This is a genomic window from Pseudomonas sp. 910_23 (genome assembly GCF_052850795.1).
Map to the genome: position 1 here is coordinate 170,171 of NZ_VXCZ01000010.1, position 53,133 is coordinate 223,303.

The window sequence follows — 53,133 nt, forward strand, 5'->3', positions numbered from 1 at the left end:
TCTCCTGTGGCCTGGGCGCTTTTATCGCGGGCAATGATGGTCGTACTTCGTTGCGGGTCGGTATGGGGCTGTCACAGATTGGTGAATTTTCTTTCATCATCGCAGCGCTGGGGATGACTTTGCAGGTGACCAGCGACTTCCTGTACCCGGTGGCCGTGGCTGTTTCGGCGATTACGACCTTGCTCACCCCCTACCTGATTCGCGGGGCTGACCCGCTATCGTTGAAGATCGCAGCGGTAATGCCCAAGCGCATGAGCCGGGTATTCGGACTGTATGGCGAATGGCTGCGCAGCATCCAGCCCCAGGGCGAGGGTGCAATGCTGGCGTCGATGATCCGCAAGATCATCCTGCAAGTCGGGGTGAATCTGGCACTGGTGATCGCGATCTTCTTCGCCGGCAGTTTTTTCGCGGCGCGCATCGGCGGGTATCTGGAAGGCTGGATCAGTGATCAGAGCTGGCAGAAGGCGTTGATCTGGGGCGGGGCGCTGCTGTTGTCGCTGCCGTTCCTGATTGCGGCGTATCGCAAGCTCAAGGCGCTGTCGATGTTGCTGGCCGAGATGAGTGTGAAGCCGGAGATGGCCGGGCGGCATACCCAGCGTGTGCGAAGGGTGATCGCGGAGCTGATTCCGCTGCTCTCGCTGCTGGTGATCTTCCTGCTACTGGCAGCCTTGTCGGCCAGCATTCTGCCGACCAACAAGTTGCTGGTGCTGATCGCCGTGGTCACGGCGGCTGTGGCTGCGGTGCTCTGGCGCTGGTTTATCCGGGTGCATACGCGGATGCAGGTGGCCTTGTTGGAAACATTAGATAACCACAAGGATACGCCGGAGCACTAAAGGTTGGGTGTGGGACTCAGCTTTCCAGCCAGACGTCCCGCGCCCAGTGCCACACCGATTCCCAGGATTCTTCGGTGACGATTTCTTCTTCGCCAGACCACAGCACCACGGTGCCGTCTTCTTCGACGCAGTAGTAGTCGTCACCGTCTTGGCAGATTGGGATCAGCTCACGAGGTACACCAAGGTCCCAGGCGTTTGCAGCCACTTCAGGCAGGTAGGTATGGGAGCCCGGGTCAGTAATGGTCACTGGCTCCAAGCTGCCGTACACCACATCACTGACGGTCAGCAGGAATTCCTTAAAGACGAACGGAATATTGATGAACAGCTGTTCTTCAACTTCCACCAGTTGGTCTTCGTCAGGCAGCTCCAAAGGAACCGGGACCGGTTCGTTGGCTTCACGCAATTGTTCGATGATTTCTTCCACGGCCGGGATCCTCTTGCTAGATGGCGCGGTTTATAGGGGCGTTTTATACAGTAGCTCGCTATAAGTGCAACCGTGAAATAGAAAACCCCGGACATGTCCGGGGTTTTTGTTACCGCTTGCTCAAACGCGTGAGTATCAGCTGTTCTGGCGGATACCGGCGACCAGCCATGGCTGGTTCTCGCCCTGGGCACGTTCCATGTTCCAGCTTTCGCTGAACACTTCGCCCTGGTCGAAACGCGACGACTTCGACACGCCGCTGAAGGTCAGGGTGGCGATAGTCTTGTCGGCACGATCATCCACACCTTCAAGCTGTACGCGCAGGTCGTCGATGTAGGTCGACTGGAACGCATCGCCGATCTCGGCGCGTTCGCGCTTGAGGAACTCCAGCAGTTGCGGAGTCACGAACTCGGCAATCTTGTCCATTTCGTTAGCGTCCCAGTGCTGTTGCAGGGACTGGAAGTGGCTGCGGGCCGCTTCGACGAAACGCTCTTCGTTGAACCAGGCCGGAGCATTGATCACCGGACGGGCGGCGGCAGGTGCTGCCGAACCACCGAAGATCGAACCCATGGCTGGCTTCTGCTCGAACACTTCACGCTGCATCGGCGCGCCGGCTGGAGCAAGGTGCTCCTGCTGCTTGCGGCGACGGGCAGCGATAAAGCGGAAGATCACAAAGGCGATGACGGCCAGGATCAGGATGTCGAAGATCTGCATGCCCTGGAAGCCGCCGCCCATGAACATGGACGCGAGCAGGCCACCGGCGGCGATACCGGCCAGAGGGCCCAACCAGCGCGAAGCACCGCCGGCCTTGGCAGCAGCGCCAGCCGCACCGGCTGCACCCGCAGTTGCGGCAGCACCGCCGGCACCGGCGGAGGGAGCCATTTGACTGGTTTGGTGAGTCGGCGCTGCGCCAGAGCTTTTGCCGCCACCGAAGCGTTTGGCGTTGGCGTCCAGGCTCATCGTCAAGCCGATGCACAACGCCATGGCGATGCTAAGAAAACGTTTCATAAAGGGAATTCCCATTTGTGGATTGCACGCGCGCCATGTTGCACAGGTGTCGTGGCAGTGGCTAGCGGCATAATGTTTCGGGCTTTTGCGTAAGACCAAATCCGAAGGGTCTGTAGGACTAACTACAGATATTGGCCCGTGCTCTTCTAAAACAAGGGTGGGCCAATAATCTTCATGTTACGCAGTGTTTCTTGTGGCGAGGGAGCTTGCTGCCTCGCCACAAACAGCTCGCTTCAGACCGCTTCGAGCTTCGCGTAACCCATCATCAGCCACTTGCTGCCTTCGGCGAAGTTCACCTGCACCCGGGCCTGCGCACCGGCGCCTTCGAAATTGAGGATCACACCTTCGCCGAAGATCGCATGTTTGACCTGCTGGCCAAGGCTGAACGGGGTTTCAGGAATCTCGGAACCGGCAAACATAGTGCTGGAGTTCTGCTGCTGGCCGCCCCCGAACGGGCGACTGACGCTGTTGGACAGGCGCACTTCCTGGATCAAGCCTTTCGGCACTTCACGTACGAAACGCGACACCTTGTTGTAGGTCTCGCTGCCATACAGGCGCCGGGTCTCCGCGTAGGTCATCACCAGGTTCTGCATCGCCCGGGTAATGCCCACGTAGGCCAGGCGGCGCTCTTCTTCAAGGCGGCCGGGCTCTTCCAGGCTCATCTTGTGGGGGAACAGGCCTTCTTCCATGCCCACCAGGAACACATAGGGGAATTCCAGGCCCTTGGCACTGTGCAAGGTCATCAACTGGATGCTGTCTTCATGCTCATCGGCCTGGGTATCGCCGGCTTCCAGTGATGCATGACCCAGGAAGGCGGCGAGCGGCGTCAGCTCTTCATCTTCCTCGGTGTTTTCAAAGGCGCGGGCAGCGCTGACCAGTTCCTCAAGGTTTTCGACCCGGGCCTGGCCTTTCTCGCCTTTTTCCGCCTCGTGGTAGGCGATCAGGCCGGACTGCTCGATCACGGTCTGGGTCATCAGGTGCAGGGGCATTTCTGCGCACTTGGCGGCCAGGTTCTCGATCAGCTCGACAAACACCCCCAAGGCCCCGGCAGCGCGGCCGGTCAAGCCTTTGTTGGCGATGAGCAAACGCATGGCTTCCCACATAGACACATCGGCATGGCGCGCATGGTCGCGGATCGCTTCAACGGTTTTCTCGCCAATGCCGCGGGCCGGGATATTGATCACCCGCTCCAGCGCCGCGTCGTTACCACGGCCTTCGAGCAAGCGCAGGTAGGCCATGGCGTTCTTGATTTCGGCACGTTCGAAAAAGCGCTGGCCGCCGTAGATGCGGTACGGGATACGCTCGCGCAGCAAGGCTTCTTCCAGCACCCGCGATTGGGCGTTGGAGCGGTACAGAATCGCGATATCGCTACGGGCCAGCCCGGTTTTCAGCGCGCTTTCGATGGTTTCCACCACGTAGCGTGCTTCATCGTGTTCGTTGAACGCGGCATACAGGTTGATCGCTTCGCCTTCGCCGCCATCGGTCCACAGCTCTTTGCCCAGGCGCCCGGTGTTGTTGGCGATCAAGGCGTTGGCGGCCTTGAGGATCCCGGCGGTGGAGCGGTAGTTCTGCTCCAGACGGATGGTCACCGCGTCCGGGAAGTCCTCGGAGTACTGGTAGATGTTCTCGATTTTCGCGCCGCGCCAGCCGTAGATCGACTGGTCGTCATCACCCACCACCATGAGGCTGTCGCCGCCCTTGGCCAGCAGGCGCAACCAGGCGTACTGCACGGCGTTGGTGTCCTGGAACTCGTCCACCAGAATGTGGCGGAAGCGCTTCTGGTAATGGGCCAGCAAACCGGGGTTGTCACGCCACAGGTCGAGGGCGCGCAGCAACAGTTCGGAGAAGTCGATCACGCCTGCACGCAAACACGCCGCCTCGTAGGCTTCATAAATGCTGCGCATGGTAGCCAGGAACAGATCGCCGCTGGCCTGGATATGCTGCGGGCGCAGGCCCTCGTCCTTCTGACCATTGATAAACCATTGGGCCTGGCGCGCCGGCCAACGCTGTTCGTCGAGGCCCAGTTCGCGGATCACGCGCTTGACCAGGCGTTGCTGGTCGTCGCTGTCGAGAATCTGGAAGGTCTGGCTCAGCCCCGCTTCCTGCCAATGCGCCCGCAACAGGCGGTGCGCCAGGCCGTGGAAAGTGCCCACCCACATGCCGGCCGGGCTGATGCCCATCAACTGCTCGATACGATGGCGCATCTCGGCAGCGGCCTTGTTGGTAAAGGTCACCGACAGGATGGAATGCGGGGACGCGTTTTCGACCTGGATCAACCAGGCGATACGGTGCACCAGCACTCGGGTTTTACCGGAGCCAGCACCGGCCAGGACCAACTGACGGCCAACGGGGGCCGCTACGGCCTGGCGTTGGGCATCGTTGAGGGAGTTCAGCAAAAGAGAGAGATCATCGCGCATCGACGCATTCTATGGGCCTAAAGGGGCTCGGGCAAATCCCAATGCCCGGTGGTCGACGCAAAACACTTCGCACACCACCCAGCGGGCAAAGATTCTGTCGTGAGGGATGACCGGTTGGTCATGGGCCGCAGCCCGCGCCGCGTCTTGCTCGAGCTGTCTGGGCCAAAGGTTTGCGGCCCATTGCAGGCGGTTTTTTATGACGTGGGGCAGTTTGGCCCAGGCGCTTGCTTGTGTATGCTCCGTCGACGTTTCGGGTTCACCATTATAAGAACATCGCCTATGACCCTTAGCACTGACCCGTTTGGCTCCTCGGTGGCGCCCGCGCAGGTCATCCGCAAACACTATGCAACCCAAATGGCGGTCGAGCGCACACGCCTGCTGTATCAGGGCTCGTTGCTCCCGACGCTGCTGATGCTGGTCAATGGCCTGGTCTGCGCCTGGTTGCTGTGGAATCCCGAGCACTACCTGCTCGACAGTCTCTGGCTGCTCTGGTTACTCGCTCTGGTGGCGATGCGCGTGATCCAGGTGGCGGCTTTTGATTCGGCCATGCCCAGCCGCCAGGCCCAACCGGTGTGGCGGCGTATGTTCATGCTCGGCTCAGCGGTCAGCGGCCTTACCCTGTCCATTGCCGCCATTGCCCTGGTACCCGCCGACAGTTTCATGCATCAGGCCTGGGTGTTCGGCCTGATCGGCGCCGCTACCTTGTCGGCCAGCGTGGCCTATGCCGTGAGCCTTTGGGCCTTCCTGTCATTTGCCTTGCCCTGCCTGTTGCCGGCCATTATTTATCTTTTCTGCAATGGCACCCCACAGCAGCAGGGCTGGGGCGTGCTTGGCCTGATCCTGCTGGCGTCCCTGAGCCTGGTGGCGTGGCAGGTCAACCGCTTGATCCACCGCGGGCTGTTGCGTCGCTTCCAGAACCAGGCCCTGATCGAGCACCTGCAGCAGGCCCGGCAGCGCAGCGAGCAGCTGAACCTGGAGCTGGTGCGTGAAGTCGAGCAGCGCCGCCAGGTCGAGCAGGACCTGCGCGAAGCCCAAATCGGCCTGCAAGACCGCGTGGCGCAACGCAGCCAGGAACTGGATGCCGCCAGCCTCGCCCTCAATACCAGCGAAGCGCGCCTGGCCATGGCCCTGCAAGCCAGTGAACTGGGCCTGTGGGACTGGAACCTGCAAACCGACGAAGTCCATCACACTCAGCTCAAGGAGCTGTTCGGCCTGGAGCCTGAATACGTCAAGGCGATGCTCAGCCACCTCAAGCCGCGCCTGCACCCCGACGACCTGCCATTGCTCAAGCACGCGCTGGTGGAGCACTTGAAAGGTCGCAGTGAGGATTATCAGGTGGAATACCGGATACGTCATGGCGATGGACATTGGATGTGGATCCAGGACCGTGGGCGTGCGGTAGAACGTGCGCCCAATGGCCGCGTCGTGCGGATGCTCGGCACGCGCCGCGACATCAGTGCCAGCAAGGCGCTGGAAGAACAGCAACGGCTCGCCTCGACGGTGTTCGAGGCGGCCAGCGAAGGCATCGTGATCCTTGATCCCGAGTACGCGCTGATCGCGGTGAACCAAGCGTTCAGCCGTGTCACCGGTTTTGACATCGACGACATGCTTGGTCGCAATGTCGTGGAGCTGCCCAGCAGTCGCGATGCGCGGCGCCACTTCCCGATGATCCGCCAGGCCCTGCTCAGCCATGGCACCTGGCAGGGCGAGCTGGTAGAAACGCGCAAGAACGGCGAGCTCTACCCGCAGTGGCTGCAATTGAATGTGGTGCGCGATGTTCGGGGAAACGTCAGTCATATTGTAGGCTTTTTCGCCGATTTGTCGGCACGGCGCGAATCCGAAGAACGTATGCGCTACCTTACTCACTATGACGAGCTGACCGGCCTGGCCAACCGTTCGCTGTTTCGCGAACGGCTGCACGAAGCCCATCAACGCGTGCGCCAGGGCGGGCGCAGCCTGGCGCTGCTGCATATCAACCTGGACCGCTTCAAGTTGCTCAATGACAGCCTGGGCCATGAAGTGGCCGACCAGTTGTTACAGAAAATGGCCCGGCGTTTGATCAATGCGCTGCCCGAAGCCGACACCATTGCGCGCTTGTCCGGCGATGAGTTCGCGGTGCTGTTCGATGCCTACGGCAATTTGTCGAGCCTGGCGCGCGTGGCGACGCGGCTGTTGGCGAAACTGCGGGTACCGGTAACGGTGGAGGGGCACGAACTGGTGGTCAGTGCTTCTATGGGGGTCAGCTTGCTGCCGGATAATGCGCGGGAGATCTCTGCGTTGGTCAGCCAATCGAATATGGCCATGCAGCACGCCAAGCATCTGGGCGGCAATAATTTCCAGTTTTACACCGACAGTTTGCAAGCCAGCACCCTGGAGCGTCTGCAGCTGGAAAACCACCTGCGCAAAGCGATCGAGGAGCGCCATCTGAGCGTGTTCTACCAGCCGAAGTTGTGCCTGGCGACCGGCAAGCTGAATGCCGCCGAAGCGCTGATTCGCTGGGAGCATCCGCAGTGGGGCATGGTGCCGCCGGGGGACTTTATCGGCCTGGCTGAAGAAACCGGCTTGATCGTGCCGTTGGGAGAGTTCGTGCTGCGCCAGGCGTGCCGGCAAGCTTGCGAGTGGCAGCGCCAGGGGCTGGCGCCGATTCGCGTGTCGGTGAACCTGTCGGTGCATCAGCTGCGTCAGGGCAAGCTGGTCAGCCTGGTGCGTCAGGTTCTGGAAGAGACCGGGCTGGACCCGCAATACCTTGAGTTGGAACTCACCGAAAGCCAGTTGCTCGATAGCGTTGAGCACATCATCGCCACTTTCCAGCAGTTGCGTGACCTGGGGGTGAAGCTGGCCATCGACGATTTTGGCACCGGTTATTCGTCCCTCAGTTACCTCAAGCGTATTCCTGTGGATTACGTGAAGATCGACCAGGCCTTTATCCGTGGCCTCGGTCAGGCGCGTGAGGACGCCGCCATCACGCGGGCTATCATTGCCATGGCCCATGGGCTGGCGCTCAAGGTGGTGGCCGAGGGCGTGGAGGATCAGCAGCAGCTGGATTTTCTGCGCGGTGAACAGTGCGATGAGGTGCAGGGTTATCTGATCAGCCCGCCAATGCACGCCGAAGGGCTGGCGGATTTGTTACGCAAAAATGCAGATTTTTCTTAACGCCGCGTTGGCCGCCTTTATGGCTACATGGCGTCTGCCCGCTGAAACCAGAGGGGAGCAGGGCGATTTAGTGATGCATCGAACGGGCAAAACGACAATTCTTGTAGTATAACTACAAGCTTGCTACATCCCTGGCACCTGCCAATAACAAGAGTCCTGCCCTTTGAACCTGTTGCAACATATCGCCCAGTCGCGCCACCTGTTACGCAAATCGGAACTCAAGGTTGCCGATCATGTGCTGCTTGACCCTGCGGCCGTGATGCACAGTTCCATGGCCGATCTGGCTCACAGCGTGGGTATCAGCGAGCCGACCATCGTGCGCTTCTGCCGCGCCATTGGTTGCTCCGGGTTTCAGGATTTGAAACTCAAGCTGGCGCAAAGCCTGGCGGCCGGCGCGAGCTTCGGCCAGTTTGCCATTCATGAAGACGACTCCGTCGCCGACTACAGCCTGAAAATCTTCGACACCACCCTGCACACCCTGATGGAAGTGCGCGAGAAGCTCGACCCGGTGGAGCTGCAAAAGGCCGTGACCGCGATGTCCCAGGCCCAGCGCGTCGAGTTCTACGGCTTTGGCGCTTCCGGCGCGGTGGCTGCCGATGCCCAGCACAAATTCTTCCGTCTGCTGCTGACGGCCGCGGCCTACAGCGACCCGCACATGCAGGCGATGTCGGCAGTGACCTTGAAGCCCACTGACGTGGCCATCTGTATTTCCCAATCCGGTCGCTCCAAAGACCTGCTGATCACCGCCAACCTGGTGCGTGAAAGCGGCGCTTCGCTGATCACCCTGTGCCCGAGCCAGACGCCATTGGCGGAGCTGTCCACGGTGAACCTGGCGATCGACGTGCATGAAGACACCGAAATCTACACACCGCTGACCTCGCGTATTGCCCACCTGGTGGTGATCGACGTGTTGGCGATGGGCGTGGCCATGGCTCGCGGCCCGAGTCTGGTCAACCACCTCAAGAGCGTCAAACGCAGTTTGCGCAGCCTGCGTCTGTCACCCAAGTCCGTCAAAGCCCTGGACGACTAAATACCTGCACACAGAACTCAATGTGGGAGGGGGCTTGCTCCCGATAGCAGTAGGTCAGTCAATGAATCTGTGACTGAAACTCCGCTATCGGGAGCAAGCCCCCTCCCACATTAGATTCTCCATGCATCCAGAATCTTCATGAGGCTGTCATCCCCCCGTCATCCGTCGCGCCCATCCTGTACTCCCCCGTACTCGCATTGGGAGACTCCACATGACTCGGCATTACGAAGACAGCAACAGCACCGTCAAGACCCGTCGTCAGCAGGAAGACCAGCGCCGCATGGCGTTCCGTCGCGCCATCGAAGACCGTTGCGAAGAGCGCCAGTTGCTCCAGAGCATCAGTGACTACCCGGAACTCCATTGGCAGGCACCCGTGGCTGCCCAGCGAAACGCTCAGCCAGCGCGCTGATCTGCACCCGTTCGCTGCGGATAAAGCCCAGGAACGCATGGGCCACCGGTGACAGGCGTTTGGCCTTGGCCTGCACCAGGCACCAACTGCGGTACAGCGGCAGTTCTTCCACCGGCAGCTCTTTGAGCCCGCCGGTGGCCAGTTCCAGGTTCAAGGCGTGGCGCGTCAGCAGCGCCACACCCAAACCTGCGACCACGCACTCTCGTTGCGCCTCGGCCGAGGCCACTTCCACGGTTTGTGTGAAGTGCACGCGTTTTTCCTTGAAGTACTCTTCACACGCCAGCCGCGTGCCGGAACCCGGCTCGCGGATAAGTAGCGTGTAAGGCTCCAGGTCCTGCAGGCGCAGCGGCCCTTGCAGGCTCAACGGATGATCCGGCAGCGCCACCGCGACAATCGGATTATTGAGAAACGGCAGGAATTCCAGGCCCATGTCCTGGGGCACCATGGACATGATCACCAGATCATCGCGGTTATCCGAAAGCCTGCGGATTACCTGGGCACGATTGACCACGGTCAGGTGCAGTTGCACTTCCGGGTGCTGGCGCTTGAAAGCCGCAAACAGGTGCGGCACGAAGTACTTGGCGCTCGATTCCACCGCCAGCTTCAGTTGGCCCTGCAGTGAGCCCTGCATATCCGATAGCTGCATATCGAGGTTTTCCAGGCGCCCGAAAATATCGCGACTGGCCCGTTGCAGGGCTTCGGCGGCCTCGGTCATGTAGAGCTTCTTGCCGACGTAATCGAACAGCGGTTGGCCGATCAGTTCTTCCAGCTGGCGGATTTGCAGGCTGACGGCCGGTTGCGTGAGGGACATTTCCTCGGCGGCACGGCTGTAAGAGCGCAAATCGCACACCTCATGAAAGATCTGAAGTTGTCTTAATGTCAGCCTCATCAATGACTTGCGCATTATTTATCCCCTCTCAACCCCGGCCATACCGTCAACTATAAGTCTTTGCTTATGCATGACCCAATAATTATTGATTTTTGTTAATCCCTTGGCGGGCTTAGTGTGTGTCTCGCGACTGTCATGAAACATTTGGTCACGCGCCGACCCACCTCAAGCGGGTCGAAGAACGCAGCAATCGGCTCAAGGGAATTTCCAAGTGATAAAAAAGATCCTGATCGCCAACCGTGGTGAAATTGCCGTACGAATCGTGCGTGCCTGCGCCGAGATGGGCATTCGCTCGGTCGCGGTTTACTCGGACGCCGACCGCCACGCGTTGCACGTCAAACGTGCCGACGAAGCCCACAGCATCGGTGCCGAGCCCCTGGCCGGCTACCTCAACCCGCGCAAGCTGGTGAACCTGGCGGTGGAAACCGGTTGCGACGCGCTGCATCCCGGCTACGGCTTCTTGTCGGAAAATGCCGAACTGGCGGATATCTGCGCCGAGCGCGGCATCAAGTTCATTGGCCCTTCGGCCGAAGTGATTCGCCGCATGGGCGACAAGACCGAAGCGCGCCGCAGCATGATCAAGGCCGGTGTGCCGGTCACTCCCGGCACCGAAGGCAACGTCGCGGATATCCACGAAGCGCTGACCGAAGGCGACCGCATTGGTTACCCGGTGATGCTCAAGGCCACTTCCGGTGGTGGCGGGCGCGGTATCCGTCGTTGCAACAGTCGCGAAGAACTTGAACAAGCCTTCCCCCGCGTCATTTCCGAGGCCACCAAGGCGTTCGGCTCGGCGGAAGTGTTCCTGGAAAAATGCATCGTCAATCCCAAGCACATCGAAGCGCAGATCCTGGGTGACAGCTTTGGCAACGTGGTGCACCTGTTCGAGCGCGACTGCTCGATCCAGCGTCGCAACCAGAAGCTGATCGAAATTGCCCCCAGCCCCCAGCTGACCCCCGAACAGCGCGCCTACATCGGCGACCTGTCGGTGCGCGCGGCCAAGGCTGTGGGTTACGAGAACGCCGGCACCGTGGAGTTCCTGCTCGCCGAAGGCGAGGTGTATTTCATGGAGATGAACACACGGGTGCAGGTGGAACACACCATCACCGAAGAAATCACCGGGATCGACATCGTCCGCGAACAGATCCGCATTGCCTCGGGCCTGCCGCTGTCGGTGAAGCAGGAAGACATTCAGCACCGTGGTTTCGCGTTGCAGTTTCGCATCAACGCCGAAGACCCGAAGAACAACTTCCTGCCCAGCTTCGGCAAGATCACCCGTTACTACGCCCCCGGCGGCCCCGGTGTGCGTACCGATACAGCGATCTACACCGGCTACACCATCCCACCGTTCTACGACTCCATGTGCCTGAAACTGGTGGTGTGGGCGTTGACCTGGGAAGAAGCCATGGACCGCGGCCTGCGTGCCCTGGACGATATGCGCCTGCAAGGCGTGAAGACCACCGCCGCCTACTATCAGGAAATCCTGCGCAACCCGGAATTCCGCAGCGGCCAGTTCAACACCAGTTTCGTGGAAAGCCACCCTGAGCTGACCAACTACTCGATCAAGCGCAAACCCGAAGAGCTGGCCCTGGCCATCGCCGCCGCCATCGCCGCCCACGCAGGCCTGTGAGGAACATTCCAATGACTAAAAAGATCTTCGTAACCGACACCATCCTGCGCGACGCCCACCAATCGTTGCTGGCCACCCGCATGCGCACCGACGACATGCTGCCGATCTGCGACAAGCTCGACAAAGTCGGCTACTGGTCCCTGGAAGTCTGGGGTGGTGCAACGTTCGACGCCTGCGTGCGCTTTTTGAAAGAAGACCCGTGGGAGCGCCTGCGCAAACTGCGCGCCGCGCTGCCTAACACACGCCTGCAAATGCTGCTGCGTGGCCAAAACCTGCTGGGCTACCGCCATTACAGCGATGATGTGGTCAAGGCCTTCGTGGCCAAGGCTGCCGTCAACGGTATCGATGTGTTCCGAATCTTCGACGCCATGAACGACGTGCGTAACCTGCGCGTGGCCATCGAAGCGGTCAAGGCTGCCGGCAAACATGCCCAGGGCACCATCGCCTACACCACCAGCCCCGTGCACACCGTCGATGCGTTCGTGGCCCAGGCCAAACAATTGGAGTCCATGGGTTGCGACTCTATCGCGATCAAGGACATGGCCGGCCTGCTGACTCCTTATGCCACTGGCGAGCTGGTCAAGGCGCTCAAGGCCGAGCAGAACCTGCCGATCTTTATCCACTCCCACGACACCGCGGGCCTGGCTGCGATGTGCCAACTCAAGGCTATCGAAAATGGTGCCGACCATATCGACACCGCCATCTCCAGCTTCGCCTGGGGCACCAGCCACCCGGGCACCGAGTCGATGGTCGCCGCCCTTAAAGGCAGCGAGTTCGACACCGGCCTGGACCTGGAGCTGCTGCAGGAAATTGGCCTGTACTTCTACGCGGTACGCAAGAAGTACCACCAGTTTGAAAGCGAGTTCACGGCGGTCGACACCCGTGTGCAGGTCAACCAGGTACCGGGCGGGATGATTTCCAACCTGGCCAACCAGTTGAAAGAGCAGGGCGCTCTCAATCGCATGAGCGAAGTACTCGCCGAAATCCCGCGTGTGCGTGAAGATCTCGGCTTCCCGCCGCTGGTGACCCCGACGTCGCAGATCGTCGGCACCCAGGCGTTCTTCAACGTGCTGGCCGGTGAGCGCTACAAGACCATCACCAACGAAGTGAAGCTCTACCTGCAAGGCGGCTACGGCAAGGCCCCGGGCACTGTGAACGAAAAGCTGCGCCGTCAGGCCATCGGCAGCGAAGAGGTCATCGACGTTCGCCCGGCTGATTTGCTCAAGCCGGAAATGACCAAGCTGCGCGGTGAAATCGGCGCGTTGGCCAAGTCCGAAGAAGACGTGCTGACCTACGCCATGTTCCCGGATATCGGGCGCAAATTCCTTGAAGAACGCGACGCAGGCACCCTGGCCCCTGAAGTCCTGCTGCCGATTCCGGAGGCAGGCGGTGTGGCCCGTGCCGGTGGTGAAGGCGTGCCGACCGAATTCGTCATCGACGTGCACGGCGAAAGCTACCGTGTAGACATCACCGGTGTCGGCGTGAAGGCTGAAGGCAAACGCCACTTCTACCTGTCCATCGACGGTATGCCGGAAGAAGTGGTGTTCGAGCCGCTCAACGAGTTCGTCAGCAGCGGCGGCAGCAAGCGCAAGCACGCCACCGAACCCGGCCATGTCAGCACGGCGATGCCGGGCAATATCGTCGACGTGCTGGTCAAGGAAGGCGATGTGGTCAAGGCCGGCCAGGCTGTATTGATTACCGAAGCCATGAAGATGGAAACCGAAGTGCAGGCCGCGATTGCCGGCAAGGTGACCGCTGTTCATGTGGCCAAGGGCGACCGGGTCAACCCGGGTGAGATCCTGATTGAGATCGAAGGCTGATAACAGCCTTCGACACTACCGCTTAATCCTCGGGGGGGCAGGTGCCCTCCTTTTTTTTGCCTGAAACTCAGGCCTCTGTAGAGGGTTTGCGCCTGAAACTGACAAAGACCCCGCTGGGTGTGTAGATCAGCCTCGGCGTCAAGGTTTTAAGGTTGCTGGTGATCCTGTTGAAGCGTCCCTCAATCTGAGCAGCGTCGATAACACGTAACTGGCGGGTAAGCAGTTCGTCGTTTTCGTGTTCGACCTGGATATTCAGTGTTGTGCCCTTGAGGCGGGCGCTGTTGCCGACTTTCAAGGTGCTGTGCGCTTCACCCATGCCGAGGGTGAAGGCCAGGGTCGACCCGTTTGCCAGGTCAAGGTCGTGCTTGATTCGCGTCTGGCTTTTCAGCGCAGGGTCCAGCAGCAGCGTGCCGGCAACGTCAAGATTGGTTACCGTGCCTGCGGTGTAGGTTGCGCCTGCATCAATCGTCATTGTGCCCCCGATGTAACTCTGGTTGATCAGCGTTGCCCCGCGAGAGACTCGGCCTTGCTGATTGGCGTCCAGCGCACCGTCGAGGGTCCAGGCACCGCTGCCTATCCACAGGTGCTGGATACGAAGGGCGCCGTTGAAAGTGCCACCTTGGACATCGTCCAGCACGACGTGATTGGTGCCACTGCCACCGTCTACTTTGCCGTTGAATTGAGCGTTACCGCGCACAGTCAACACATCATCGCCACCCCCCATATCCAGGGCGATGCCTTTGGTGCCGCTTATCAGCCCATCGTTGGTGACTTGGTCATTGTGTTCTCCGATCAGCCTCACGCCGTAGCCGTTGCGACCGCTGATGATGCCCTCGTTGATCAGCGAGGTGCTCCCATAGGCCGGGCCCAAGTCCCCATCGTCTACCAGCACCCCATGATGTGCGCCGCGAATAACTCCACGGTTATAGATTTCGCCGCCGCCCATGGCGATGCCTTCGCTGGTGTTGGGGGCTCCGTTCTTGTCCGCGCCATTGGCCCCGGTGCCTTCAATGAGCCCGTAGTTGTGCACGCGTGCACGTTTGTCGATGTCCAGGCCATCACCGTCGCCATCATTCTCTTTGGATCGCTGGGCATCCGCGCCCCTGATGTTGCGGTAGTTGACGACGTCTGCATTGCCCTTGGATTTCAGACCGGCCCCTTTATGGCCGATGATTACGCCGTGATTGATCAGCGTCACATCGTCGGTGGCTTTGATGCCGTTGCTGCCACCCGCTACCGCTCCGTGGTTGACGATTATGCTTGCTGCGCTGTTCGCGCTTATGCCGCTATACGACTCCTTGAAGCGCGTGAAAGGCCCGGTGGATATGTGCCCGTAGTTGGTAAAATGACCGCCGGTGGCGAGTTCGATAGCGTTACTTTTTTCAGCATAAACAGGGGCTGCTGCCGAACAGCCAGGCAGGGGGATATAGGCCGCAAGCTGGTGGGGTACTCGTAACATTGGGTTTCGACCTCAAGTGTGCTTGAGGTCGAAAACTAACGCAGGTAACAGCCGACAGATGTCGGCTGGCAGAGCAGATGATTGTAAGAAGGCTCGCTGTCGGGATGTCGTCTGACGATGCTCGGTTAAAAGCTCATCGTCCATTGCCCCTTCAAACCCTGGTTGCGGCTATGGGTACCAGCTTGGCCGCTGTAGGCCAGGCCCAGGGTGTGTTGCTTGGATAACGCAAGATCAACGCCCAAGTTTACGTCGAGGCTATTGCGGTCCAGGGACGTGCCGGTAATGGTGAAGCCATCAAGCGCAACGGGTGCATTGCGATAGGTTTGGTGCACCTGGCTGTCAACCGCGCCGTAGAGGTGTTTCCAGCCGGCGCTGAGGTGAGGCGTGAGGCTGACCTGATCATCGAACCTGTAAACCGTCGCCAAGCGCAGGCCAACGGTGCTGTTAAGGTTCTGCTGGGTCTGCGCGCCGACGTTCAGCGCGGTCAGGCCGCCACTTTCCTTGAAACTGTCGCGGTGATGACGCTGGTAGCCGAGGCCAGCGAAAGGCTCGATGTGGAGGTCCTGGCTGCCCAATTGATAGCCCAGCTCAGAGAACAGCGTTTGGCTTTGGGCATCGTAACGAGACTTGAGCGAGTCCTTGTAAACGAGCAGGTTGACGTCGCGCCGGTTGGTCCCGGCATGGCTGCTGTAAATCGCCCCCAAGCGCAGGGCCAGCGGGCCGTCCTGACGCACCGCGTATGCGCCCAGGTGCAAGCTGTCCAGTTCGGTGGAGAAGCGTTGCGCCTTCAGGTCACTGGCCGATTTTGCCCCCATAACACCCACACGCCAGGCGTTATCCACTGCCCAGTCGGCGCCCAGCATCAGACCCTTGCTATCGTGCTTCAGTCCGGCGCTGCCGCTTCGTTGGTCGAGGTGGCCGCCGTTACTCACCCCTTGTACCCAGAAACGACCGTTGTCATCGTCGGGCAGGTTGCGCAGGGACGAGAGCAATTGGCTGCTGATGTGGCTGGTGACGGCGTGCGTGGCGCTGAGCAGATTCGCGTTTTGGCTACCGGCCAATTGCTCCAGGGCTGCGCCGATCCCGCCGGGCTGTGCGGCGAGTGCGTCATTTACCTTTTGCAGCTCCTTGAGCTTCTCCGAGGTCAATTCGCCGGACTTGAGCAGTTCAAGCAGCGCGGGCTCCAGCACCTTGGCCACTTGCACGCCATTGTAGGTGGAGGCTTGGCCAATGAAGTAGCCGGGGTAGGGCCCAGGGATTGGCGGCGTATCGACTTCAGGTTTGAAGGCCCCCTCAGCGTCGAGCGAATCATAGGGTTGGTGAGGCCTGTATTCAATATCGCCTCGTGCGTGCGCAGGTTGCACACTGAGGGCAATTACAAGACTGATAAATGCTGCGATTCTTTGCGGTGTAAAGGGCATGAATTACCGACCTCTGATGAATGAGGCCGGGAATGTAGCGGGGGCGCAGGCGGATAACTGTCAGGCCATTGACCGCTGGTTTGCGGGAGTTGTCTTTAGTCAGGTGCGATAAAAAGCCCATCTGCGTTTGGCCGACCAAGGCGCTATACAACGGTTGCTGCGCTTTAACTGCGGTGCATATACCCCTTGCCGAAATGCCGCTCCATGCGCGCCTGGATCAGCTCCAGTCCCAGTGACAGTACCCAATAAATGATTGCCGCCGTGGTGAGCATCTCGATGTAGCGGTAGCTGGAGCGGCCATAGGACTGTGCCAGGAACATCACTTCCCATACCCCCATCACCGAGACCAGCGACGAGTCCTTGAGCATCGAGATGAACTGGTTGGTGGCCGGGGGGATGATGGTGCGCATGGCCTGGGGCAGGGTGACGTGCCAGAAAATTTCCCTGTCACGCATACCCAAGGCCAGCGCGGCCTCGCGTTGACCATGGGGCACGCCGAGGATGCCGGCGCGGAAAATCTCGCTCAGGTAGGCACCATAGTTCAGCGACAACGCGATGATCCCGGCGACGATGGCGCCCGGCACCAGGCCCAGTTGCGGCAGGCCCAGGTAAATCAGCAGGATCTGGATCAGCAGCGGCGTGCCACGAAAGAACGAGGCGTAGAAACTGGCAATGCCAAACGCCACCGCGCTTTTCGACAGGCGCCCCAGCGCGGTGATAAAGCCCAGCACCGATGACGCAAGCATGGCGCACAGGCACAGGAATAGCGTCAGCGCCGCACCTTGCAGAAAACCGTTGGGCGCCAGGTGCAGGCCGACCAGGTTGGGCAGCTTGTCGAGAATGATCGAGAACTTCAGGTCAAAGCTCAGGAAGAAACTGGCAAACAGGGCGAACAGCGCCGCCCAGGTCAGGTAAAGCCGTATGCGAAAACTCATTGGCTGATGTCGGCGCCGATCCATTTTTGCGACAGCTTGCTCAAGGTGCCGTCCTGTTTGAGCTGGGCGAAGACCTCACGCACTTTGCTTTCCCACTGCGCGTCGCCTTTCTCGATGGCTACCGAGTTGGGCTCCGAATACAGCGGTGCGCCGGCCAGCTTGAAGCGCTTGTCCTGGGTCAGGCGCGGCTGCGCGGTAACCAGGTTGGTGAGGATTGCGTCCAGACGCACGCCGGCGCCCAGGCCCAGGTCCTGGAACGCCACATTGTCGGTATCGTACGGGGCGATCTGCACCTCTTCGAACGGGTACTGCAGCTGCGTGTCTTCGGCGCCTTCGATGACCAGGTTCTTGTTCAGGTAACTCTCGTAGCTGGAGGCACTGGTGAGCCCGACTTTCTTGCCGCTCAGGTCCTTGGCTTCGTGGATGCGATCATCCTTGGCGTTGACCACGATCACCGCGGGCGAGGCGTAATACTCAACCGGGAAGTCGAACACCTCGGCGCGTGCCTTACTCGGGGTCATGGAGCAGATGCAAATGTCATAGCGCCCGCTCCAGCGGCCAGCGGCAATGACGTCCCATGAAGGCGTTTCCAGGCGCAGCTTCACGCCAAGCTTTTGCGCCACGGCCTTGGCCACATCCACATCGAAACCGTCGAGCTGGTTCTGCTCGTTGAGGAATGAAAACGGCGGGTAGCTTTCCATCAGCACGCCAACCAGTTCCTTCTTCTGCTCGATACGATCCAGCGTGGCACCGCCAAAGGCTTGGGTGGAAGCAGCCAACATCGTCAGGCCCAGGGCCAACAGCGGTCTGAATTTCAAAATCGAACACCTGAATAAAAAAGAGGTTGTTATTAACCGAACGGTACGCATTAAATAGTTATAAGAACGACTCTCATAGTGAGTTATTTTCATAAGCATATGAGTAAAAAGCATATGGGCGCAGCACGCACAGTAATTCTCGATGGTGGCATGGGCCGTGAACTGCAACGCCGTGGCGCGCCGTTCCGCCAGCCGGAGTGGTCGGCATTGGCCTTGAGCGAAGCGCCGCAAGCGGTGGAGGCGGTACACGCGGCCTATATCGACAGCGGTGCCGACGTGATTACCAGCAACAGCTACGCGGTGGTGCCCTTTCATATTGGTGAGGCGCGCTTTGCCGCCGAAGGCCAGGCGCTGGCCGCATTGGCCGGTGAGTTGGCGCGACGGGCGGTGCAGGCGTCCGGCAAAGCGGTGCGTGTCGCTGGCTCCTTGCCGCCGCTGTTTGGCTCGTACCGGCCCGACTTGTTCCTGCCGGAGCGGGTCAGCGAGTTGCTGACACCGCTGGTGCAGGGCCTGGCGCCTCACGTCGACCTGTGGCTGGCGGAAACCCAGAGCTCAATCGTTGAAGCGCGAGCGATTCATGCCGGTCTGCCGCAGGACGGTAAACCGTTCTGGCTGTCGTTCACCTTGAAAGACGAAGACACCGACGACGTACCGCGCCTGCGCTCCGGCGAACCGGTAGCGGAAGCGGCCGAGGCGGCGGCGCAGTTGGGTGTGCAGGTGTTGTTGTTCAACTGCAGCCAGCCGGAAGTGATCGGCGCGGCGATCGATGCCGCGCGGGAGACCTTCGAGCGATTGGGCGTAGCGATCCAGATCGGTGCCTACGCCAACGCCTTCCCGCCGCAACCCAAGGAAGCCACGGCCAACGATGGCCTGGACCCGTTGCGCGACGACCTCGACCCGCCGGGTTACCTGCATTGGGCTGCTGATTGGCAGGCGCGTGGCGCTAGCCATTTGGGTGGGTGCTGTGGCATCGGGCCGGAGCATATTGCGGTGCTGGCGCAGCGCCTGACCAACTGATCCACCGCAGATTAAAGTGTGGGAGGGGCGGTGCGTGAGATCTAGATTCGGCAGTCGGCCAGCGTTCTCAGCTGGCCCGAACCACTCTGGTTCGCCTCAGACAACCAGGCCTCAAACCCCGCACCCACTTTGGGCCATTCCGAATCCAGGATCGAATACCACGCCGTATCCCGGTTCTGCCCCTTGACCACCATATGCTGGCGGAACACCCCCTCAAAACTGAACCCCAATCGCTCGGCCGCATACCTGGAGCGCGCATTGCTGTTGTTGCACTTCCACTCCAGGCGGCGGTAGCCCTGTTCGAACGCGTACTTGGCCAGCAGGTAAACCGCTTCGGTACTTTTTGGCGAGCGCTGCATCGGCGCGCCGAAGGTGACGTGGCCGATTTCAACGCGGCCTTGGGCTGGGACGATGGACATCAGGCTGAGGATGCCCTGGACCTGACCGGTCGCGCGGTCGATCACGCTGAAAAAATACGGATCGCTATGGGCCGCATGGTTGTTCAGCCAGGTATCAAAGGCGCCGCGCTCGGGAAACGGGCCGTAGGGCAAATAGTCCCATAGCTTCGGGTCAGCACCGGGCCCTTGTAAGGCTTGCCACAGTTGATCGCCGTGGCGCGCCGGATCGAGTTTTTCCAGGCGGATAAAGCGCCCTTCAAGCAGTTGAACCGTGGGTGACGGGACGCCTTTCCAGTCGGCGAGGGAAGTGGACATGCTGGGCTCCTTAAAGACCTTGGCGAAATTGGATGAAACCAGGGCGTTCGGCGATGCGTTCGTAGAGTTGGATCGCGGTGGCGTTGGTCTCGTGGGTCAACCAGTGCACTTTGCAGCAGCCATCGGCCTTGGCGGTGGCGTAGACGAACTCGATCAGCTTACGGCCTACGCCGGTGCCGCGTTGGGATGGGTCCACTAAAAGATCCTGCAGGTAGCACGAGTTCTCGATGCTCCAGTTGGAGCGGTGATAGATGAAGTTAACCATGCCCACCGCCTTGCCGTCCTGCCAAGCCAACGCCGAGTGGGTCGGCTCGCGGGCGTCTATCAGGCGTTGCCAGGTGCTTTGGCTGACGGCGTCCGGCAGTTCGGTGTTGTAGAACTTCAAGTAGGCCAGCCACAACGGTAGCCAGGCGGCGTGGTCCGCGGCGGTGACTTGGCGGATGTCGATCGGGGTCATTCTGCAACTCCTTGGGGAATGAAACGGGCGAGATTCTGGTCGCGCAGATCAGCGCTGCCGGCCAGGGCTTCACGTACGCCGGCCATATCGGCTGCGCTGCGGTTCTGGCTGAGCTTGCGTTTGCCGACCAGGCGGTCGATAGGCAGGGCAAAGCCAACGATGGCCTTGAGCATGGCGTCGATGTAGTCGGCCGGCGCGTCGCCGACGGCCCAAGGTTGGGCGCGGCCGCGTTCGTGGTGATCAGTGAGGGCGCCGACGACCTTGAGTAATCGCTCGCTGTCGCTGAACACGTCGGCCTTGCCGTAGGCGTGCACGGCGAGGTAATTCCAGGTGGGCACCACTTTGCCGTGCTCGGCCTTGGAGGGGTAAAACGCCGGGCTGACATACGCCTCGGCGCCAGCAAAGATGACCAGTGCTTCACTGCCGTTTTGCAGGTCGCGCCACTGCGGATTGGCCTTGGCCAGATGCCCATAAAGCGTACCGTTGGGTCCTTCGTCGGGATTGAGCAGTAACGGCAGGTGGCTGGCCTGCAGGCCGTTTTCACCCACGGTCACCAACTGCGCAAGGCGCGTGTGCTGGATCAGTTGCTGGATTTGGGGCAAATCATCGAGGGCGAAGGCGCGAGGTGTGTACATGGAAAATTTTCCTTGGCGAATACCTGCATCCTAGGCAGGCTAATGGCTCGTTGTAAGAGCCATCTAGCCCTCATTTCATAGGTCCAATATGCCGCCCGTCATCCCCTCGATGTCGTTCGACCCTGCTGGCATCGAGTTGGATCGCCGCCAGGGCCTGACACGCCAGCTATACGACGCCCTGCGCCTGCGCGTGCTGGATGGGCGACTGGTCAGTGGCACGCGCTTGCCTGCCACCCGTGATATGGCGGCGGCGTTGTCGATCTCGCGCAACAGCGTGGTGCGCGCTTACGATCAGTTGTATGCCGAGGGGTTTATTGAAAGCCGGGTGGGAGACGGCACCTACGTCTCACAGCTGCCTACAGCAAAAAAACTATCCACAAAACTATCCACAGGGTTTTCAACAGGCTTATCCACAGCCTTATCCACAATCCGTCTGGATAATGCGCACGATCAGGCCAGCGAAGTTATCCACAGTCGTGGCCTGGACAGGGTCCAACATAACCATTTGGTCCAGCCTCCTTGCGGGCCGCCGCGCGCTTTTCGCGTGGGGGTTCCGGCCTTCGATCTATTTCCTTTTGAGGTGTGGGCCAAGCTTAACGGGGCGTTCTGGCGCAAGCCGGACCTGGCGCAGTTGTGTTACGGCGACCCGGCCGGTGACCAACGTCTACGTGGCTTGATCGCCGCTTACCTGCGCACGGCGCGAGGTCTGCAGTGCACGACTGAGCAAATAGTGATCACCAGTGGCGCACAACAGGCAATCAGCCTTTGTGCACAGTTGCTGGTGGAGCCAGGTGATGGCGTGGCGGTGGAAAACCCGGGTTATCGCGCGGCAGGCCATGCCTTTGCGTTGGCAGGTGGCCGATTGCAGGGTGTGCCGGTGGATGGCGATGGTATTGACTGCGAGGTCTTGAACCGCCTGAAGGATTGCCGGGTGACCTATGTGACGCCGTCCCATCAGTACCCGTTGGGCGTGGTGATGAGCCTGGCGCGACGCCTGCAATTGCTGGCCTGGGCCGAGCGTACTGGCGGTTGGATCGTCGAAGACGACTATGACGGTGAGTACCGTTACACCGGAGCGCCCCTGTCGCCCCTGGCGGCGCTGGATCGCAACGGCCGAGTGCTGTACGTCGGCACCTTCGGCAAGGTGGCATTCCCGGCTTTGCGCCTGGGTTATCTGGTATTGCCGCCGGGTCTGGTAGAGGCCTTTACTCGGCGCCGCGCCGTGGACATGCGTCATTCCGAAGTCAGCACTCAGGCCGTAATGGCCGAATTCATGGCGGCGGGGCATTTCCAGCGCCATATTCGGCGTATGCGCCGTGCGGCCCTGAGCCGCCGCAATGCTTTGTTGGTCGGCTGGCCCAACGAACTGCCAGGCGTCGGGGCCTTGCCCAGCGTTGCAGCAGGCTTACACCTGACGGTGCGCGTGGACAGTCTGGCCCGTGAGCAAGCGCTGCTTGCCCAAGCCCGCGCGGTGGATGTCGAGATCAACGGCTTGAGCGGCTACTGGCTGGCAGATACCGGCCCACCACCGGACCAGCGTGCCGGACTGGTGCTGGGGTTCGCTGCCGTGCCTGAGGCGGCCATCGCACAGGCGCTGGCCCGCTTGCGTCGGGTGTGGCTGGCTTGAATACGATCCGGCACTGAGGTTACTTCACCTTGAAAAACAACCGCTGGGCCTGGTCCCGGTTTATTTCGCTGAGGTAGAACGCGGTTTTTTGCTGTTCGTTGAGGCCGTCAAGACTGTCGGCATCTACTCCCCGGGCGTGCTCTTGCGGGGTTTTCAAGCGGCCCCTGAGAAAAGCCCTGGCGGGCACCCATTCGGCCGAATAATGGAAGTGTGCATACCACAGCACAGTTTTATCACTGCGGTTACTCAGGGTGTACTCATCCAGGTAGACCTTGACAGGCCCTTTGAGCCGGCGGCGTTTGACGGTTCTCTTGATTACGATCTCGTTGTTTTGCTTAAGCCATTCCACGCTACTGATGGTGGGTGGGCGTTTCTTGATCATTTGCAGTTTCTGGCGAGCCGCCTCTTGATAGAGTGCCTGCGCCGCTTCGCTCAGTTGTTTGTTGACCAGAGCCGCAGAGCCCCCGTTGCTTTCGGTGGAGTTGCTTTGGGTCAGAGCCTGCTCAATGTTTGCAGAGGCCTGTTCCAGTTTTAACGCATGCTGGTGGTACAGCCATTCAATGCCAGTAGCGCTGCGCTCCGGTTTGATCGCCTGTTGGCCAGTGCGCTGCTTGAAGGCCCCCAACCCGTCCAGAAGCTCCTGGGCCTGGCTGATACTGGTGGCGACGTCCAGAGTAGTGGTGGTAGTGGTGGTCTCGACGGGATTGACGTGTTGCACCCACACACCTGGGGTTTTTTCGTGAAAGGTCGCCATGATCTGCTGGTTGAGAGGAGAGATGACATCCACCATGCCGGTTTCATCGCCGGCCTCTGTCAGTCGTGGTACTCCCACCAATACCCCGTTGTAGCGCGTGTGAATGATTTTTTTCTTTGCTCTTGGCGGTGTTGAAGGCGGTGTCGGGCGGCTTCTGAGCGTGTCCCGATCCGCGTGCAGCAGTTCCAGGCTACCCAGGGTTTCGCGGTAGAAATCGCGGATTTTTTCGCGCAGGGTCGTGATACGTGCAGGCAGCGCTGCGTCAGGAAACTCGTCCGGAAAATCCTGCAGGCGTTCGTCGATGATCTTGAACTGTTCCACCAGGCTGCCAAGGGTTTCGATGCGTTCATCCAAGCGCGGCTGGCTACGCTCCATCGACGTTTCATGCAAGGCCTGAATCGACAGGTTGGCGGCGTCGACGATGGTGTCAATGGCACTCCAGGCTGACGAGGCTGTGGCGATGCTGTTGCCGTCCAGGCATAAGTTGCGCGCCATCGACACTTGCAAGGCCCTGAGGTCGCGGGCGGTGTAGCTTGGCAATTGACTCCGGTAATTGCGAATTTGCTCGAATCCCAGCTCACCCAGCGCTTTGAGTTGGGTAAGCCGCGATTGGCTGTAGTTCAGGCGCTGGATCATGTCCTGGCTCAATTCGGTCATGATGCGGGCATCGTCGATATGACGATCCTGGGGATGGCTGATTTGATGTTCGACCTGGTCGAGCACGGTTTTGAGTTTAGGTGTGAAGGCGACTTGCGCTTCGGTGATACCGGTCCGGGTCAGCTCCAGTTGGGCGCTCACGTAGCGGATTGCGTGTTGCTGATAGTCCGCGCTGGGCGAGAACACATTCAATATCTTGAGCTGTTGCAGTGCCTTTTCGTAGTCGCTGCTCTGGCTCTTGAGTTTTTGCAAGTAGGTTTGGCGGCTGACCTCGGATGAAGTGGATGACGCGGTGTCCGACATTGCCAGACGGGCCTGATGCAACTCCAATTGCGCAGTGGGTTTGTTTTGTTCAAATAGCGTCAGGCGTCTTTTGGCTTCTATCGCGTTGATCTCAGCTTTGGATTTTGACTGCTCCTGCAGCTGCTTGGAACCGGCGCCGCGCAGGCGCAGACGAGTGTCGATGAACCATTGGCCCTGAGCGTTGTGAATCAACGCAGGCCCTGTTCGACCGGGCTGCTTCGGGTCAATGATGACCACCGCTTCATCTTCGCCGGCACTGACCTCAAACCAGCGTTCCCTCACAGGGGCGTAGTACTTTTGTGCCTGATAAAAGAGATGCTGGTACTGGTTTTTTGCGGTTTGCGCCGCGCCGAGGCCTTGCGGTTTGCTGACCTTGAAGCTGTCGAGCACGGTTGCGAGTTCGCTGGGTATGCGCTTGATTGCGCCGCTGGTGTGCAGGTGCGGTAAATGTGTGGCCGGCAACTCTTTCAGGGTCACCTCTTGTTTGATCGTGACCTGCTTTGTGCTGGTCGCTTTGGTCAGCTTTGGCGTGGTCTTGCGTGGGTAGCCGGTACGGTGGCTGCGGCTGGCGGCGTGCAAAGTGATCGCCATGCCGAGGTTCAACAGGACATCGGTGAGTGCCGACCACTCGGCTTGTTTTTCGTCGTGGTCATGGGCTTGCACAAAGGTTTGCAGCTGATCGACCACCTGCCAGATCCAGGCGCCCGTGCCGATGGTGCGCCCCAGAAACGGCAGCACCCCATTGAAGATCACCCAGCCGGCGTGTTTAAAGGTCGCCCAACGGCTTTCGGCGTTGGACACCGATTGGCGGTTGGCCAGTTCTATCAGGGCCTGGGCATTGGCCTTTAACATTGTGGTGAATCGATCACCGTTGAGTACTTCGGTGCCCAGGGTCATTGGCCCGCTCATGGTCCATAGCTTGTCGGGCTCCACCAGGTAATCGGCGACCGCCCAAGGTGAAGGCAGCGAGCCGGGAAATACATAGTTGGTATAGTCGCTGCGGACCGCATCCGGCAGCCAGGCCAAGACCGACTCGCACAAGCTGCTCGATTGCGCGATCGTATAGATGAGGTTGGCCGGCGACGGGAACTGCATCAGGGTTGGCGTGAACAGCGGCCGGTACAAGAGGCATGGCCCGGCCGCCGGGTCTTCGGGGCCTATCACGTACATGTTGGCGACCGTGTCCACAGAGGTGTCCGTGCGCCGGGTGGGCACGAAGGCCAAGGGCCTGAGTACGATGGTTTGCCCGTCCACTTTGCTGTCAGTGGCCTGTTCTTGCATCACCGCGGTCACATAACGGTAGCCCCGCTCGTCAATGCTGCCTTCCTGGCGGATCTTGGCTTGCAAGGCTTGCATCGGCAGTTGGATACGCAGGTGTTGGCTATATAGCGTATTACGGCGTGCAGATTCCTGAGTGTCATCCAGCAGCTTTTCCTTGATCAGCGCAGGGTAGGTACGGCCAATATCGGCATCGGTGGCCAGCGATTCAAAATAGGCCGGGGTCATCCACTCAGGCAGGTTGGAACCATTGCTGGTCTTGACCACTTTGTTACCGACGGGCACTGCAATCAGGTTTTGCAGGGCCAGTTCAACCAGGCTGAACGTGTTGCTCTCAACCTGGCCCGGAACGACGAAAGCGCCCCAGACGACCGGGCTCTCTATTTGCAGGAAGATCTTCTCCAAGGGCAGGTTAGTGCTATCCGGGTGGTCCTTGATCACCTTTGCCTTGATGACCTTCAACGCGTATGCCTCGATAGTAGGGACGTCGTCCAGGAACGACCGACCGGCATTCTGGTTATGCAGCGCGGCGAGGTCTTTGAGGTGCCGAGCATAGAAATTCGAGTCGCTGGGTGAAGCGTTTGTCAGCCAGTCGGGCATCTGCTCGCGGTACCAGGCCAGATCCGGGCTGCTTTGCGCAGGCGGCGGGGCAGCAGCAGGTGGCGTGCCCAGTGCCATATCGACGTTGTTGGTTTTGCGCAGTTCGGAGAAGTCGATTTCAGCGATGGTATCGATCTGCAATGACACCAATGCACAGGCTTGGTGATCAAAGAAATTGCCGTCCGGTTCAAACAGACGCCATTGGATTTGCGGGTCCGTGACAGAGCCCGACAGGTGCGCGGGCAAGGATTGGCCCAGGTGCTCCAGCGAAGGAAACTTTTCATAACCCTTGAGCAGCGAATGCGTGAGGACTGTGGTTTTGCCTTCGTGTTCGCCGATCAATACCGCGATGATCACATCATTGACGTGCTTGACCTGCCCTTCATCGTCGACTCGGTCGATATCAACCAGGCAAGCCCTGAGCTTGTAGAGGTCGTTGCCCTTTCTGTCGGCTTTGTCGGGGTGAGTGAACAGGGCGCGAGCCATGGCACACTCGGTGGCGGTCCAGTCATCGGCGGCCTCGACATTCCACACCGTGCGCAGCAGGTTCGACAGCTCGTGCCAATGTGGGCCGCTGCCGTTGGTTTGATTCCAATAGTTGATCGTTTGTTGCTGGTAGGCGCGCAGCATCGAAGGCGCCAGTTGGTTGATGGTCTTGGCGATTTCAGTCACGCGCACGGGCAGGTGTACCGCAGGCTCGATGATCGGTTGCTGCGTGAGAAAGTGCTCACCCTCGATGCACAAGATCGGCACCGCCAGCACTGTCTGCTTGGCGAGGACGTCGCTTAGGGCCTGGTATTCGATGGGGCCGGAGCTGACCCGGTCGTCATCCAGATTCCATGTAGGCGTTGCGAGCATGACGGTGTCTGGATCGATATCCAGCGTCGGGTACTGTTCCTGTAACGCCTCGCGCAGCAGCAGGGTCGCAGTCTCCCTGAACGAAGGGCTGGTAGAGAATTGGGTGAGCAGCGCTATCCGTGCATCCGGACGCGGTGTGTTCGAGGGCGTGGTAGTTGAGGCGGGGGCGTTCATGGTGAGGCTTCCCTGTCTGGCCGTTTGGTGGAACCAGCCCTGAGGTCAAGGCTAGAAATTTCCATGCTAGGGCGCGGCCACACAGAGAGGCGGTGCTTAGATAGGCCACCTTCACAAGCGCATTCGAAGGTACACGTCAAACCAAGGTGCTTCAGGTGCCGGATTTGATCCTGGTCCAGGCCCTTGTCCTGGCGCGTTCGGCTTTGCTGTCCAGGGGGATCAGGGTGTAGAGCGTGGCCATGGCGGTCTCGGTCGGATACAGGTTGGGGTTGTGGCGAATGGTCGGGTCGACCCACTCGGTAGCGTCCCTGTTTGGATTGGGGTACCCGACGAAGTCACTGATGGGTGCGATCACTGTGGGTTGCAGCAGGTAGTTGATGAAGGTGTAGGCGTCGTTCGGGTTTTTGGCGCCTTTGGGAATGGCGAGCATGTCGAACCAGATCGGCGCGCCTTCCTTGGGCAGGCGCATGTCCACGGTCACGCCATTCTTGGCGTCTTTGGCACGGTTGGCGGCTTGGGAAAAACTGCCGGAATAGCCCACCGCCACGCAAATATCCCCGTTGGCGATGTCGGCCATGTACTTGGAGGAGTGAAAGTAAGTGATATACGGGCGGATCGTCATCATCAGCGCTTCGGCCTTGTCGTAGTCCTTGGGATTGCCGCTGTTGGGGTCCAGGCCAAGGTGTTGTAACGCCAGGGGCAGGATTTCCGAGGGCGAGTCCAGCAGTGCGACGCCGCATTGCTTGAGCTTGCTGAGGTTTTCCTCCTTGAAGATCAGGTCCCAGCTGTCCACGGGGGCGTTGTCGCCCAGGGCCGCCTTGACCTTGGCTGGGTTGAAGCCGATCAGGATGGTGCCGTACATGTAGGGCACGGCATATTGATTGCCGGGGTCGTTGGTTTCGATCAGCTTCATCAGCTTGGGGTCCAGGTGCTTCCAGTTGGGCAACTGGCTTCGATCCAGGGGCTGGAACACACCGGCTTCGATCTGCTTGGCCAGGAACACATTGGACGGCACCACCACGTCATAGCCGGAGTTTCCGGTGAGCAACTTGGCTTCCAGGGCCTCGTTGGTGTCGAAGATGTCATACACCAGCTTGATCGACGGGTGCTGGGCCTTGAAGTCTTCCAGCGCCTTGGGCGTGATGTAGTCGAACCAGTTGTAGACCTTCAGGGTTTTTTCTTCGGCCTGGGCTGAGCCACTGACAACCACGGCGCACAGGGCGAGCGACTTGAGTATGTTCATTGGGCTGCTTCCTCGAAACCTTCCAGCACGTTGACGGCGTTGATGCCGATTTCCTCCACCGCGTAGCCGCCTTCCATCACGAACAGCGTGGGCTTGCCCAGGCGGGCAATGCGCGCGCCCATGGCCAGGTAGTCCGGGCTGTCGAGCTTGAACTGCGAGATAGGGTCGTCCTTGAAGGTGTCCACGCCCAGGGACACCACGATGATGTCGGCGGCGTAGCGCTCGATCTCTGTGCAGGCTTGTTCAAGCGCTGCGCTCCAAGCCTCCCAGCCTGCACCTGCGGGTAGCGGGTAATTGAAGTTGAAACCTTCTCCGATGCCTTCTCCCTGCTCATCTGCATACCCGAGGAAGAACGGAAACTCTGCCTCCGGATGGCCGTGGATCGAGGTGAACAGCACGTCGCTGCGCGCATAAAAAATCGACTGTGTGCCGTTGCCGTGGTGGTAATCCACGTCGAGGATCGCGACCTTTTTGCAGCCCTGATCAAGGAACGCCTGGGCCGCGATGGCTGCGTTGTTGAGGTAGCAATAACCGCCCATCAAATCGCTGGCGGCGTGATGCCCAGGCGGGCGGCACAGCGCGAAGGCACTGTGGGCGCCTTGCGCGATGGCGGCCTGGGCTGTGAGGGCGACTTGCGCGGCGCTGTAGGCCGCTTGCCAAGTGCCGGCGGTAATCGGCGCGCCACCGTCGAAACTGTAATAGCCCAACTGGCCGTGCAGGCTGGTGGGAATCACGCGGCGCAACGTGCGGGCGGGCCAGGTGTAGGGCAGCAGGTCGCCGTCCTGGCCGTATTCGGTCCAGCGTTGCCAGGCGCCTTTGAAGAAATCCAGATAGTCGCGGCTATGGACGCGTTGCAGCGGCGCCAGGCCAAAATCCTGCGGGGCCTGCACGGGGCCCAGTTCCCGCGTCTTGACCCGTTGCAGCACGTGGTCGGCACGCGAGGGCATTTCAAAGCAGGGCATCAGTTGCCCGTCCATCAGTTCACAACGGCCGTGGTGCAGGTGGTGATCGTCCGAGTAGATCGTCAGCATTTGTTGTTCTCCGCAGGCTGTATCGGTGTATGCAGTCTTGCGGTGGGCGCGGTTTATGAGAACGTCAGGAGCGGCCAAAAGGGGATCAATATGGCCAAAGTGTGTGTCCGCAATTCGCCCCTCATTGGCGCGTCATGCACGAAATCGGCTCGGCGTTACGCCGCTCCAGCGCACGAAGGCATGCCTGAAACTCGCCGTTTCGCTGAACCCCAGCGTCTCGGCAATTCGGTGGATCGGCCACAGGTTGTCAGCCAACAACTGTTTGGCGCGTTCAAAGCGCAACTCATCGAGCAGTTCCTGATAGCTGCAGCCCAGGTCATGCAGGTGCCGGCGCAGGGTGCGCGCCGAACAGTTCATCTGCTGCGCCAGGCCATCGAGCCCAGGGGCGGCGTGCAGTTGTGCGGCCAGCAACTGGCGGATTCGCCCCAGCCAGGCCTCGCGCCCGGTGAATTCGGTGTTTTGTTTGCGGCAACGTTCGACCATGGCCTGGTGGGTGACCGTGTCGGCCAGGGGCAACGGTTGGGCAAGCCAGCGTTTATCAAAGGCGAACGCGTTGGCAATAGCCTGAAACTGTAGCGGGCAGTCGAAGCTCTCGGCGTAGCGCGCCTGATAATCCGGCGCGTCGTGCTCAAAACGAGCGCCCAGCAAGGGCAGGGGATGGCCGAGCAGGTCGTCACAGATGACCTTCAGTGATCCCAGACACAACTCGACATTGAAGGCGGTCAGGGCCGGGTTTTCGCGGTAGTCGCCGGCCGTGAACCAGATACGTTCGCCGTCTTCCTCCAGGCTCAGTTCGAAGAGTGTTCCCAACAGCGCCGGATACCGCAGGGCCAGATGCAAAGCGTCACCGAAAGTGGCACTGGTGAGCAGGGCATAGCCCAGTATGCCGTAGGAAGAAACATGCATACGCCGGCCAACGATCAGTCCGATATCGCGCTGACGGGCCACGGCATTGGCGCACACTTGCATCTCCTGGTGCGTGGCGATGCGCGTGTCGGCGCGGCTCAAGTCCGCCGCGCAGATGCCGCTGCCGGCCAGCAACGCTTCGTGGGGCAAGCCTTCGGCCTCGAAGGTACTGAGTACCAAGGACACGGCATTGAGGGTGGTGAGGTGGGAGTGCAGCATGGGAACTTCCAGCCAGGAGAGGCTGGAAGTGGAGCAAGTTACATGCCGGTCAGCTCAGTTCGCCGCACAGGTCCAATTCCACCAGGCGACGGATTTCGCTGGTCTCCAGCCCGGCACCGAGCAGGGCGTTGAGCTTGCCGAACGCTGCCTCGCGGGTCATGCCGCCCCCGGACAGTACGCCCATATCGCGCAGGCGGCTGCCGGCCTCGTAGACGTCCAGCTCCACACCGCCTTCATGGCATTGGGTGATAGCAACCACCACCACATCCTGGTCCTGCGCACGTTGAAGGCTGGCCAGGAAGGCTGGGTTGTCACTTGGCCCGGTCCCGCTGCCGAAGCATTCGAGCACCAGCGCCTGGATGCCGCTGCCAATTACAGCGTCCAGTTGCGCGGCATCAATACCCGGCACCAACGGCAGTACGGCGACATTCGCCAAGGCTTTGGGCTGACGGTAATCCAGCGCGGCCGGCAGGGACTCGGCGTGGGCAATGCCACCCTGGCGTTGCAAGGTCGCAAACGGATTGCGCCCGAAACTGCGAATTTTCGCGCAACGGGTCGGCGCCATCAGCGCGCCGTGGAAGTACAGGTGTACACCCGCTGCCAGGCCTTCGCCCAATGCCGCCAAAGCACCGCTGACATTTTCCCAGGCATCACTGTCCGGCACGCCGGCCGGCAACATCGAGCCGGTGAACACCACCGGTGCGGGCAAGCCCAGCAATTGGAAACTCATGGCCGCCGCGCTGTACGCCAGGGTGTCAGTGCCGTGCAGGATCAGCACCGCGTCGCAGCCGTCGTCCACGGCTTCAACCACGGCGGTACGCAGGCGCTGCCAGTAGGCGGGGGTCATGTTGGCGCTGTCGATCAGTGGCGACATTTCCCGGAACCGCCACGTGGGCACTGGCGCGTCGGCAAGCTGTTCGCGCATACGCGCCTCAAAACCTGAAGCGGGTGCCAGGCCATTGGCGCTGGCCTGCATGCCGATGGTGCCGCCGGTGTAGAGCACCATCACGTTGTTAGCTGGTTGCATGAGAAATCTCCTGAACGAAAAACGCCGCCGGGCCCAGAGCATGCCCAAGGCCGGGCGGCGTGTCATCTAGCGGTGATCAACGTTGCGCTTGAGCGCTCAGTTCAGCCGAGGGTGCTGCTTCAGGCTTCACCGGATTGGCCGGCCAGGCCTTGCGGTCCAGGTCCAGGTCAGGGAACTGGCTGGAGTCGAACACCGGGATCTTGATGCCCGCCGCGCGCTGGTTGTCGTAGTCGTTGAGGATGCGCATGGCGATCTTGAACAGGAATGCCAGGGCGAACAGGTTGACGAACGCGAGCATGGTCATGGTGATGTCGGCGAAGGCGAACACGGTGCTCAGGTTCTCGATCGAACCCCAGAAAATCAGCACCAGCACCAGTGCGCGATAGCCCATCAGCACCTTGCGGTTATTGCCGACCAGAAAGCGCAGGTTGCTCTCGCCCAAGTAGTAGTTGTACATGATCGAGGTGAACACGAACAACGCCAGGGCCACCGAGATGAACATGCGGCCCCAGTCACCGACCACCGCCGCCAGGGAGTTCTGGGTCAGGGCAATGCCGTCGCCTTCAAAGCCTGGGGTGTAGAAACCCGACAGCAGGATCAGCAGCGCAGTACAGGTGCAGATCACGAAGGTGTCGAGGAACACGCTGAACGCTTGCACCACGCCCTGGGCGATCGGATGCTCTACCGAAGCCACCGCGGCTACGTTAGGCGCACTGCCCAGACCTGCTTCGTTGGCGAACACGCCGCGCTTTACACCCATGATGATCGCGCTGCCCACCAGGCCACCGAAGGCTTGGTCGAGGCCGAACGCGCTCTTGACGATGGTCGCGAGCATGGCCGGTACGTGGTCGAATTGCAGCACGATCACGTACAGGGTCACGGCGATGTACACCAGGGTCTTGACCGGTACCAGCAGGTCGGCAATCGACGCAATACGCTTGATCCCGCCGATGAACACCAGGCCCAACAACACCGCCAGCGCGAGGCCGGTGTAAGTGGTGTCGAGGCCAAAGGCGTTATTGAGCGAGTGGGTCACGGCGTGGGCTTGCAGGCCGTTGAAGGCAAAACCGAAGGTCACCAGCAGCAGGAACGCCATGACCATCCCCAGCCAACGCTTCTGCAGGCCGTGCTGGATGTAATAGGCCGGGCCACCACGGTAGGTGCCTTCAGCGTCGGTGCGCTTGTACAACTGGCCGAGGGAGCACTCGATAAAGCTCGAAGACATGCCCACCAGCGCGGTGACCCACATCCAGAACACCGCCCCCGGACCACCCAGGGTCACAGCAATGCCGACACCCGCGATGTTACCGGCACCCACGCGTCCGGCCAGGCTGAGCATCAGCGCCTGGAACGAGCTGAGTTGACCGGCGCTGCTCTTGAGGCTGTCTTTAAACACCGAGAACATGTGGAAAAAGTGACGCAATTGAACGAAACGCGAGCGGATCGTGAAATAACCGCCGAGCCCGACTATGAGCACGATCAGTACTTTCCCTGAGAGGAAGTCGTTGATGACTTCGAGCATGGAGTGTTCCTCGCTGATTTTTCTGATGGCAAACGCAGGACGGTCCGACGCATCGCTCAGCACCAGGCAGTGCACGACGCTTCGATCCCCATCCTTTTGCGGGTGTTGTTATTCATGCGGTTTCGCGTGGTACCCGGGCCTCGTTACCGATGGCCGCAGACGCGAGAGGGGCGGCACTATACCTAGGCGAGACTGATCCGTCTGCACGGGCTGATTAAAGGTTTCAGCCACGCGGTGGCAAGCAAGGTGGGTTTGCAGGGCGATATTGGAGTTTTTATGGGCTTCATTTCACAACCTTGAGGCAAAAAAAAGGGCCTGAAGAACGAGCCTTCAGGCCCTCAAAAGGTGAGAGGTGTCTAGTCCCTCAGCCTGGTGAGCGGTGCAACAAACGCTTAGGCCTTCAGCGGGACCAAGCGTGGAGCGATCATGTTTTCCGGGCGAAGGATGTCGTCGAGCATGGCGTCGTCGAGCAAGCCTTCTTCACGCACCAGTTCCAGCACGCCGCGGCCGCTTTCAAGAGCGATACGCGCGATGCGGGTGGCGTTTTCATAGCCGATGTAGGGGTTCAGCGCGGTGACCAGGCCGATGGAGTGCTCCACCAGTTCGCGGCAGCGTGCTTCGTTGGCGGTGATGCCGACGATGCAGTGCTCGCGCAGCATGTCCATGGCGCGTTGCAGCAGGCGGATCGAGTCGAAGATCTTGAAGGCAATCAGCGGCTCCATCACGTTCAGTTGCAATTGGCCGCCTTCGGCCGCCATGGTCAGGGCCAGGTCGTTGCCGATGACCTGGAATGCCACCTGGTTGACCGCTTCCGGAATCACCGGGTTGACCTTGCCGGGCATGATCGAGCTGCCTGGCTGGCGCGCCGGCAGGTTGATCTCATTGATGCCGGTGCGTGGGCCGCTGGACAGCAGGCGCAAGTCGTTGCAGATCTTCGACAGCTTCACCGCGGTACGCTTGAGCATGCCGGAGAACAGCACGAAGGCGCCCATGTCGGAGGTGGCTTCGATCAGGTCGGCCGCCGGTACCAGCGGCTGACCGCTGATGGTGGCCAGGCGTTGTACGGCCAGGGCCTGGTAGCGTGGGTCGGCGTTGATGCCGGTGCCGATGGCGGTGCCGCCCAGGTTCACTTCGGTGAGCAGCTCCGGCGCCAGGGTCTTCAAGCGCGCCAGGTCTTCACCCAGGGTGGTGGCGAAGGCGCGGAATTCCTGACCGAGGGTCATCGGCACGGCGTCTTGCAATTGGGTACGGCCCATTTTCAGCACATGGCTGAACTCGGCGCCTTTGGCGGCGAACGCCTGGATCAGGCTGTCGAGGCTGGCCAGCAGCGCGTCATGGCCCAGCAGCAGACCCAAGCGGATCGCGGTCGGGTAGGCGTCGTTGGTCGACTGCGCCATGTTCACGTCGTTGTTGGGGTGCAGGTACTGGTATTCGCCTTTCTGATGGCCCATGGCCTCCAGCGCGATGTTGGCGATGACTTCGTTGGCATTCATGTTGGTTGAAGTGCCAGCGCCGCCTTGAATCATGTCCACCACGAACTCTTCGTGGAAATCGCCGCGGATCAGGCGGGCACAGGCTTCGCTGATGGCAGCGTGCTTGGCTTCGCTGAGCTGGCCCAACTCGCGGTTGGCGTCAGCCGCTGCTTGCTTGACCATTGCCAGGCCGACCACCAATTTCGGGTAATGCGAAATCGGAACGCCCGAGAGGCGGAAGTTGTTCACCGCTCGCAGGGTCTGGATGCCGTAATACGCTTGAGCAGGTACTTCGAGTACGCCAAGCAGGTCTTTTTCTGTACGGAAAGATGCAGCAGAGGACATGACGGAAATCATCTCGATATGGACCCGGAACTGGCCGGAACGCTGCGAATGCTAGGCTTGTAGAAGTTTTTGGGCCAATGCTGTTAAACACTGGGCTATGCACAAACGGCATAATGTGGATGTGACCCAGCCATGATGGCGGGCGTGTGTGCCAAAATGGTGCATTCGGCGTGGGAGGCAATGATGAACCTTGAAAGCAAATGGCTGGAAGACTTCAGCGCCCTGGCGGCGACGCGCAGCTTTTCCCAGGCTGCGGAGCGGCGTTTTGTGACGCAGCCGGCGTTCAGTCGCCGTATTCGCAGCCTTGAAGCCGCGTTGGGCCTGACGCTGGTCAACCGCTCGCGCACGCCCGTGGAGCTGACAGCGGCGGGGCAGTTGTTCCTGGTGACGGCGCGCACCGTGGTCGAACAGCTCGGCGAAGTACTGCGGCATTTGCATCATCTGGAAGGCGGGCAGGGTGAAGTCATGCAGGTGGCGGCCGCACACTCGCTGGCACTGGGGTTCTTTCCGCGTTGGATCGCACAGCTGCGCAACGAGGGGCTGAACATCGCCACGCGCTTGGTTGCCACTAACGTCGGCGACGCTGTGCACGCCCTGCGCGAAGGCGGTTGCGACCTGATGCTGGCGTTTTACGACCCGGATGCCGCCATGCAGATGGACGCCGAGATATTCCCATCGCTTCACCTGGGCAACACCGAAATGCTCCCGGTGTGCGCCGCCGATGCCGATGGCAAGCCGCTGTTCGACCTGGAAAGCGAGGGCAGTGTGCCGTTGCTGGCCTACAGTGCCGGGGCGTTCCTCGGCCGCTCGGTGAATTTGCTGCTGCGCCAGCGGGCCCTGCGGTTCACCACCATTTACGAAACCGCCATGGCTGACAGCCTCAAGAGCATGGCTCTTGAAGGCTTGGGCATCGCCTGGGTGCCTCAACTGAGCGTGCGTGCCGAACTGGCTCGCGGCGAACTGGTGGTGTGCGGCGGGCCGCAATGGCATGTGCCCCTGGAGATTCGCTTGTATCGCTGTGCGTTGGTGCGCAAGGCGAATGTGCGGTTGCTGTGGCGCAAACTGGAAGGAGGCGCGGCGCAAAGTACCTGAGCCTGACACAGATCCAATGTGGGAGGGGGCTTGCTCCCGATAGCGGTGTGTCAGGCGCTGATTAGGCCACTGAAACACCGCTATCGGGAGCAAGCCCCCTCCCACAAGGTTTTGCGGTGTAGGGGACTGACTCAAGAGTCAATAAAACCGCCGGTTTGAGCGGCTAGACAGATGGTCATTCCAGGGGCTGTTTATCTGGATTATTACGGTATACTGCGCGGCCTTCGGCCGGTCCAACCGGCCGCGTTTCGAGGTCAGAACTCGCCGAGCGAAGATCAGGCAAGGCAAAAACAAGCGAGGAAGCGGAGTTGGCTTTAGCCAATGAGCATTCCGAGTTTGTTTTTAACGCAGCCTGACTGAGCGCAGGCAGTTCTGGCCCGAAACTAATTCGTACAACAAGCCACGCCGGTCTCCCGCGTGGCTTGTTGTTTTTTGACGCGCCTGCGGGCGCCCAGAGAGAAGAGGCACGACGATGAGTGCATTGGTTGGCGTGATCATGGGCTCCAAGTCCGATTGGTCCACCCTTAGCCACACCGCCGATATGCTGGAAAAACTCGGCATTCCGTATGAAGTGAAGGTGGTCTCTGCCCACCGCACCCCGGATTTGCTGTTCCAGTATGCCGATGAAGCAGAATCCCGTGGCATCGAGGTGATCATCGCCGGTGCCGGCGGCGCGGCGCACTTGCCAGGTATGTGTGCGGCCAAGACGCACCTGCCGGTGCTTGGCGTGCCGGTGCAGTCGTCAATGCTCTCGGGCGTGGATTCGCTGTTGTCCATCGTGCAGATGCCGGCCGGTATCCCGGTAGCGACCCTGGCGATCGGCAAGGCCGGCGCGATCAACGCTGCATTGCTGTCGGCCAGCATCCTGGGCGCCAAGCACCCGCAGTTCCACGCGGTGCTGAAAAAATTCCGTGCTGAGCAGACAGACAGTGTGCTGGACAATCCAGACCCACGCATCGCCTGAGGTTGTTGACGATGAAAATCGGTGTAATCGGTGGCGGCCAACTCGGTCGCATGCTGGCCCTGGCGGGCACTCCGCTGGGGATGAACTTCGCTTTCCTGGACCCGGCGCCAGATGCCTGCGCCGCCGCCCTGGGTGAACACCTGCGCGCTGACTACAGCGACCCGGATCACCTGCGCCAACTGGCCGACGAAGTCGACCTGGTGACGTTCGAGTTTGAAAGCGTCCCGGCCGAAACCGTGGCCTTCCTGTCGCAGTTCGTACCGGTGTACCCGAGCGCTGAAGCCTTGCGCATCGCCCGGGACCGCTGGTTCGAGAAGAGTATGTTCAAGGACTTGGGCATCCCGACCCCGGCCTTCGCCGACATCCAGTCCCAGGCAGACCTGGACGCCGCTGTCGCCAGCATCGGCCTGCCGGCCGTGTTGAAAACCCGCACCCTGGGTTACGACGGCAAGGGCCAGAAAGTGCTGCGTACCGCCGCCGATGTGGTTGGCACCTTCGCTGAGCTGGGCAGCGTCGGCTGCCTGCTGGAAGGCTTTGTGCCATTCACCGGTGAAGTATCGCTGATCGCCGTGCGTGCCCGTGATGGTGAGACGCGCTTTTACCCGCTGGTGCACAACACCCACGACAGCGGCATCCTCAAGCTGTCCGTGGCCAGCACCGACCACCCACTGCAGGCCCTGGCCGAAGATTATTCCAGCCGCGTGCTCAAGCAACTGGATTACGTCGGCGTGATGGCGTTCGAGTTCTTTGAAGTCGACGGCGGCCTCAAGGCCAACGAAATCGCCCCGCGTGTTCACAACTCCGGGCACTGGACCACCGAAGGCGCCGAGTGCAGCCAGTTCGAAAACCACCTGCGGGCGGTGGCGGGCTTGCCGTTGGGCTCCACGGCCAAGGTCGGCGAGAGCGCCATGCTCAACTTCATCGGCGTAGTCCCGCCGGTTGAGCGGGTGATTGCCATCGATGACTGCCACCTGCATCACTACGGCAAGGCGTTCAAGGCCGGACGCAAAGTCGGGCATGCAAACCTGCGCTGCAAGGATCGCGCAACGCTGCAGGCGCAGATCCTCAAGGTCGAAGCGCTGATCTCCGAGTAATAAGCCGGGAGTCGGCGGGAACCATTGGTCACCGTCGTCTCTCTGATTGCAGGATGATAAAGCCTGACTAGGCTTTGTCATGACCCACATTCAATCAGAGGGAAATGCCATGGGTATCATTGGAACCATCTTTATCGGCTTGATCGTTGGCCTGCTGGCGCGTTTCCTCAAGCCGGGTGACGACAGCATGGGCTGGATCATGACCATTCTGCTGGGTATCGCCGGCTCCCTGGCCGCGACCTATGGCGGCCAGGCACTGGGGATCTACCAGGCAGGCCAGGGCGCGGGCTTCATCGGCGCGCTGGTAGGTGCCATCGTGTTGCTGGTGATCTACGGCCTGATCAAAAAGAAGTAATCAGCCGACAAAGTCCTCTGCGCTGCGCAGGCGCAGAGGGCTAGAATGCTCGGCACTTGTATTTGCCGAGCCTCTCCATGCGCCGTCTATTCTTGACTCTCCTCCTGCTGGGCTCTGGCCTGGCGCACGCTGGCGAACTGCCGGAAACCGACTGGCTCGACCTGATGCCGCTTTCGGACCAGAAGGCCCTCGAAGCCATGCCCGAGATCGACCATAACTCCCCCGAAGCCCAAGGCACGTTCACTGAAAAAGGTGGCTTGAAGCAGAGCAAAGGCTTGCCCGCGGTGATGTATTCCACCAAGACCGTGGCGGCCATGAACGGCAAGAATATCCGCATTGGTGGGTATCCGGTGCCGTTGGAAACCGATGCCAAAGGCCGCAGCACGCTGTTCTTCCTGGTGCCGTATCCGGGCGCCTGCATCCATGTGCCGCCACCGCCGCCTAACCAACTGGTGCTGGTGCGGTATCCCAAGGGGTTGAAGCTGGATGATATCTACACGCCGCTGTGGGTCACGGGCATGTTGAAGGTGGAGAAGGTCAACAATGACTTGGCCGATGCAGCGTATGCGCTGGAGGCGGGGAAGGTGCGGGTGGTGAAGGAGTCCGATCTCTAACTGGCGCTACCAATCCCTGTGGGAGCTGGCTTGATCTGCGATGCAGGCGACTCGGTGTGTCAGTTGCACTGAGGCGATGCTATCGCAGGCAAGCCAGCTCCCACATTCTGACTGGGTTTACAAAGTGATATTGGTGATACGAACGCCCAAGGTGTGGCTTCTACCGGGGGCCAGACTCACCACATCATCCAACACATTCGCCGTCTCGATGCACAACATGCCCTGCCAGCCGTCATCGGCCATGTCATCAAGCGCTTTGGCTCGTTCGGTCCACGGGTTCCAGATCACGGTGGACTTCGAGCCTTCGCTGATGAGTTGGACGCGGCGCTGCCAGTCTTTATCGACAATGCTCAACTGCGCCGGTGTATCCAGGTAGATACGATCAGTTTCGCCAGTGAAGTGCAGCAAGCCGGATTGCTGCTTCTCGGTCCACCCATCAGCAGTATCGATATAGGCCAAGCCATCCACCCCCTCGACCTGCACGTTGCGCACGTCGCTCACAGCGAAGTAGGTGTGCAGTGCCTGGCTGAAGGTCACGGTGTCGGTGCCACGGTTGTGGCTGGTGAGGCGGATATGCAGTTGCTCGTCCAGCAGCAGGCTCAACTTCAAGTCGACCTCATGGGGCCAGCCGGGAAAGCCGCCCGCGGGAACCGGCAGCACCAGCTCGATGCGCAGGGCTTCACCCTCGATTGCTGTTTCGGCCAACTCCCAAATCGCGGTACGCACAAAACCATGGGCTCCGGCAGGCTGCTCGCTCTGGCGCATGGCTTTTACACTTTGCGGGTTGCGGTCGAACACACCAAACCACGGCCAGCACACCGGTACGCCGGTACGAATACCTTTGCCCTGCTTGAACACCGCCGCAGGGTTCGGCCAGATCAGCGGCTGTTCGCCCTCGCGCTGGTAACTGAAGATATGCGCACCCTGTTGGGCCACCATCAGCTCGGCGCCGTTGTGGCGGATGCGCCAGCAGTCCAGCTCGTCGATTTTCATCGTCTCAACGTGAGGCGTAGGCATAACAAAGCTCTCTCAAGTGGCAGGCAATGGGGCAATTGACCGTTAAAACCCGGCGAGGTTTAACGCGCCCGTGACGGTACCGAACGGGTGCGACCGCTGCCGTCGATGGCGACGAACACAAATACCGCTTCGGTGACCTTGCGCCATTCGCTCGAAAGCGGGTCATCGCTCCACACTTCGACCATCATCTGGATCGAGCTGCGGCCAATTTCCAGAGCCTGGGTATAGAAGGAAAGCTGTGCACCCACGGCTACCGGTACCAGGAAGGCCATGCGATCAATGGCGACGGTGGCTACGCGCCCGCCGGCGACCTTGCTGGCCATTGCCGTGCCTGCCAGGTCCATCTGCGCGACCAGCCAGCCGCCGAAGATATCGCCAAAACCATTGGTTTCACGCGGCAGTGCAGTGATTTGCAGGGCGAGATCGCCTTGCGGGATAGGATCTTCTTGTTCGAGTTCGATCATGCCGAGGGTGCCTCTGACCCGTGACGCTTCATGGGTATTTGAAGTGGATAGCCGTCTTCTGGAAAAACGTTTCAGCACCAACATACACCGCTCGATGCGTTTCTCGTAAGGCGAACTAAAGGGAAACTCTGCCAAATCGGCTGGATGGTACCCAACAACGTTTTGGCACAGCAGCCCCTCAAGACAGCGGGTCTGGCGCTTGCACTGGCGAGTATATCGAGACCCTGGCGCCACGACGACCTCCGGACGCTCATTTGGTCGGTAAATAGACGCTGTATCGGGGCTTTTGCGCGCAACTGTGTTCCTGGCGCTGTGCTTTTTCAGGCGATTTGCTATCTTGCCAAACCCGCCGCAAGTCACGGGCGTGCAGTCCTTTACGATGATTACTATAAGAGAAGCCTTGCCATGTCCTCCGTGCCCGCAAGCAGTGCGCAGCCCTCGCGCCCGCTGACCCGCAACGACTACAAAACCCTGTCGCTGTCTGCCTTGGGCGGGGCGCTGGAGTTCTACGACTTCATCATCTTTGTGTTTTTCGCCACCGTGGTCGGGAAACTGTTCTTCCCCGTCGACATGCCCGAATGGCTGCGCATGATGCAGACCTTCGGCATCTTCGCCGCCGGCTACCTGGCCCGCCCCCTGGGCGGCATCATCATGGCGCACTTCGGCGACCTGCTGGGGCGCAAGAAGATGTTCACCCTGAGCATCTTCATGATGGCCGTACCCACCCTGATCATGGGCCTGCTGCCCACCTACGCGCAGATCGGCCTGTGGGCGCCGCTCTTGCTGCTGCTGATGCGCGTCATCCAGGGTGCGGCGATTGGCGGCGAGGTGCCGGGCGCCTGGGTGTTCGTCTCCGAGCACGTTCCGCCGCGCCACATCGGCTACGCCTGCGGCACCCTGACCAGCGGCCTCACCGCCGGTATTCTGCTCGGCTCGCTGGTAGCTACTGCGATCAATACGGCCTATACCCCGGAGCAGGTCTCCGATTACGCCTGGCGGATCCCATTCCTGCTTGGCGGTGTATTCGGTCTGTTGTCGGTGTATCTGCGCCGCTGGCTGCATGAAACGCCGATCTTCGCTGAGATGCAGCAACGCAAGACCCTTGCTGCCGAGCTGCCGTTGCGTGCAGTGCTGCGTGACCACCGTGGCGCCATTGTGTTGTCGATGTTGCTCACCTGGCTGCTGTCGGCCGGCGTCGTGGTGGTTATCCTGATGACGCCGACCGTGCTGCAAACCGTCTACCACTTCAGTCCCACGGTGGCACTGCAAGCCAACAGCCTGGCCATCGTCACCCTGAGCCTGGGCTGCATCGCCTCGGGTGCGCTGGCCGACCGTTTTGGCGCCGGTCGCGTGCTGGTCACCGGTTGCGCACTGTTGCTGGCGACTTCCTGGACGCTGTATCACAGCCTGATGGCCCACCCGGACTGGCTGTTTCCGTTGTACGCATTGACCGGTTTGTTCGTGGGCACCATCGGCGTGGTGCCCTACGTGATGGTCAAGGCCTTCCCGCCGGTGGTGCGTTTCAGCGGCCTGTCGTTCTCCTACAACGTTGCTTATGCCGTGTTCGGCGGGTTGACGCCATTGGCGGTGTCGCTGCTGATGAAGGAGAGCCCGATGGGCCCGGCTTACTATGTGGCCGTCCTGTGTGTGATGGGGATGTTGGTGGGTGGGTATCTGTGGAAACGCGGTCGCTAACGCCAGCTAGATCCACTGTGGTGAGGGAGCAAGCTCCCTTGCCACAATGAGAGTGCCTGTTCCGTTTTTTACTTCGCATACCTTTGCTTCCCGATAGTGGCCTTTCATCTAATTGTCACATTGCAGACATAGAGTGTTCACACGGCCTCTCGATACTTGGCCCCGATCCAATTATCCCTATCTGCTAGGAGCAAGGCATGAAACTGAAACGTTTGATGGCGGCAATGACTTTTGTCGCTGCTGGCGTTGCGACCGCCAACGCGGTGGCCGCTGGTGTTGATCCGGCAATTCCGGCTTACGTCAAGACCACTGGTGTGTCGGGCAACCTGTCCAGCGTCGGTTCCGATACCCTGGCCAACCTGATGACCCTGTGGGCCGAGGGTTACAAGAAGGAATACCCGAACGTCAACATCCAGATTCAAGCTGCCGGCTCCGCCACCGCGCCACCTGCGCTGACTGAAGGCACCTCCAACCTGGGCCCGATGAGTCGCAAGATGAAGGACACCGAACTGGCGGCCTTCGAGCAGAAGTACGGCTACAAGCCAACCGCTATCCCGGTTGCCGTGGACGCCTTGGCGGTGTTCGTGCACAAGGACAACCCGATCCAGCACCTGACCATGGAGCAAGTCGACGCGATCTTCTCCTCGACTCGCCTGTGCGGCGCCAAAGCTGACGTTAAAACCTGGGGCGACCTGGGTGTGACCGGCGACCTGGCCAACAAGCCAGTGCAATTGTTCGGTCGCAATTCGGTATCCGGCACCTACGGCTACTTCAAGGAAGAAGCCCTGTGCAAAGGCGACTACAAGCCTAACGTGAACGAACAACCTGGCTCGGCTTCGGTCGTGCAGTCGATCAGCTCCTCGCTGAACGGCATCGGTTACTCGGGCATCGGCTACAAGACCGCCAGCGTGAAGACCGTGGCCCTGGCCAAGAAAGGCAGCACTGACTTCATCGAAGACAGCGAAGAAAACGCCCTGAACGGCAAATACCCGCTGTCGCGCTTCCTCTACGTTTATGTCAACAAAGCCCCGAACAAGCCTCTGGCCCCGCTGGAAGCCGAGTTCGTGAAACTGGTGCTGTCCAAGCAGGGCCAGGAAGTTGTCGTCAAGGACGGCTACATCCCACTGCCTGCCAAAGTGGCCGCCAAGGCCTTGGCTGAGCTGGGTCTGAAAGAAGGCAACTAAGCCTGCGATACCTGATGTAGACGCATGCTTTTCTGTGGGAGCGGGCTTGCCCGCGATGCTGGCGACGCGGTTTAGCGTTGAAATCGTGTTGATGCCATCGCGGGCAAGCCCGCTCCCACATAAGCAGTCTGCATCCCTAATTTTTAATCCGCTGCCAGCCCTGCTTCGCGGCGGATTTGTTGCGTCACTGCACTGTCATCTTTCTGTCATACAGGATCGCTAGGGTGTGCGCATGAATGATCTGGCCAATTCCACCATGACGACAACTTCTCCCCCCAAGCGCATTGATTTCAATACGCCTGAGCTGCAACGCAAGCGCCGCATTCGCGCGCTCAAGGATCGCCTGACCCGCTGGTATGTGCTGGTCGGTGGCCTCGCCGTCCTTGGCGCCATCACCCTGATCTTCTTCTTCCTCGCCTACGTCGTTGCACCTCTGTTCCAGGGCGCCTCGTTGACCAAGGAAGACGCGCTGACACCCGCCTGGATGCAGGACGCCGGCAAGCCGTTGATGATCTCCCTTGAAGAACAGAACCAGGTCGCCATGCGGGTTTCCGACAAGGGCCAGGCGCTGTTCTTTGAAGTGGACTCCGGCGCTGAGCTCAAGCGTGTCGACTTGCCGCTTCCGGCCGGTGCCAGCGTTGTTTCTATTGGTGAAGACCAGCCGGGCAGCCCGCTGGTTATCCTTGGTTTGTCCAATGGCCAGTCCCTGGTGTTCCGCCACACCTATAAAGTGTCGTACCCGGACGGCAAGAAGACCATCACCCCAGCGATTGAATACCCTTACGGCGAAACGCCGATCGTGTTGGATGAGGCCGGTCGCCCACTGGAGCATGTCGCCCTCAACGCCACTGACTCCACCTTGGTGGTGGCCGGTGCGGCGGGTTCGTACCTGAACGTGCTGTCGTTGAGCCGCGAGGAAAACATGATGACCGGTGAAGTCACCAGCGAGCAGAAGCGCATCGAGCTGCCGCAGATGACCGAACCGGTGAAAGCCATCTTTGTCGACCCACGCCAGCAATGGCTTTACGTGATCAACGGTCGCGCCCTGGCCGATGTGTTCAGCCTGCGCGACAACAGCCTCAACGGTCGCTACAAACTCCTGGAAGACGGCGCAGCCGAAGTCACCGCCAGCACTCAGCTGGTGGGCGGTATCTCGTTGATCGTCGGCAACTCCAAGGGTGGCCTGGCCCAGTGGTTCATGGCCCGCGACCCGGATGGCGAGCAACGCCTGAAACAGATCCGCACCTTCCAGATGGGCACTGCGCCCATTGTCGAAATCAGTGCTGAAGAACGCCGCAAAGGCTTCACCGCGCTCGATGCCTCCGGCCAGTTCGGCGTTTTCCACAGCACCGCTCACCGCACCCTGCTGGTCGACCCGGTGGTCGACGGCCAGGGCCTGTTCGGTATGTCGCCACGGGCCAACCGCGTAATCGTCGAGGCCGGCGGCAAGCTGCAACCGCTGTTGCTCGACAACCCGCACCCGGAAGTCTCGTGGAGCGCGTTGTGGAGCAAGGTCTGGTACGAGAACTACGACGAGCCTAAATACGTCTGGCAGTCCACCGCCGCCAACACCGACTTCGAACCCAAGATGAGCCTGGCCCCGCTGACCTTCGGCACGTTGAAGGCTGCGTTCTACGCCATGCTGCTGGCCGCGCCACTGGCGGTTGCCGCCGCGATCTACACCGCTTACTTCATGGCCCCGAGCCTGCGCCGCAAGGTCAAACCGGTGATCGAACTGATGGAAGCCATGCCGACCGTGATCCTTGGCTTCTTCGCCGGCCTGTTCCTGGCGCCGTACGTGGAAGGGCACTTGCCGGGCATTTTCAGCCTGCTGATGCTATTGCCTATCGGCATCCTGGTCGCCGGTTTTGTCTTCAGTCGCTTGCCCGAGTCGATTCGCCTGCGGGTGCCGGACGGCTGGGAAAGCGCGATCCTGATCCCGGTAATCCTGCTGGTGGGCTGGCTCTCGCTGTACATGAGTCCATACCTGGAAACCTGGTTCTTTGGCGGCGACATGCGCATGTGGATCTCCCATGACCTGGGGATCACCTACGACCAGCGCAACGCCCTGGTGGTCGGCCTGGCCATGGGTTTTGCGGTGATCCCGAACATCTACTCGATCGCCGAAGACGCCGTGTTCAGCGTACCCCGCGGCCTGACCCTGGGCTCCCTGGCCCTGGGCGCCACGCCGTGGCAGACCATGACCCGCGTGGTGATCCTGACCGCCAGCCCGGGCATCTTCTCTGCACTGATGATCGGCATGGGCCGTGCAGTGGGTGAAACCATGATTGTGCTGATGGCCACCGGTAACACCCCGGTGATGGAGATGAACCTGTTCGAGGGCTTGCGCACCCTGGCGGCCAACGTCGCGGTGGAAATGCCCGAGTCGGAAGTCGGTGGCAGTCACTACCGCGTGCTGTTCCTCTCGGCACTGGTACTGCTGCTGTTCACGTTCATCATGAACACCCTCGCCGAGCTGATTCGTCAGCGTCTGCGCAAGAAATACTCGTCGCTTTAAGAAAGGTAGAAGTCTGTGAAACAGAACTCCCTGAATGGATGGTTCAAGAGCGGCGCCCCAGGCGTCTGGATCAGCGGTGGCGCGGTGTCCATCGCGGTCATCATGACCATTGGTTTGCTGGCTGTGATTGCCGTGCGTGGCCTGGGCCACTTCTGGCCGGCCGACCTGATCCAGGCCAACTACAACGTGCCGGGCCAGGCCAACCATATCGTCATCGGCGAAGTGGTACAGAAAGAAGAAGTGCCGCGTGAGCGCCTCAAGAGCGCGGGCCTGCCGGTGCCGGACCAGGGCCCGGAATTCATGACCCGCGAGCTGATCAAGGTCGGCAACCGCGACTTGAACGGCAACGACTTCACCTGGATCGTCGGCGAATGGTTGAAGGACCAGACCAAGCCGGCCAACCTGATGGCCATTGAGCGTCGTGAGTGGGGCAACTTCTACGGCACCCTGGTCAACGTCAAGCAGGACGGCAAGGTCATCGCTGAAGGCGAGGCCGCATGGCCAGAGCTGCAAGCTCGCGTGGACCGTGTCAACAAGCTCGCCGCCCAGCTCAAGACCCTGGAAAAAACTGATATCGGTGCGATCAACGCCGGCCTGGAGCGCATCCGCCTGCACGGGCGCAAACTGGAACTGGAAGGCAAGCTCGACGCCGCCGCCCAGGCCGATATGGATGCCGACCGCGCCGAACTGAATGCCCGCTACCAGGACATCGAGGCGCGCCTGGCTGACCTGCACGCTCAGTTCAACCGCGACGCCCTGACTGCCCGCGACGGCAACGGCAAGGAAGTGGAGATCGGCATCGGCAAGGTGGTGCACGCCTACCAGCCTAACGCCATGGGCACCCTGACCAAGATCGGCTTCTACTTCAGCAAGGTCTGGGAGTTTCTCAGCGATGACCCACGGGAAGCCAACACCGAAGGCGGGATTTTCCCGGCCATCTTCGGCACCGTGATGATGACCCTGATCATGGCGATGATCGTGACCCCGTTTGGCGTGCTGGCGGCCGTGTACCTGCGTGAGTACGCCAAGCAGAACACTCTGACGCGGATCATCCGTATTGCCGTGAACAACCTGGCGGGCGTACCGGCCATTGTCTACGGCGTATTCGGCCTGGGCTTCTTCGTCTATGTATTGGGTGGCTCGGTTGACCGTCTGTTCTTCGCCGAAGCCCTGCCGGCACCGACCTTCGGTACCCCGGGCCTGCTATGGGCCTCGCTGACCCTGGCGCTGCTGGCGGTGCCGGTGGTGATCGTGGCCACCGAAGAAGGCCTGGCGCGCATTCCTCGCACCGTGCGCGAAGGCTCCCTGGCGTTGGGCGCGACCAAGGCGGAAACGCTGTGGAAGATCGTGCTGCCGATGGCCAGCCCGGCCATGATGACCGGCATGATCCTCGCCGTGGCCCGCGCCGCCGGCGAAGTGGCGCCGCTGATGCTGGTGGGCGTAGTGAAGCTGGCTCCGTCGCTGCCGCTGGACGGCAACTATCCGTACCTGCACCTGGACCAGAAAATCATGCACCTGGGCTTCCATATCTATGACGTCGGCTTCCAGAGCCCTAACGTCGAAGCCGCACGGCCGCTGGTGTACGCCACCGCGTTGCTGCTGGTGCTGGTGATCGCCACGCTCAACCTGTCGGCGGTGTGGATCCGTAACCACCTGCGCGAAAAATACAAGGCGCTGGACAGCTAACACGGCCCCCTGTGGGAGCTGGCTTGCCTGCGATGCAGACGACGCGGTGTATCAGTAAGACCGCAGTGATGCCATCGCAGGCAAGCCAGCTCCCACAGACACAGAATTTGAGTAAGCCGCCCCGGCGGTTCAACGAAACGAATTGGTAGCACAGGGAGCATCCCATGCAACACGAAAACCAACCTCACGGCATCAACATGTCTGCCCTGGGTCGCGACAAACAGAGCCTGAGCCTGGCCCAGGAAACCGTGGCCATCGAAGTCCCGGGCCTGAGCCTGTACTACGGCGAAAAACAAGCGCTGTTCGACGTCAGCATGAACATCCCCAAGCAGCGCGTGACCGCCTTTATCGGCCCGTCCGGCTGCGGCAAGTCGACATTACTGCGCACGTTCAACCGTATGAATGACCTGGTGGACGGTTGCCGTGTGGAAGGTGCGATCAATCTCTACGGCACCAATATTTACCGCAAGGGTGAAGACGTGGCCGAGTTGCGACGCCGGGTGGGGATGGTGTTCCAGAAGCCCAACCCGTTCCCCAAGACCATTTATGAAAACGTGGTCTATGGCCTGCGCATCCAGGGCATCAACAAGAAGCGCGTCCTCGACGAAGCGGTTGAATGGGCTCTCAAGGGCGCCGCGTTGTGGGACGAGGTCAAGGACCGTCTGCACGAGTCGGCACTTGGCTTGTCCGGCGGCCAGCAGCAGCGTCTGGTGATCGCCCGTACCATCGCCGTAGAGCCGGAAGTGCTGCTGCTCGACGAACCGTGCTCGGCGCTCGACCCGATCTCGACCTTGAAAGTCGAAGAGCTGATCTACGAGCTCAAGTCCAAGTTCACCATCGTTATCGTGACCCACAACATGCAACAGGCGGCGCGGGTTTCGGACTACACCGCGTTCATGTACATGGGCAAGCTGGTGGAGTTCGGCGATACCGATACCCTGTTCACCAATCCGGCGAAGAAGCAGACCGAAGACTACATCACCGGTCGCTACGGCTAGGAAGCTGTGGTTCTGATTGCACTGACGCTGCGGTTCTCCGCACCTTACCGGACGCTCCAAGGACGCCAACATGATTAGCAAAGAAGGCCTTACCCATCACATCTCCGCGCAGTTCAACGCCGAGCTTGAGGAAGTGCGCAGCCACCTCCTGGCGATGGGCGGGCTGGTGGAGAAGCAAGTCAACGATGCCGTCACCGCGCTGATCGAGGCCGACTCGGGCCTGGCCCAGCAGGTGCGCGAGATCGATGACCAGATCAACCAGATGGAACGCAATATCGATGAAGAGTGCCTGCGCATTCTTGCCCGTCGCCAGCCGGCGGCCTCCGATTTGCGTTTGATCATCAGCATCTCCAAGTCAGTGATCGACCTGGAGCGTATCGGCGATGAAGCCACCAAGATCGCCCGCCGCGCCATCCAGTTGTGCGAAGAAGGTGAAGCGCCCCGTGGCTACGTGGAAGTGCGCCATATCGGTGACCAGGTACGCAACATGGTGCGCGATGCCCTCGACGCGTTTGCGCGTTTCGATGCAGACCTGGCGTTGTCGGTGGCTCAGTACGACAAGGTCATCGACCGCGAGTACAAGACCGCCTTGCGTGAGCTGGCCACCTACATGATGGAAGATCCACGCTCTATCTCGCGGGTCTTGAGCATTATCTGGGTGCTGCGCTCGCTGGAGCGGATCGGCGATCATGCGCGTAATATCTCGGAACTGGTGATCTACCTGGTGCGCGGTACCGACGTTCGGCACATGGGCCTCAAGCGCATGAAGGCCGAAGTTGAAGGCTCCGCCGATCAAACGCCTAATGTTCCAGGCGAACCTGACGATAAGTAAGGTTGCCCGTGAAATTAACGCCCGGCCATTGGCCGGGCGTTTTCGTTTGTGGCAGCTGAATTTTTTGCGCGGGCGGCGAATAAAGTCCGAACGTGACTGCAAGGTTTTGGCAAAATGCCATCAGTCAGGCGTACTGCCAGCCGAGGTTTTTATAGGATGAAGGGTCGATGAGCAAAGTCAGTGTATTGGTGGTGGATGACGCCTCGTTTATTCGCGATCTGGTGAAGAAGTGCCTGCGCAATTACTTCCCCGGAATCAAGATCGAAGATGCGGTGAACGGCAAAAAGGCGCAATCCATCCTGATGCGCGAAACCTTCGACCTGGTGCTGTGTGACTGGGAAATGCCTGAGATGTCCGGTCTTGAGCTCTTGACCTGGTGCCGCGAGCAAGCGCATCTGAAGGCCATGCCGTTCGTGATGGTGACCAGCCGTGGCGATAAGGAAAACGTGGTTCAGGCGATCCAGGCCGGCGTTTCCGGCTATGTCAGCAAACCGTTCACCAACGAGCAACTGCTCAACAAGGTCAAGCAGGCCCTGCACAAGATCGGCCGCCTCGACGCACTGATCGCCAGCGCGCCGACCAAGATGAACTCGGCCTTCGGCAACGACTCCCTGAGCGCCCTGACCGGCGGCAGACCCGAAGCGGTCAAGCCGGCTCCGGTGGCGGCACCCAGTAAAGGTCTGCTCAACACCCCACCCGTGAAGGCCCCCGCCGCAGCGGCGCCGGCTGGCAGTCGCGGTCAGGGCCAGTTGCGCCTCGCAAGCGGCACCCAGCAATGCGTGATCAAGGCCCTGAGCATCAAGGAAGCGTTGCTGGTGGTAAAGCGCGGCGACGTCCTGCCTCAGGTACTGGAAAGCGCCGTGCTCGACCTTGAGCAGGGCGACAACGCCGAAGTCGCACGCCTCAACGGCTACCTGCATGCCATCGTCGCCTACGAGCCCAAGCCCGACAGCGACTGGTTGCAACTGACCTTCCGTTTTATCGACCAGGACGCGCAGAAGCTGGACTACATCTCACGCCTGATTGCCCGCGGCACGGCGCAGAAGCATTTTGTGCCGGGTGCCTGATGGCCTGAATCAAGCAATCGACCGGTTGTCTGATTCCTGCTAGATGGCTTGATTTATATCTGTACCGATATAGGCTCTCGATAACGCTTCAGTGTTGTCGAGCCTTTGCTATGCCTTGAAACAAAGCTGCCACGCCTTTGGTTGAGTCGTCGATTACGCTTTTTCTTTCCAGGAAAGGAGAAGTCAATGCCAAGGCACAAGGATGTGGTGTTTCTAGGAAGCTCGCTCAAGGATCTCAAGGATTTTCCTCTCGACGCCCGAAGGGCAGCCGGTTTTCAGTTGGATCTGTTGCAACAGGGTGAGCAGCCCTTCGATTGCAAGCCGATGAAAACGATCGGAAGGGGCGTCAATGAGATTCGGATCACTGAAGAGTCGGGAGCGTTTCGAGTGTTCTACGTGGTCAATCGGCCGGAAGCTGTCTATGTGCTGCACGCGTTGCGCAAGACCACACGGAAAACCGAAGGGCGGGATATCGAATTGGCGCGTGCCAGATTGCAGGAATTAGGTTAAGCCCATGACAAATCAAAAGTTACATACCGAACGTTTCAACTCTGTGTGGGATGCTCTGGAGGACACGCCAGCGCAAGCCGCCAATATGCGCCTACGCTCAAAGCTGCTGTTGGAGTTGTGCAACACCATTCGTAGCTGGGAGCTGTCCCAGAAGGATGCGGCGCTAAGGCTGGGTATCAGCCAGCCTCGCCTGAACGACGTACTAAACGGCAAGATCGACAAGTGTTCTCTTGATGCGTTAGTCAATCTGTCGGCCGCGGCGCAGATGAATGTGGATATCTGTTTCAACGCGCTGCCTGCGTGACGATCGTTTAGGTCGTCACGACGCTTGGGATATTGCCCAATTTTGCATTGGGCAATCGAAGGTCAGTCCAGCAGCAAGACCTTGGCCAGTACTATCTTGGGCCCTTTCATCTTCTTGATGATGATCCGCAAGCCTTCCACTTCCAGCACTTCCTCTTCTTCCGGCACGCGCTTGAGGGTGTCGTAGATCAGGCCGGCCAGGGTTTCGGCTTCGATGTGGTCCAGGTCGACGCCCAGCAGGCGTTCGACTTTGAACAGCGGCGTGTCGCCACGTACCAGCAGTTTGCCGGGCTGGTAGGCGAGGATGCCGCGTTCGGCCTTGCGGTGTTCATCCTGGATATCGCCCACCAGTACTTCCAGCACGTCTTCCATGGTCAGGTAGCCGATGATCTTGCCATCGGCTTCCTCCACCAAGGCGAAGTGCGCGCCGCCTTTGCGGAACTGCTCCAGCAGTTGCGACAACGGCATGTGCCGCGAGACGCGTTCCAGCGGGCGGGTCAGTTCGGCCAGGTTGAAGGATTCGGGAATATGGTCCAGGGCGGCCAGTTCCAGCAGCAGATCCTTGATGTGCAACAGGCCCACGAACTCATTGCGCACCGCGTCATACACCGGGTACCGGCTGAATTTGTGGCGACGGAACAGTGCAAGGATTTCCTTGAGCGGGGCGTTGAAATCCAGGGTCACCAGGTCTTCCCGGGAGTTGGCCCAGTCCACCACTTCCAGTTCGCCCATTTCCACCGCAGAGGCCAGTACGCGCATACCTTGGTCGCTCGGGTCCTGGCCACGGCTGGAGTGCAGGATCAGTTTGAGCTCTTCTCGGCTGTAATGGTGCTCATGGTGCGGGCCAGGCTCGCCTTGGCCGGCGATGCGCAGGATGGCGTTGGCGCTGGCGTTGAGCAGGTAGATGGCCGGGTACATCGCCCAGTAGAACAGGTACAGCGGCACTGCCGTCCATAGCGACAGCAGCTCGGGCTTGCGAATCGCCCAGGACTTGGGCGCCAGCTCACCGACCACGATGTGCAGGTAGGAAATCACGAAGAAGGCGGCAAAGAACGACACGCCCTTGATCACTTCCGGCGACTGCACGCCGATCGCGCCCAGCATTGGCTCGAGGATGTGCGCAAAGGCCGGTTCACCGACCCAGCCCAGGCCCAGGGACGCCAGGGTGATACCCAGCTGACAGGCCGACAGGTAGGCGTCGAGCTGGCTGTGTACGGTGCGCAGGATCTGCCCGCGCCAGCCGTTCTTGTGGGCGATGGCCTCGACCCGCGTGGCGCGCAGTTTGACCATGGCAAATTCCGCCGCAACGAAGAAACCGTTGAGCAGTACCAGGATCAGTGCAAAAAGAATCATGCCGAAATCGGCGAAGAGTGTAGCGAGGGTAATGCCAGGGGAAGGGTCCATGATGGGGTTTTGCAGGTTCCGTGTGTTCAATAAGGGATGACAGGTGAGCCTGAAAGGCAGGCGCAAGTCGGCCAATGTAGCGGCTGACGGGGCGCTTGCCTAGTGCCCGCTGCCGGGCGGGGCAAGGAACCTGTTCTCCAAAAGCATACAAATCCAATGAGGGAGGGGTGTAGAACCGTAGACATCGTTTACATCTGAAACCGGGGACATCGTTTACACATTTGAGGCTTGGACGCGGGTCACACCTCGCCCAAGCCC

The 53,133-nt window shown here is 60.4% G+C and carries 43 protein-coding genes (1 of these 43 running past the window's edge); 22 read left to right on the plus strand and 21 right to left on the minus strand.

Annotation, left to right across the window (positions count from 1 at the left end):
* Nucleotides 1-833 carry the 3' portion of a cation:proton antiporter gene (locus FW800_RS14700; RefSeq protein ID WP_005792568.1) on the plus strand. The gene continues 931 nt to the left of window position 1, outside the view, so the window shows 833 of its 1,764 coding nt (coding positions 932-1,764); its start codon lies off the left edge, out of view; its stop codon occupies nt 831-833.
* Between the two features lie 16 nt (nt 834-849).
* Here FW800_RS14700 and FW800_RS14705 read toward each other — a convergent pair whose 3' ends face one another.
* The 3 genes from FW800_RS14705 to uvrD form a co-directional block, all read right to left on the minus strand.
* Nucleotides 850-1,257: an SMI1/KNR4 family protein gene (locus tag FW800_RS14705; RefSeq protein WP_032878652.1), complete on the minus strand. Its 408-nt coding sequence runs from the start codon at nt 1,255-1,257 to the stop codon at nt 850-852.
* 135 nt (nt 1,258-1,392) lie between these two features.
* Entirely contained in the window at nt 1,393-2,262 is an 870-nt protein-coding gene (locus tag FW800_RS14710; protein ID WP_032878653.1) for a Tim44 domain-containing protein, read from the minus strand.
* Nucleotides 2,263-2,495: 233 nt separating this feature from the next.
* A complete protein-coding gene (uvrD, locus tag FW800_RS14715; RefSeq protein ID WP_446437874.1) occupies nt 2,496-4,679 on the minus strand; it encodes a DNA helicase II in 2,184 nt (727 codons plus the stop codon).
* Between the two features lie 279 nt (nt 4,680-4,958).
* Here uvrD and FW800_RS14720 point away from each other — a divergent pair, with 279 nt between their 5' ends.
* From FW800_RS14720 to FW800_RS14730, 3 genes are all read left to right on the plus strand, one after another.
* On the plus strand, nt 4,959-7,832 hold the full coding sequence (locus tag FW800_RS14720) for an EAL domain-containing protein (RefSeq protein ID WP_446437875.1): 2,874 nt from the start codon (nt 4,959-4,961) through the stop codon (nt 7,830-7,832).
* A 163-nt stretch (nt 7,833-7,995) separates the two neighbouring features.
* The gene (gene hexR / locus FW800_RS14725) at nt 7,996-8,862 is read left to right on the plus strand and encodes a transcriptional regulator HexR (protein WP_003177007.1); all 867 of its coding nucleotides are present in this window, start codon (nt 7,996-7,998) and stop codon (nt 8,860-8,862) included.
* 211 nt (nt 8,863-9,073) lie between these two features.
* Nucleotides 9,074-9,271 (plus strand): PA3496 family putative envelope integrity protein, encoded by a 198-nt coding sequence (locus FW800_RS14730; protein WP_087945270.1) that lies wholly within the window; start codon nt 9,074-9,076, stop codon nt 9,269-9,271.
* On the opposite strand, the gene FW800_RS14735 is transcribed toward FW800_RS14730, so the two are convergent.
* Complete coding sequence (locus tag FW800_RS14735; RefSeq protein WP_032878656.1) at nt 9,201-10,175, minus strand: LysR family transcriptional regulator; 975 nt, start codon at nt 10,173-10,175, stop codon at nt 9,201-9,203. The genes FW800_RS14730 and FW800_RS14735 overlap by 71 nt on opposite strands.
* 196 nt (nt 10,176-10,371) lie before the next feature.
* On the opposite strand from FW800_RS14735, the gene FW800_RS14740 reads away from it, so the two are divergent.
* Both FW800_RS14740 and oadA read left to right on the plus strand, forming a co-directional pair.
* Nucleotides 10,372-11,787: an acetyl-CoA carboxylase biotin carboxylase subunit gene (locus tag FW800_RS14740; protein WP_003195732.1), complete on the plus strand. Its 1,416-nt coding sequence runs from the start codon at nt 10,372-10,374 to the stop codon at nt 11,785-11,787.
* Nucleotides 11,788-11,798: 11 nt separating this feature from the next.
* The gene (gene oadA / locus FW800_RS14745) at nt 11,799-13,607 is read left to right on the plus strand and encodes a sodium-extruding oxaloacetate decarboxylase subunit alpha (RefSeq protein ID WP_248160777.1); all 1,809 of its coding nucleotides are present in this window, start codon (nt 11,799-11,801) and stop codon (nt 13,605-13,607) included.
* Nucleotides 13,608-13,674: 67 nt separating this feature from the next.
* Here oadA and FW800_RS14750 read toward each other — a convergent pair whose 3' ends face one another.
* The 4 genes from FW800_RS14750 to FW800_RS14765 all read right to left on the minus strand — a co-directional run bounded on the left by FW800_RS14750 (nt 13,675) and on the right by FW800_RS14765 (nt 18,240).
* Nucleotides 13,675-15,066, minus strand: coding sequence for a hypothetical protein (locus tag FW800_RS14750; RefSeq protein WP_446437876.1), 1,392 nt, complete (start codon nt 15,064-15,066; stop codon nt 13,675-13,677).
* 125 nt (nt 15,067-15,191) lie between these two features.
* Nucleotides 15,192-16,487 (minus strand): autotransporter outer membrane beta-barrel domain-containing protein, encoded by a 1,296-nt coding sequence (locus FW800_RS14755; RefSeq protein ID WP_032878658.1) that lies wholly within the window; start codon nt 16,485-16,487, stop codon nt 15,192-15,194.
* 164 nt (nt 16,488-16,651) lie between these two features.
* Nucleotides 16,652-17,422 carry an amino acid ABC transporter permease gene (locus tag FW800_RS14760; protein ID WP_032878659.1) on the minus strand — a complete coding sequence of 257 codons (771 nt, stop codon included), beginning with the start codon at nt 17,420-17,422 and terminating at the stop codon, nt 16,652-16,654.
* Nucleotides 17,419-18,240 carry an ABC transporter substrate-binding protein gene (locus FW800_RS14765; protein WP_446437877.1) on the minus strand — a complete coding sequence of 274 codons (822 nt, stop codon included), beginning with the start codon at nt 18,238-18,240 and terminating at the stop codon, nt 17,419-17,421. The genes FW800_RS14760 and FW800_RS14765 overlap by 4 nt, the downstream gene beginning before the upstream one ends.
* Before the next feature lie 114 nt (nt 18,241-18,354).
* Between FW800_RS14765 and FW800_RS14770 the strand changes: the two genes are divergently transcribed.
* On the plus strand, nt 18,355-19,257 hold the full coding sequence (locus FW800_RS14770; RefSeq protein WP_194439617.1) for a homocysteine S-methyltransferase family protein: 903 nt from the start codon (nt 18,355-18,357) through the stop codon (nt 19,255-19,257).
* Between the two features lie 41 nt (nt 19,258-19,298).
* Here FW800_RS14770 and FW800_RS14775 read toward each other — a convergent pair whose 3' ends face one another.
* The 3 genes from FW800_RS14775 to FW800_RS14785 are packed head-to-tail and all read right to left on the minus strand — an operon-like array spanning nt 19,299 to nt 21,062.
* A complete protein-coding gene (locus FW800_RS14775; protein ID WP_078822665.1) occupies nt 19,299-19,970 on the minus strand; it encodes a GNAT family N-acetyltransferase in 672 nt (223 codons plus the stop codon).
* A gap of 10 nt (nt 19,971-19,980) precedes the next feature.
* The gene (locus FW800_RS14780) at nt 19,981-20,427 is read right to left on the minus strand and encodes a GNAT family N-acetyltransferase (RefSeq protein ID WP_032878663.1); all 447 of its coding nucleotides are present in this window, start codon (nt 20,425-20,427) and stop codon (nt 19,981-19,983) included.
* Nucleotides 20,424-21,062, minus strand: coding sequence for an FMN-binding negative transcriptional regulator (locus FW800_RS14785; protein WP_228309141.1), 639 nt, complete (start codon nt 21,060-21,062; stop codon nt 20,424-20,426). Before FW800_RS14785 ends, FW800_RS14780 begins: the two co-directional genes overlap by 4 nt.
* An 88-nt stretch (nt 21,063-21,150) precedes the next feature.
* Between FW800_RS14785 and pdxR the strand changes: the two genes are divergently transcribed.
* Entirely contained in the window at nt 21,151-22,689 is a 1,539-nt protein-coding gene (pdxR, locus tag FW800_RS14790) for a MocR-like pyridoxine biosynthesis transcription factor PdxR (RefSeq protein WP_446437878.1), read from the plus strand.
* A 19-nt stretch (nt 22,690-22,708) separates the two neighbouring features.
* On the opposite strand, the gene FW800_RS14795 is transcribed toward pdxR, so the two are convergent.
* The 7 genes from FW800_RS14795 to aspA all read right to left on the minus strand — a co-directional run bounded on the left by FW800_RS14795 (nt 22,709) and on the right by aspA (nt 35,078).
* Complete coding sequence (locus tag FW800_RS14795) at nt 22,709-27,313, minus strand: dermonecrotic toxin domain-containing protein (protein WP_446437879.1); 4,605 nt, start codon at nt 27,311-27,313, stop codon at nt 22,709-22,711.
* 151 nt (nt 27,314-27,464) lie between these two features.
* Nucleotides 27,465-28,556, minus strand: coding sequence for a polyamine ABC transporter substrate-binding protein (locus FW800_RS14800; protein WP_446437880.1), 1,092 nt, complete (start codon nt 28,554-28,556; stop codon nt 27,465-27,467).
* The gene (locus tag FW800_RS14805; protein WP_446437881.1) at nt 28,553-29,587 is read right to left on the minus strand and encodes a histone deacetylase family protein; all 1,035 of its coding nucleotides are present in this window, start codon (nt 29,585-29,587) and stop codon (nt 28,553-28,555) included. Before FW800_RS14805 ends, FW800_RS14800 begins: the two co-directional genes overlap by 4 nt.
* A 132-nt stretch (nt 29,588-29,719) precedes the next feature.
* Complete coding sequence (locus FW800_RS14810; protein WP_148853781.1) at nt 29,720-30,712, minus strand: AraC family transcriptional regulator; 993 nt, start codon at nt 30,710-30,712, stop codon at nt 29,720-29,722.
* A gap of 49 nt (nt 30,713-30,761) precedes the next feature.
* Entirely contained in the window at nt 30,762-31,739 is a 978-nt protein-coding gene (locus FW800_RS14815; protein ID WP_446437882.1) for an asparaginase, read from the minus strand.
* 76 nt (nt 31,740-31,815) lie between these two features.
* A complete protein-coding gene (locus FW800_RS14820) occupies nt 31,816-33,261 on the minus strand; it encodes an alanine/glycine:cation symporter family protein (protein ID WP_446437883.1) in 1,446 nt (481 codons plus the stop codon).
* A 392-nt stretch (nt 33,262-33,653) separates the two neighbouring features.
* Nucleotides 33,654-35,078, minus strand: a complete 1,425-nt coding sequence (aspA, locus tag FW800_RS14825) for an aspartate ammonia-lyase (protein WP_003195657.1) — start codon at nt 35,076-35,078, stop codon at nt 33,654-33,656.
* Between the two features lie 183 nt (nt 35,079-35,261).
* Between aspA and FW800_RS14830 the strand changes: the two genes are divergently transcribed.
* The 5 genes from FW800_RS14830 to FW800_RS14850 all read left to right on the plus strand — a co-directional run bounded on the left by FW800_RS14830 (nt 35,262) and on the right by FW800_RS14850 (nt 39,197).
* Nucleotides 35,262-36,170 (plus strand): LysR substrate-binding domain-containing protein, encoded by a 909-nt coding sequence (locus FW800_RS14830; RefSeq protein WP_032881175.1) that lies wholly within the window; start codon nt 35,262-35,264, stop codon nt 36,168-36,170.
* 472 nt (nt 36,171-36,642) lie between these two features.
* A complete protein-coding gene (gene purE, locus FW800_RS14835) occupies nt 36,643-37,134 on the plus strand; it encodes a 5-(carboxyamino)imidazole ribonucleotide mutase (protein ID WP_003195648.1) in 492 nt (163 codons plus the stop codon).
* A gap of 11 nt (nt 37,135-37,145) precedes the next feature.
* Nucleotides 37,146-38,228 (plus strand): 5-(carboxyamino)imidazole ribonucleotide synthase, encoded by a 1,083-nt coding sequence (locus tag FW800_RS14840; protein WP_446437884.1) that lies wholly within the window; start codon nt 37,146-37,148, stop codon nt 38,226-38,228.
* A 109-nt stretch (nt 38,229-38,337) separates the two neighbouring features.
* Nucleotides 38,338-38,583, plus strand: coding sequence for a GlsB/YeaQ/YmgE family stress response membrane protein (locus FW800_RS14845; RefSeq protein ID WP_005792540.1), 246 nt, complete (start codon nt 38,338-38,340; stop codon nt 38,581-38,583).
* Between the two features lie 77 nt (nt 38,584-38,660).
* Nucleotides 38,661-39,197, plus strand: coding sequence for a DUF3299 domain-containing protein (locus FW800_RS14850; RefSeq protein WP_032878676.1), 537 nt, complete (start codon nt 38,661-38,663; stop codon nt 39,195-39,197).
* Between the two features lie 117 nt (nt 39,198-39,314).
* Here FW800_RS14850 and FW800_RS14855 read toward each other — a convergent pair whose 3' ends face one another.
* Nucleotides 39,315-40,214: a D-hexose-6-phosphate mutarotase gene (locus tag FW800_RS14855; protein ID WP_446437885.1), complete on the minus strand. Its 900-nt coding sequence runs from the start codon at nt 40,212-40,214 to the stop codon at nt 39,315-39,317.
* A 59-nt stretch (nt 40,215-40,273) separates the two neighbouring features.
* The gene (locus FW800_RS14860) at nt 40,274-40,678 is read right to left on the minus strand and encodes an acyl-CoA thioesterase (protein WP_003176975.1); all 405 of its coding nucleotides are present in this window, start codon (nt 40,676-40,678) and stop codon (nt 40,274-40,276) included.
* A 405-nt stretch (nt 40,679-41,083) separates the two neighbouring features.
* On the opposite strand from FW800_RS14860, the gene FW800_RS14865 reads away from it, so the two are divergent.
* The 9 genes from FW800_RS14865 (at nt 41,084) to FW800_RS14905 (ending at nt 51,472) form a co-directional block, all read left to right on the plus strand.
* Complete coding sequence (locus FW800_RS14865) at nt 41,084-42,373, plus strand: MFS transporter (RefSeq protein WP_005792537.1); 1,290 nt, start codon at nt 41,084-41,086, stop codon at nt 42,371-42,373.
* Nucleotides 42,374-42,570: 197 nt separating this feature from the next.
* The gene (locus FW800_RS14870; RefSeq protein WP_005792536.1) at nt 42,571-43,557 is read left to right on the plus strand and encodes a phosphate ABC transporter substrate-binding protein PstS; all 987 of its coding nucleotides are present in this window, start codon (nt 42,571-42,573) and stop codon (nt 43,555-43,557) included.
* A gap of 484 nt (nt 43,558-44,041) precedes the next feature.
* A complete protein-coding gene (locus FW800_RS14875; RefSeq protein WP_446437887.1) occupies nt 44,042-46,075 on the plus strand; it encodes an ABC transporter permease subunit in 2,034 nt (677 codons plus the stop codon).
* Nucleotides 46,076-46,090: 15 nt separating this feature from the next.
* The gene (gene pstA / locus FW800_RS14880) at nt 46,091-47,761 is read left to right on the plus strand and encodes a phosphate ABC transporter permease PstA (protein WP_032878679.1); all 1,671 of its coding nucleotides are present in this window, start codon (nt 46,091-46,093) and stop codon (nt 47,759-47,761) included.
* 164 nt (nt 47,762-47,925) lie between these two features.
* Nucleotides 47,926-48,759 (plus strand): phosphate ABC transporter ATP-binding protein PstB, encoded by an 834-nt coding sequence (pstB, locus tag FW800_RS14885; protein ID WP_005792533.1) that lies wholly within the window; start codon nt 47,926-47,928, stop codon nt 48,757-48,759.
* A gap of 70 nt (nt 48,760-48,829) precedes the next feature.
* A complete protein-coding gene (gene phoU, locus FW800_RS14890) occupies nt 48,830-49,591 on the plus strand; it encodes a phosphate signaling complex protein PhoU (protein ID WP_017528598.1) in 762 nt (253 codons plus the stop codon).
* Between the two features lie 167 nt (nt 49,592-49,758).
* On the plus strand, nt 49,759-50,658 hold the full coding sequence (locus tag FW800_RS14895) for a response regulator (protein ID WP_032878681.1): 900 nt from the start codon (nt 49,759-49,761) through the stop codon (nt 50,656-50,658).
* Between the two features lie 186 nt (nt 50,659-50,844).
* Complete coding sequence (locus FW800_RS14900) at nt 50,845-51,168, plus strand: type II toxin-antitoxin system RelE/ParE family toxin (RefSeq protein ID WP_005792530.1); 324 nt, start codon at nt 50,845-50,847, stop codon at nt 51,166-51,168.
* Between the two features lie 4 nt (nt 51,169-51,172).
* A complete protein-coding gene (locus FW800_RS14905; protein WP_005792529.1) occupies nt 51,173-51,472 on the plus strand; it encodes a helix-turn-helix domain-containing protein in 300 nt (99 codons plus the stop codon).
* A 62-nt stretch (nt 51,473-51,534) separates the two neighbouring features.
* Here the strand turns inward: FW800_RS14905 and FW800_RS14910 are convergent, their stop codons facing one another.
* On the minus strand, nt 51,535-52,875 hold the full coding sequence (locus FW800_RS14910) for a hemolysin family protein (RefSeq protein ID WP_005792528.1): 1,341 nt from the start codon (nt 52,873-52,875) through the stop codon (nt 51,535-51,537).
* Nucleotides 52,876-53,133 lie beyond the last annotated feature (258 nt).

What these genes read in the sequence shown, in the direction of transcription:
- FW800_RS14855 (WP_446437885.1), bottom strand. Translation starts at nt 40,214, where the DNA reads ATGCCTACGCCTCACGTTGAGACGATGAAAATCGACGAGCTGGACTGC.
- FW800_RS14850 (WP_032878676.1), top strand. Translation starts at nt 38,661, where the DNA reads ATGCGCCGTCTATTCTTGACTCTCCTCCTGCTGGGCTCTGGCCTGGCG.
- FW800_RS14785 (WP_228309141.1), bottom strand. Translation starts at nt 21,062, where the DNA reads ATGTACACACCTCGCGCCTTCGCCCTCGATGATTTGCCCCAAATCCAG.
- FW800_RS14795 (WP_446437879.1), bottom strand. Translation starts at nt 27,313, where the DNA reads ATGAACGCCCCCGCCTCAACTACCACGCCCTCGAACACACCGCGTCCG.
- FW800_RS14895 (WP_032878681.1), top strand. Translation starts at nt 49,759, where the DNA reads ATGAGCAAAGTCAGTGTATTGGTGGTGGATGACGCCTCGTTTATTCGC.
- FW800_RS14845 (WP_005792540.1), top strand. Translation starts at nt 38,338, where the DNA reads ATGGGTATCATTGGAACCATCTTTATCGGCTTGATCGTTGGCCTGCTG.
- uvrD (WP_446437874.1), bottom strand. Translation starts at nt 4,679, where the DNA reads ATGCGCGATGATCTCTCTCTTTTGCTGAACTCCCTCAACGATGCCCAA.
- FW800_RS14750 (WP_446437876.1), bottom strand. Translation starts at nt 15,066, where the DNA reads ATGTTACGAGTACCCCACCAGCTTGCGGCCTATATCCCCCTGCCTGGC.
- FW800_RS14910 (WP_005792528.1), bottom strand. Translation starts at nt 52,875, where the DNA reads ATGGACCCTTCCCCTGGCATTACCCTCGCTACACTCTTCGCCGATTTC.
- FW800_RS14720 (WP_446437875.1), top strand. Translation starts at nt 4,959, where the DNA reads ATGACCCTTAGCACTGACCCGTTTGGCTCCTCGGTGGCGCCCGCGCAG.
- FW800_RS14800 (WP_446437880.1), bottom strand. Translation starts at nt 28,556, where the DNA reads ATGAACATACTCAAGTCGCTCGCCCTGTGCGCCGTGGTTGTCAGTGGC.
- FW800_RS14755 (WP_032878658.1), bottom strand. Translation starts at nt 16,487, where the DNA reads ATGCCCTTTACACCGCAAAGAATCGCAGCATTTATCAGTCTTGTAATT.
- FW800_RS14900 (WP_005792530.1), top strand. Translation starts at nt 50,845, where the DNA reads ATGCCAAGGCACAAGGATGTGGTGTTTCTAGGAAGCTCGCTCAAGGAT.
- FW800_RS14820 (WP_446437883.1), bottom strand. Translation starts at nt 33,261, where the DNA reads ATGCTCGAAGTCATCAACGACTTCCTCTCAGGGAAAGTACTGATCGTG.
- FW800_RS14865 (WP_005792537.1), top strand. Translation starts at nt 41,084, where the DNA reads ATGTCCTCCGTGCCCGCAAGCAGTGCGCAGCCCTCGCGCCCGCTGACC.
- oadA (WP_248160777.1), top strand. Translation starts at nt 11,799, where the DNA reads ATGACTAAAAAGATCTTCGTAACCGACACCATCCTGCGCGACGCCCAC.
- FW800_RS14840 (WP_446437884.1), top strand. Translation starts at nt 37,146, where the DNA reads ATGAAAATCGGTGTAATCGGTGGCGGCCAACTCGGTCGCATGCTGGCC.
- FW800_RS14905 (WP_005792529.1), top strand. Translation starts at nt 51,173, where the DNA reads ATGACAAATCAAAAGTTACATACCGAACGTTTCAACTCTGTGTGGGAT.
- FW800_RS14815 (WP_446437882.1), bottom strand. Translation starts at nt 31,739, where the DNA reads ATGCAACCAGCTAACAACGTGATGGTGCTCTACACCGGCGGCACCATC.
- phoU (WP_017528598.1), top strand. Translation starts at nt 48,830, where the DNA reads ATGATTAGCAAAGAAGGCCTTACCCATCACATCTCCGCGCAGTTCAAC.
- FW800_RS14805 (WP_446437881.1), bottom strand. Translation starts at nt 29,587, where the DNA reads ATGCTGACGATCTACTCGGACGATCACCACCTGCACCACGGCCGTTGT.
- aspA (WP_003195657.1), bottom strand. Translation starts at nt 35,078, where the DNA reads ATGTCCTCTGCTGCATCTTTCCGTACAGAAAAAGACCTGCTTGGCGTA.
- FW800_RS14760 (WP_032878659.1), bottom strand. Translation starts at nt 17,422, where the DNA reads ATGAGTTTTCGCATACGGCTTTACCTGACCTGGGCGGCGCTGTTCGCC.
- FW800_RS14780 (WP_032878663.1), bottom strand. Translation starts at nt 20,427, where the DNA reads ATGACCCCGATCGACATCCGCCAAGTCACCGCCGCGGACCACGCCGCC.
- FW800_RS14775 (WP_078822665.1), bottom strand. Translation starts at nt 19,970, where the DNA reads ATGTCCACTTCCCTCGCCGACTGGAAAGGCGTCCCGTCACCCACGGTT.
- FW800_RS14735 (WP_032878656.1), bottom strand. Translation starts at nt 10,175, where the DNA reads ATGCGCAAGTCATTGATGAGGCTGACATTAAGACAACTTCAGATCTTT.
- FW800_RS14870 (WP_005792536.1), top strand. Translation starts at nt 42,571, where the DNA reads ATGAAACTGAAACGTTTGATGGCGGCAATGACTTTTGTCGCTGCTGGC.
- FW800_RS14730 (WP_087945270.1), top strand. Translation starts at nt 9,074, where the DNA reads ATGACTCGGCATTACGAAGACAGCAACAGCACCGTCAAGACCCGTCGT.
- FW800_RS14770 (WP_194439617.1), top strand. Translation starts at nt 18,355, where the DNA reads ATGGGCGCAGCACGCACAGTAATTCTCGATGGTGGCATGGGCCGTGAA.
- FW800_RS14860 (WP_003176975.1), bottom strand. Translation starts at nt 40,678, where the DNA reads ATGATCGAACTCGAACAAGAAGATCCTATCCCGCAAGGCGATCTCGCC.
- purE (WP_003195648.1), top strand. Translation starts at nt 36,643, where the DNA reads ATGAGTGCATTGGTTGGCGTGATCATGGGCTCCAAGTCCGATTGGTCC.
- FW800_RS14810 (WP_148853781.1), bottom strand. Translation starts at nt 30,712, where the DNA reads ATGCTGCACTCCCACCTCACCACCCTCAATGCCGTGTCCTTGGTACTC.
- pstB (WP_005792533.1), top strand. Translation starts at nt 47,926, where the DNA reads ATGCAACACGAAAACCAACCTCACGGCATCAACATGTCTGCCCTGGGT.
- FW800_RS14710 (WP_032878653.1), bottom strand. Translation starts at nt 2,262, where the DNA reads ATGAAACGTTTTCTTAGCATCGCCATGGCGTTGTGCATCGGCTTGACG.
- FW800_RS14875 (WP_446437887.1), top strand. Translation starts at nt 44,042, where the DNA reads ATGCAGGACGCCGGCAAGCCGTTGATGATCTCCCTTGAAGAACAGAAC.
- FW800_RS14830 (WP_032881175.1), top strand. Translation starts at nt 35,262, where the DNA reads ATGAACCTTGAAAGCAAATGGCTGGAAGACTTCAGCGCCCTGGCGGCG.
- pdxR (WP_446437878.1), top strand. Translation starts at nt 21,151, where the DNA reads ATGCCGCCCGTCATCCCCTCGATGTCGTTCGACCCTGCTGGCATCGAG.